Here is a 55,210-nt window from a genome sequence, read left to right on the forward strand (position 1 = left end):
CCGACCGCTACGAAGCGGCCCCCATCGGGTCCCAGGAGATCGAGGAACTCGAGCGCTCGGTCGAGGTGTTCCGCGCCTGGGACGCCTCGCGCGGCGGCGGGTTGCAGCGCAAGGCGGTCGTGGGCCAGCTCAACGAAGTCGGCGGAATGCTCTCCTACCGCCACCCCGACCATCTGCAGCGGCGCCTGTGGGGCGTCGCCGCCAATCTCGCCGTCCTCGCGGGCTGGATGTCCCACGACGTCGGCCTGGAACCCACCGCCCAGAAGTACTTCGTCATCGCCGCGCACGCCGCGCGCGAGGGCGGGGACCGGCCGCGGGCCGGCGAGGCCCTGTCGCGGGCCGCCCGCCAGAAGATCCACCTCGGTGCGCCCGGCGAGGCGCTCGACCTGATGAAGCTCGCCAAGTCCGGTTCCGGTGACCAGGTGTTGCCGCGCACTAAGGCGATGCTCTACACCATCGAGGCCTGGGCACAGGCGTCCATGGGCAAGGGCCAGGCGATGCGTCGTACGCTCGGTCAGGCGGAGGAGCTCTTCGTCTCCGACAAGGGCGATGTGCCGCCGCCGAGTTGGATGCAGATGTTCGACGAGGCGGACCTGCACGGTATGCAGGCCCTCGCGTACCGCACCCTCGCCGAGCACGATCCGTCCGCCGCCGTCATCGCGCAGCAGCATGCCCACGAGGCCCTGGCGCTGCGTGGCGGAGGCCGGGACCGCTCGAACATCTTCGACCACCTGTCGATGGCCTCGGCCTGCTTCATCGCCGACGACCCCGAACAGGCGGACAGGTACGCGCGGTTGGCGCTCAACTCGATGGGCTCCAACTCCTCGCACCGCACGTGGGACCGGCTGCGCGAGATGTACCGGCTCACCGGAACCTACGCGGACTACCCGAAGATCGACGACCTTCGTCAGGAGATCAAGCTGGCCCTGCCGAGGTCGACGGGCAAGCGGATCCAGGCGTAACCCCGCCGGGCACCGCCGGAGACACCGGCTCGAAGAGCAATGCGTACGCCGTCAGGAACCGATCCTGGCGACGAGAACACAGGCGTCGTCCTCGCGCTCGCCCTGACCGAACTCCTCCCGGAGCACGTGCACGCAGTCCTGCGCGTCACGGGCCGCGGTCAGCGGCTCCGCCAGCGCGAGCAGTCGGCCCACGGACGCGGTCGAGCCACGCTGTGGCACGAGTCCGTCCGTGTGCAGGAGCAGCAGGTCTCCGGCGCGCAGCGGCTCTTCGGCCTGCCCGTAGCCGGCGCCGGACGTGGTGCCGAGGAGGACGCCTTCGGGTGGTGTGAGCGCACGCCCCGTCCCGTCGCGGAACAGCAGGGGGGCAGGGTGTCCCGCCTGTGCCCACGTCAGTGCCCGGGTCGTGGGGTCGTAGCGGCAGCACAGGGCGCTGCCGAGCGCGGGCTGCACGGACGAGTCGAGGAGGTGGTTGAGGGAGCCGAGCAGCTCGCCGGGCGGGGTGTCGCACATCGCCATGCCGCGGACCGCGCCGAGCAGCATCGCCATGCCTGAGGTGGCGGCGACGCCGTGCCCGGTGAGATCGCCGACGGTCAGCAGGGTGCGGCCGCCCGGCAGTTCGAGCGCGTCGTACCAGTCGCCGCCGACGTGGTTGCCGACGGAGGAGGGGAAGTAGTGGGCGGCCAGATCGAGGCCGCCGGGGCCGCTGCGCGGGAGCCGCAGGGAGCCACGCCACGGCGGTAGCACGGCTTCCTGCAGCTCGACCGCGAGCCGGTGCTCGGTCTGCGCGATGTGCCGCTGGCGCTGGAGCGAGTCACGGGTCTCGCTCACCGCTCGTTGGCTGCGGCGCAGTTCACTGACGTCGCGTACGACCGCCCACATCGAGGCGGTCGCGCCGTCGGCGTCGAGCACGGGCTCGCCCATCATGTGCACCGTGCGCACGGATCCGTCCGGGCGTACGACGCGGAACTCCCCGTCCATCGGCTTGCCGTCGATCAGGCAGTCGGTGACCATCGCGGTCAGCCTCGGCTGGTCGTCGGCGTGCACGAGGGCGGGCAGTTCGTCGAGCGTGAGCGCGGGGGCGGCGGGGTCCCTGCCGAGGATCTGGTAGAGCTCGCCCGACCAGGTCGCCTCGTCGGTCAGCAGGTTCCACTCGGCGCTGCCCACCCGGCTCAGCAGGGAGCCGGGCGGCGGCGTCGCGGTGACCCGCTGGGCCGGCAGGCCCGCCTGGGGGGCGGGGCCCTCCCGCAGCTGTGCCAAGTGCCGGTCGAGGTCGCTGAGTTGGTGTACCGCCAGCTCGTACAGGGCGCGCTGCCAGCGGGACTCGGGGTCGGCCTCGTCCGTCATCACCGATTCGCGGCGCACCGCGTCGACGTCGCCGAGCAGGCGGCGCGTCTGCGAGATCAGCGCGTCGACGGCGCCACGCTCCGGCGGTTGGCCGGCGGGGCGGTCCGCGAAGGTATGGGGCGGCATGAGGAAACTCCGATGCGGGGCACGAGTGGCCGGGGCTGACGGAAGGACCGCTAAAGACTCTGGCACAGGCCGCGTTGCCCCGTAAGGGATTTGGCCATACACGATGCGGTGGTGCTTATGGCATATGCCCTTGTCCTTCTGGTGGACTCTTTCGTGGGTCGCCTTCGAACGCGCGGCCGGGGATGGCGTATGCCGCGTTCATACGTGCGGTGATGCGTGCCCCACCGATCGGCGTAGCCAAACCTACGTACGCAGCCAGGCCGCCGTATCGCCCGGCAGTCGCCCGTCGCCGTCCAGCGCGTCGCTGGTCAGCAACACCTCTTGGTGGGCCGGAAGCAGGGAGGGCTCCGTGCCGAGGTTCACGACGCACACGAGGCCGAGTCCGCGCGCGAACGCGAGCACCCCTTCGGGCGCGCCGAGCCACGTCAACTCGTCGCCACGAAAACCCGGTTGGCATGCCCGCAGGCGCAGTGCGTTCCGGTACAGCGAGAGCATCGAGCGCGGGTCGTCCTCCTGGCGCTCGGCGGCGTACGTCCCCCAGTCGGGCGGCTGCGGCAGCCATGCCTCGCGGGAGTCCGGGTCCCCGAAGCCGTACGTCGCTCCGTGCTCGGTCCACGGCAGCGGCACGCGGCAGCCGTCACGGCCGGGGTCGACGCCGCCCGACCGGGCGTGCATCGGATCCTGGATGTGCGCCCGGTCCACCTCCACCTCCGGCAGGCCCAACTCCTCGCCCTGGTACAGGTATACGGAGCCGGGCAGGGCGAGCGAGAGGAGTGCCGCCGCGCGCGCCCGGCGCAGGCCGAGACCGAGGTCGGCCGGGGTGCCGAACCGTTTGGTGGCGAAGTCGAAGCGGGTGTCGGCGCGGCCGTATCGGGTGACCGTGCGGGTCACGTCGTGGTTGCACAGCACCCAGGTCGCGGGCGCGCCCACCGGGGCGTGGAAGGCGAGCGTGGCGTCGATGGACGCGCGGAGTTCGGCGGCGTCCCAGGGGCGGGCGAGGAAGTCGAAGTTGAAGGCGGTGTGCAGCTCGTCGGGGCGCAGATAGCGGGCGAAGCGCTCGGGGTCCGGGACCCACAACTCACCGATGAGGACGCCGTCGTAGGAGTCGGCGACGGCGCGCCAGGAGCGGTAGACGGCGTGGAGTTCGTCGCGGTCGACGTAGCCGCTGGTGTCGTCGCCGCTCGCGTCGGCGAGCGCCGGGTCCTTGGCGAGGAGGGCCGCGGAGTCCACGCGCACGCCCGCCGCGCCCCGCTCGAACCAGAACCGGAGCACGTCCTCGTGCTCCTGACGTACCGCCGGATGCGCCCAGTTGAGGTCCGGCTGCTCCGGCGTGAACAGGTGCAGGTACCACTCGCCGTCCGGCACCCGGGTCCAGGTGGCACCCGAGAACTGGGAGGGCCAGTTGTTCGGCGGCAGCTCGCCGTGTGCGCCGCGCCCCGGCCTGAAGTGGAACAGCTCGCGCTCCGGACTGCCGGGTCCTGCGGCCAACGCTGCCTGAAACCAGGGGTGTTGGTCGGAGACATGGTTCGGCACGATGTCCACGATCACGCGGATCCCGAGATCCCGCGCCTCCGCGATCAGCTTCTCGGCCTCCGCGAGGGTGCCGAACGCCGGGTCGATCGCCCGGTAGTCCGCCACGTCGTAGCCGCCGTCCGCGAGCGGGGAGCGGTACCAGGGCGTGAACCAGATGGCGTCCACGCCGAGCCCGGCCAGATACGGCAGGCGGGAGCGGACGCCGGCGAGGTCGCCGGTGCCGTCCCCGTCGCCGTCGGCGAAGCTGCGGACGTACACCTGGTAAATGGCAGCACTGCGCCACCAGTCGTCGACCACCACGAAGGGTCCTTTCGGGCAAGGGTGTTGGATGTGCGGAGCGGAGCGGGTCAGCCCTTGAGGCCGCCGGCGGTCAGACCGCTCATGATGTTCCGCTGGAAGAGCAGGAAGAGGATCAGCGTCGGCACGGACGCGATGGTGAGCGCGGCGATCAGCTGGTTCTGCGGGACGCCGTTGGACAGCGAGTAGATGCCGACGTTCAGCGTCTGCTTCGCCGGGTCGGGGAGCGTCAGCATCGGCCAGAGGAAGTCCTTCCACACGCCGACCACCGCGAAGATGGAGACGACGCCGAGGATCGGCCGGGAGATCGGCAGCACCACCGAGCGCAGGGTGCGCAGCGCCGAGGCGCCGTCGATGGACGCCGCGTCGAGCAGCTCCCGCGGGATCGAGTCGAAGAACCGCTTGAGCAGGAAGATGTTGAAGGCGTTGGTGACGGACGGCAGCCAGATCGCCCACGGGCTGTTCAGCAGATTGCGCTCGAAGATCGGCACGTCGAGGACCGTCAGATACTGCGGGACGACGAGCACGGTCGCCGGGATCATCAGCGTCGCCAGCATCATGCCGAGGATGACGTTGCCGAACAGCGGGCGGAGCTTGGAGAGCGAGTACGCGGCGGCCACATCGAGGACGAGCTGGAAGGCGAGCGCGCCGAACGCGTAGTAGAGCGTGTTGAACAGCAGCTTGGCCAGGTCCATCACGTTCCAGGCGTCCTGGTAGTTCTTCGGGTGCACGCTGTCGGGCACCAGGGTCGGCGGGGACTGGACGATCTCCGCCGTGGTCTTGAGGCCGCCGGTCACCATCCAGTACAGCGGGCCGAGGAAGACCAGCGTGAACAGGGCCATGGTGACGCCGAAGACCGTCCAGTAGAGGATCTTCCCGCGCCGCCGGCCGAGCTGGGCGGGGGAGATCAGGGTGCGGGTGCGCATCGTGTCGGTGGCCATGGGTGCCGTCTCCTCAGTCGTCCGATGCGCGGCTCAGCCGTACGTACACAGCGGAGAACGCCGCGAGCAGGACGAGCAGGACGAGGCCCAGGGCCGCCGCGCCGCCGTAGTTGTTGAAGTTGAAGGCGTACTGGTAGATCAGATAGACGACCGTGGTCGTGGAGCCCTCCGGGCCCGCGCCGTTCGTCAGCAGGAACGGCTCGGTGAAGACCTGCATCGTCGCGATGATCTGCATCAGGAACATCAGCGAGAGGATCAGCCGTGTCTGCGGGATCGTCACGTGCCAGATCTTGCGCCACAGGCCCGCGCCGTCCAGCTCCGCGGCCTCGTACAGCTCGCCCGGGATGCCCTGGAGCGACGCCAGATAAATGAGCGTCGCGCCGCCCATGTTCATCCACGTCGCCGCGATGACGACGGACAGCATCGCGGTGTCGGTGGACTGCAGCCACTGCTGTTCCGGTATCCCGAAGACTCCGAGGATCCGGTTGAACAGGCCGTAGCCGGGGTCGTAGAAGTACTTGAAGAGGAGCACGGAGGCGACCGGCGGCAGCATCACCGGGAGGTAGACCAGCATCCTCAAGTAGCCCTGGCCGTGCCGGAATTCATTGAGCAGGACCGCGATGAGGAACGGCACTGCGAAGCCCAGGAGCAGGGCCAGGGCGGTGAACAGGAGCGTGTTGCGCCAGGCCTGCCAGAAGGCCGGGTCGTTGAAGACGTACGTGAGATTGGACCAGCCGGCCCAGGTGGTGCGGCCGTCCTTCGTCTTCTGGAAGGCCAGCAGGAACTCCCTGACCATCGGATACCAGGAGAAGAAGGAGAAGCAGAGCACCGCGCCGATCAGGAAGCCGTGGGCGGAGAGATGACGCTTCACCGTGCGCGTCAACGAGCCGTCGCGCGGGGTGAGTTGGTGCTTTCGTGCGGGCGGTGCGGACTGCCGTGGCTTCGCTGGCAGCGTCGGGGCCGACATGGGCACTCCTCGGATCAAGGACCAGGTACCGGTGGGACGTCCTGCGTGCGGTGGGCGTCCTACTGGTTGGCCAGCACCTGGTTGACCTGCTGCTCGGCACTGGACAGGAGCTTGTCGACATCGGCGTTCTTGTTGGTGAGGACGCCCGACATGACGTTGTCGAGGACCTTGTAGACCTCCTGCGCCTTCGGCGGCTCCGCCTTGCCGCGCACCGGGTTCGCCATGAACGGCTCGAAGTTGCGTACCGGCATGGTGGCGTTGTCCGTCCGTGACTGGAGGTCGTCGGTCTTCACGGCGCCGGTGAAGAAGTTGGGCTGCGGTAGACCGACCGGGAGCTTGTCCTCCTTGGTCCTGGGCCAGTCGAACTGGCCCTTGGCGGGGGTGAGCGTCTTGAAGTTCAGCCAGGCGATCGCGGCCTTGATCTTGTCGGGCGAGGAGCCCTTCTTGATCATGTAGTCGTTGCCGCCGAAGAGCGTGGCCTTGCCGCCGGGGATCGGTCCCATCCCGAAGTTGGCGTAGTCGGCGCCCAGTTGCTGCACCATGTACGTCACGTCGTCGGGCGCGGCGAGGAACATGCCGAGCTTGTCCGACGCGATCTGCTTCTGCAGGTCACCCCACTTCAACAGCTGCGTCTTGCCCATGCTGTTGTCCTTCCAGCGCATGTCGTGCAGCTGCTTGGCGACCTGCTTGCCGGTGGCGTCGTTGAACGCGGCCTTCTTGCCGTCGGGGGTGACGACATCGCCGCCGAGCCCGTACATCGTCGCCGTGAAGTGCCAGCCGCCGGTGTTCTCCGCGCTGTACTCGCCGTACCCGGAGATGCCGTTGCCGAGCCCGGCGATCTTCTTCGCGGCCGTGCGCACCTCGGCCCAGGTCGTCGGCGGCTTGTCCGGGTCGAGGCCCGCCTGCTTGAACAGCTTGCGGTTGATGAGCAGGCCCATCGTGTAGTTGCTGGTGGGCAGGCCGTAGAGCTTGCTGTCCTTCTTCAGCGCGGCGAGCACGTTCGGGTCGATCGAGTCGAGCGCGGGGACGGTCTTCTTGGTGACGTACGGGGTGATGTCCTCGGCGCCGTTGTTGTCGAGCACCTGCTGGAGATCGGTGAAGTACGTGTAGAAGACGTCCGGTTGGGACTTCGCCTTGAGCGCGGCGGTGAACCGGGCCGGCTCCTCGCACTGGCCCGCGGTCGACTTCCCGTCGATCGTGACATTCGGGTACTTCTTGTTGAACGCCTTGACGTCCTCGTTCCACTGCCGCCGCTCGGCCGCCTTCGCCTTCGGTGGCATGCAGTCGATGGTCAGCGAGACCTTGGTCTTCGGGTCGAGCGGGGCGCTGATGTCGGCCTTCGAGCCGGCGCCCGTCCCGCCGCCGTCGTCGGAGCTGCTGGTGCCGCAGGCCGCGAGCGAGGCCAGTGCGAACGCGGTGACGACGACCTTCACGGAAGTGCTTCTCATCGGTGGGTCCCCTCAGGGCCTGAGCCTGTGCAGGCAGGAACGTGGAGGCCCGCGGCGCCGAGGTGGGTGAGACCGGGGCGCCGGAGCGAGCCACACTCAAGCACCGCCGACCGATGGGCGCAAGATGTCGCGCGTATTCCGCAAAAAATGAACAGGCGGGTTTGTGGGGGGAATTGGGGCGCCTCTTACGACACCGGAGCCGGCGGCGCCGTCGAACCGCGCACCACCAGTTCGGGCTCGAACAGCAGCTCACCGGGCGGCACAGAGCCGCCCTGGATCTGTGCGACGAGCATCTCGACGGCGGCCCGGCCCATCGACTCGATCGGCTGGCGCACGGTGGTGAGCGGAGGCTCGGTGCAGTTCATGAACGCCGAGTCGTCGTAGCCGACCACCGAGACGTCACGTGGCACGGAGAGCCCCGCGCGGCGGGCGGCCCGCACCGCGCCGAGCGCCAGGGGGTCGCTGGCGCAGATGATGCCCGTGATGCCGCGGGAGATGAGCCGGGTCGCCGCGGCGTGCCCGCCCTCCAGGGAGAACATGGCCCGCTCGACCGCCGCACCCGGGAGCTTGCCCTCCATGGCGCGGGCCGCGGCGAGTTTGCGCTGCGAAGGCATGTGGTCGTCGGGGCCCAGCACCAGGCCGATGCGCTCGTGGCCGAGCGAGGACAGATGCCGCCACGCCTGCTCCACGGCGACCGCGTCGTCGCACGCCACGCACGGGAAACCGAGCCGCTCGATGGCGGCGTTGACGAGCACCACCGGCACCTGGCGCTCGGCCAGCCGCTGGTAGTGGCCGTGCTCGGCATCTCCTTGCGCGAACAGGCCACCCGCGAACACCACGCCGGAGACCTGTTGTTGGAGCAGCAGCTCCACGTAGTCCGCCTCCGAGACGCCCCCCTTGGTCTGCGTGCACAGCACCGGAGTGAGGCCCTGCTGGGCGAGCGCGCCACCGATCACTTCCGCGAACGCGGGGAAGATCGGGTTCTGCAGCTCGGGGAGGACCAGGCCGACCAGGCGTGCCCGTTCACCGCGCAGTTGGGTCGGCCGCTCGTAGCCGAGGACGTCGAGTGCGGTGAGCACCGACTGGCGTGTCGCCTCCGACACTCCGGGCTTGTTGTTGAGCACCCGGCTGACCGTGGCCTCGCTGACCCCGACCTTCTTCGCCACTTGAGCAAGTCTGCGCGTCATGGAGCGCAAGATTAGCGCAAGAACTTGCGTCTCGTTTGCGTGATGGGGACATTCGCCGAGGCCACGGTTGCCCAGGAGGTGCGGACGCCCAGGGGTCACGGTTGCCCAGGGAGCGCGGACGCCCCCTGGCCGCGAACAGGCCTCAGCCGAGCACCTTCTCCTTCACCAGCTGGAGGATCCGCCGGTCCTCGTCCGGACCGAGCCAGGCCTCAGGCGAGCCCGGGTAGGTGTCGAACAGGATGTGCGTCGCCCCGAACTCCTCGAGCGTCGCCACGTCCTGCTTGATCTGCTCGATGCTGCCGTGGCCGAGCGGGCGGTCCTCCGTGTCCGGCACGTCGCCGATCATCAGCTGGATGCGCGGCGCGAACTCCGGGACGGGCCGGCCCGCCTTCTCCGCCTCCTCGGCCAGACGCGGCAGCTGTGCGCGCAGCTTGGCGACCGTCGGCATGAACGGGTGCCAGGCCTCACCGAGCCTGCCGGCCCTGCGCAGCGCCGCCGGTGAGTCGCCGCCGACCCACACCGGAAGCCCCGGGGTGGACGAGGGCGCGGGCCCGGTCCTCACACCCTCGAACTCCACGTACTTGCCCTTGAAAGTGAACGGATCCTGCGTCCAAGAGCCGCGGATCGCCGCGAGGTACTCGTCGGTGATGGCGCCGCGCTCCTCGAACGGGACGCCGAGCACGCGGTACTCCTCCGCGGACCAGCCGACGCCCGCGCCGAGGATGAAGCCGGCGTCGTTCAACTGGTCGACGTTGGCGGCGAGACGCGCCGTGTGCAGCGGGTGCCGGTAGGGGATGACGGTGATCGTCGTGCCGAGCGTGAGACCGGGCACGCGGCCGGCGAGGTGCGCGGCCAGGGTGAACTGGTCGTAGAACGGGGCCGGATACACCGAGTGCACATCCGGGGTGACCACGATGTGGTCGGAGATCATCGCGAAGGTGAAGCCGAGGTCCCGGGCATCCGTGGCCTGGCGTACCAGGTGCTCGGGGGTCATGCCGTCGCCGAAGTTGAGAAGATTTACGCCATATCGCATACGGCGAGTCTCGACGATCTTGAGGCCTCGCGTCGAATCGCCTTCGGGAATCCCGCGATTTCGGCCCCGGCACGGCGGTGTGCGGGCGGGGCCCGCGCGTTCAGCCGTGCGGAACGATCGCGACCGGGCTGGTCACATGGTGCACCACCGAGTGCGCGGTGCAGCCCAGACGGGACGCGTCGGTCTGCCGCCCCACGACCGTGAGGCTCGCCCCCGTGGCGGCCTTGAGGAGATGGTGGCCAGCCTGCCCGTACAGGAGCCGCTCCTCGACCGGCACCTCCGGATATTTCGTGCGCCAGGTCCGCACCGCCTCCATGAGGGACCGGCGCAGCCGCTCCTCCTGGCGCGCGGCGTCGCCCGGCCTCGCCCCGCCCGGCCGGTCGCCGCGCATCGGCGGCAGCGTCCAGGCGTGCAGCGCCTGCAGCGGGGCGCGGCGCAGGGCCGCGGCCTCGAAGGCGTACGAGAGGAGTTCGTCGGCGGGCGCCGTCACATCGAGCCCCACGACCACGGGACGGAAGTCGGGGCCCTCCCACTCGTCCTCCGGCAGCCCGCCGGCCCGCACCAGGACCACCGGACGCGTGGCGCGCGCCGTGACCGCGAGGGCGACCGAGCCGACGAGGAACCCCGAGTAGCCCGTGAAACCCCGCGAGCCGAGCACCAGGGTCTCCGACTCCGCGGCCGCCTCCAGCAGAGCGGCCACCGGCTGCTCGGGCCGGCGCCGGGCGATGATCTCGAGGGCGGGGTGGGCGTACGAGAGCCGGAGCGCGACCACGTCGAGCACGCCGCGGTCGGGCAGATCGACGTCCGGGAGCCGGGGAGCGGGCCGCTCCGTGCCCGCCGCCTGCACGAGCCGCAGCGGAAGGCGGCGGCGCAGTGCCTCGCGGGCCGCCCAGTCCGCGGCGTGCACGCTCTCGCGTGAAGCGTCCGTCCCGACGCTCAGTACGCGGCTACTGGTCATGACGGGAACCTCTCCGTGGCGGTGACGCGGACGGTGTGCCTCCGGTGCGGGTTCCACACCTGGCGTTGATCACTCGTGTGGAGCACGGACGGATCGGCTCCTCACGGGCTGTGGTGTCCGGGACCTTGTCACCGGTCCGACCTGCGCAGGGAGAGGCGAACCGGCCCTCGACGAGGGGCCGTTCGGCCCCTGTGCCGGGCGGCCCGGGAGCGCGAGCGTGGCTTTACGCTGGCAGGGAGGTGACGATGACGACCTGCAAGAAGTTCAGGCAAGCCAAGGGGAACCCCCTGCGGCGCAGGTCGGACGCGGTCGAGGGGTGGGCGGCGCTGTTGCTCGGACTGCTCGCTCTCCTGATGGCGCCCGCCGCCGGTGCCGTGGCCGGCTGGGCGACCCATGCCGACGCCGCCGGGGAGGCCCGCGTCCAGGTGACTCAGCGGCACATGGTGCGGGCCAAACTGGTCGAGGACGCCCCGGACGACGTGCCGTCCCAGAGCGGCGTACAGAACACGGTCACGTACCCGGTCAAGGTCCGCTGGACCGATGACGTACGAGGCAGCGTCGTGGCGAAGGCGCCCGTCCCCGCCGGGCTCGAACGGGGCGACCGCACCGCCGTCTGGCTCGACAGGGGCGGCCGGGTCACCACCGAGCCCTGGGGCACCGAGGCCATCTGGGCCCGCACACTCACCGCCGCCTTCCTGGTCACCATCATCACCGCCACCCTCGCCCTCCTCGCCCGCTTCTTCCTGCGCCGCGCCCTCGATCACCGCAGGATCGCGGCATGGGAGCGGGACTGGAGCCGCGTGGGGCCCGAGTGGAGCCGGCGGCACGCGTAGGGCCGGGCCGCTACTGCGCCGGACGGGAGGTCGACGGCGACACGGAGCGCCTGCTCAGGGGCCCGAAAGGGCCCACTGGCAGAGCCGACAGGGCCCGGCGACGGAGCCGTTCGGCCCCTGCCCCCGCGGGCGGGGAGCGGGCATCGTCGTGGTATCGCAAGGACGCCGTCCGGAAGACGCGATGACGCCGCCGAAGCCCTGCTCCGCCGACAGCCGGGCCCCGGCGGCGTCCCCGAAGGAAGCGCTCCGGTCGTCGCCCGAGCCCCGGAAGGAGTCCGCCCATGACCACCACGGCACCACGGATGAGTCAGACCCTGCCCGAGGAGTACCGCGGCCGGCTGATGCGTTTCGCCCGTGACATGAGCTTCCCGGAAGGCGCCCGGCTCTTCGCCGAGGGCTCCCGCGCCGACCGCTTCTGGATCCTGCGCACCGGCACCGTCGCCCTCGACATGCGGGTGCCGGGCCGGCACGCCCCCGTCGTCGAATACCTCGGCCACGGCGAACTCATCGGCTGGTCATGGCTGTTCCCGCCGTATGTGTGGCAGCTCGGCGCGCGGGCCGAAACCCGGGTCAGGGCCCACGAGTTCGACGCCGTCACGGTCCGCCTCCTGTGCGCCTCCGACCCCGGCCTCGGCTCCTTCGTGGCCCAGTGGGTGGGCGGAGTGCTCGCCCACCGGCTCAGCGTCACCCGCACCCGACTCCTCGACCTGTACGCCCCTTACGGATCGGGGGCCGCATAGCACGACGACGGGCCGCCAGGGCCAGGTGAACGGTACCGTTCGGCCCTGGCGGATCAGTCCGTCCGGCCCCAGGATCTAGACGGGTTCGCATCCAGACGTGCGGGAACACCACATCCGAGGGGGCCGTATGCCACAATCACGTACTTTCTCAGCGGATCGGCCCATTCGCATCCTGCTGCTCGACGATCACGAAGTGGTGCGGCGCGGCCTGCGTGACCTCCTCGGAGCGGAACCCGACATGACCGTCGTCGGCGAGGCCGCCACCGCCGCTCAGGCGCTCGCGCGTGGACCCGCGCTCCGTCCCGACGTGGCCGTGCTCGACGTGCGCCTCCCGGACGGCGACGGCATCACGATCTGCCGCGAACTGCGTGTGCTCATCCCGGATGTGAGCTGTCTGATGCTCACCTCGTTCGACGACGACGACGCGTTGCTCGACGCCATCATGGCCGGCGCGGGCGGCTACGTACTGAAGCAGATCAAGGGCTCCGACCTGGTCTCCGCGGTACGCACCGTCGCCGCGGGCGAGTCCATGCTCGACCCGGCGACGACGGCCCGCCTGATGCGCAGCCTGCGCGGCCCGGAGCAGGGCAGGTCGGGCGCGACGGACGCCGCGGGAGCGCCGGTGGCCGAGGGCGTCGAGCTGACCGACCGTGAGCGGGACATTCTCGCGCTGGTGGGGGAGGGGCTCACCAACCGGCAGATCGGGCGGCGGCTCTTCCTGTCGGAGAAGACGGTGAAGAACAACATCTCCCGGCTGCTCGCCAAGTTGGGCGTGGAGCGCAGGATCCAGGCCGCCGTGATCGCTACGAGGCTGCCGCAGGACAGGCACCGACCGTGACAGTCAACGGTTCACGGACAGCCAACGGCTCACGCGTCCTGCGGCGGTGAGGCCAGCGGCACCGTCCACTCCAGGAGGGTGCCGCCGCTGTCCCGTGCCGTGGCCGTCAGCGCTCCGCCGCGCCGCCCCGCGCGGGCCGCGAGATTGGCGAGCCCGCTGCGATGGCCGTCGGGCTCCGTGGCGATCCCCACGCCGTTGTCCTCCACGGTCAGCGTCAGCGCACCGCCGCGTACGACGAGCGCGACATCGGCGGAGGAGGCGCGCGCGTGCCGGGCCACGTTCGTGAGCGCCTCGCCGAGCACGGCGAGCGCGTCGTCGGCGAGGGGCCCCGGCACATCCGCGTCGATCAGGCCCTCCATGCGCAACGACGGGGTGAAGCCCAGGACTTGGGCCGCGTCCTCCACCGCCCGTACGACCCGCACCCGCAGGCCGGATCCGGTCGGCGGGGCGTCGCGCTCGCGCAGGCCGAAGATCGTGGAGCGGATGATCTTGATGGTGGTGTCGAGGTCGTCCACGGCCCGCAGCAGACGCTCCGACGCCTCCGGGTGCTGCACGAACCGCTGCGCGCTCTGCAGCGTCATACCGGTCGCGAACAGCCGCTGGATCGCCAGGTCGTGGAGGTCGCGGGCAATCCGGTCGCGGTCCTCCAGAAGGCTCATCTGCTCCGCGTCCCGCCGCCGGTCCGCGAGCTCCAGGGCGAGGGCCGCCTGCCCCGCGAAGCCGCCCAGCGGTATCAACTCGGCCGCGGAGAACGGCGGGTGATCGGCGCGGCGGGCCAGCATGAGCACGCCGCGCACGCCCTCCGACGTGCCGATCGGCACCGCCACGGCGGGCCCGAGGCCGTCCCAGCGGTCCGGCTGGTAGGTGATCCGCGGGTCCTTGCGGATGTCGTCCGACGTGACCAACTTGCCCGCGGCGAGCGCCGCTCCGGCGAAGGTGCCCTCGCGCGGCAGGGTCACGTCGCTGTGCGCACGGGAGCGTTCGCCGAGCGCCAGTGTCTCGTGCAGCAGATGATCGCCGGGGACGAGGAGGGCCACCACCCCGAGGTCAGCGGCGGTGATCTCCCGCGCCCGGTCCACCATGAGACGCAGCACCTCGGCCTCGTCGGCGCCCGACAGCAGACTCCCGGTGAAGTCGGCGCTCAACTGAAGCCAGCGCTCCCGGAGCCGAACCTCCTCGAACAGGCGGGCGTTCTCGATCGCCACGCCCGCGGCGGCACTCAGCGTCTGCAGCACCGCCACGTCCTCGTCGTCGAAGTCGCCGCCGCCACGCTTCTGCGTCAGATACAGGTTCCCGAACACGTCGTCGCGGACCCGGATCGGCGTGCCCACGAACGTGTGCATCGGCGGATGGCGCGGCGGGAAGCCCGCGGAGGCGGGGTGCCCGGCGAGCTCGGACAGGCGCAGCGGCTCCGGATGCCGGATCAGCTCGCCCAACAGACCGTGCCCCGACGGCAGGTCACCGATCTCCGCGCGCAGGTCGTCGCTGATCCCGACCGGCAGGAACTGCGACAGCTTGCGCCGGTCCTCGCCGATCACCCCGAGCGCCCCGTACTCGGCGTCCACCAGCACCACGGCCGCCTCCACGATGCGCCGCAGCACCTGGGAGAGATCCAGCTCCTGGCCCACCGACAGGACCGCCTCGAGCAGTCCCTGCAGGCGGTCGCGGGTACGCCGGACCGTGCCGATGCGTACCTGGAGTTCTTCGAGCAGTTCGTCGAGCCGCAACCTCGGCAGCGGGCCCGGCCCCCGTGCACCGTCCTCGGCCATCCGGCCTCCGTGGACCTCGGTGAGGTGTCGTTCCGTACTCAAGGTAGCGGCTGTTCGCGCCCTGACGACCTGCTTCGTCACACCTCGGACGGTGGAACGGCGGAGTCCGCGGACGATGCGGCGTGCAGAGCGGCGATCTGGGAACGGGAGGTGAAGCCGAGCTTGGTGAGGATGTGCTCCACATGGGAGTCGATCGTCCGCTTCGACACCACGAGCTTCGCCGCGATCTCCCTGTTGGTGCAGCCGTCGCCGACCAGGGCGGCCACCTGACGCTCGCGGGGCGTGAGCCCGTCGGTGGGGCCCGAGCGCTGCGGAGGGACGTCGGGGGACGGCGCCGAAGCGTCGTCGAGCGCCAGGTCCACCACGGCGTCGAGCGGGAGCGCCGCGCCCTCCTCGAACGAGTGGTGGTAGCCGTCGGCACCGAGCACCTTGCGGGCCGGGTCCGCGGCCCGCGTGTGCAGTTCGTGCAGCACGGGGAGCCCGAACCTGGCCTCCTTCGCGGCCCGGCGCCACAGCGCGTCGGCCGCGCCCTGCAGTGCCGCGACCCGCTCGAAGCGCCGCAGCTGCGCCGCGTGCCAGGCCAGGCCCTCCAGGAAGTGGGCGAGCCCCATCAGGTCGTCCAGCGCCGCCTTGCTGCGGATGCCCTCACGGGTGCACTCCACGGACGCCTCGTGCTCGCCCTTCAGCCACAGGCCCACGCTCTTGACCCACAGGGCCCAGCTGCGCGCCCACTGCTCGCCCGGATGCGCGGCGCCGCGCGCGAGCGAGTCGTCGCACCAGGCGATGCCCTTGTCGTGGTCGCCGGTGAGGATCAGCATGAACCCGGCGTAGAAGCCCAGCATGAGCAGGCCGGTGTCGTCGCCGAGCGCCGTCATCCGGGCCCGGACCTCGTCGAAGTCGTCGGCGCAGCCCTCCATCCGGCCGAGGAAGTACCGACGGTGCGCCTGGAAGGAGAACGCCCACGTGGCGCCGACCTGGTCGCCGATCCGCGCGGCGATCTGCTCGGCCTCCTTCAACAGCGCCTCGTTCTTGCCCCGTTCCCCCTGGATGTCCATGTACCAGCTGATCAGCCACAGCGCCTTGACGCGCTGCGGTGACTCGTCGCGGCAGCCGTCCAGGGTGCGGCGCAGCCAGTAACGGCCCTCGGTGAGCAGTCCGGTCGCGTGCCAGTAGCCCCACAGCGCCGTCGCCATCTCCAGTCCGTCGCAGTGCAGTCGGGGCGTCGCGACGCAGTACTCAAGGGCGATCCGGACGTTGGCCTGGTCCCGCACGAGCGCCCGCAGCAGGGGGATCTGCGCGTCCCCCGTCCACTCCTGGTCGAAGGCGCGCGCCGCGTCGAGGAAGTACTCCAGGTGGCGGCGCCGGGACCGATCCTCGCCGCCGAGCGCGGCGAGCTGCTCCAGGCCGTACTCGCGGATGGTGTCGAGCATCCGGTACCGCGTGCCCTCGGGGGTCTCGACCCGCACCACGACCGACTTCTCGACGAGGCCGATGAGCGAGGTCAGCACGTCCTCGACCGGCAGGACCTCGTCGTCGGCGCACACCACCTCGGCCGCCTGGAGGCTCAACTCGCCCGCGAACACGGACAGTCGGGCCCACAGCAGCCGCTCCGCCGCGGTCGACAGGTCGTGGCTCCAGCCGATCGCCGTACGCAGCGTCTGATGGCGCGGCACCGACGTGCGGCGACCGCCGGTGAGCAGCCGGAACCGGTCGTCGAGCCGGGCCAGCATCTCGTCGAGCGACAGCACACGCAGCCGGGAGACCGCGAGTTCGATGGCGAGCGGGATCCCGTCGAGCCGGCGGCACAGCGCCAATACGTCCGCCCGGTTGTCCTCGCTCACGGTGAACCCCTGCACCGCCGCGGACGCCCGGTCGGCGAACAGCGCCAGCGCGTCGCACTCCCGCCCCGCGCCGTCCGCGGGCTCCGGCATGCTCAGCGGGCCGATCGCGAGGACGTGCTCCCCGGGCACGTCGAGAGGCTGCCTGCTGGTGGCGACGATCCTCAACCGGGGTGCGGAGCGGAGCAGTTCGTCGCAGAGCACCGCGCACGCGTCGACCAGGTGCTCGCAGGTGTCGAGCAGCAACAGCAGCTCGCGCCCCTCCAGATGGTCGGCGATCACCTCGATGGCAGGCCGCGCCGCCTGCTCCGGCAGGTCGAGCGCCGCCGCGACCGCGTTCGCGAGCAGCGCCGGGTCGTGCAGCGCGGAGAGCTCCACGAGCCGCACCCCGTCGGCATACGTCTCCCGCGACTCGCGTGCCGCGCGCACCGCGGTCCGGGTCTTGCCGACACCGCCCGGCCCGGTCAGCGTGACGAGCCTGGCCCGCGTCAGCACGTCCGCGACCTGGCCCAGCTCCCGGCGCCGCCCGACGAAACTGGTGGTCTCGGCGGGCAGGTCTCCCGGCGTACGCCGGGTGGGACTGGGGTTCATGAGGGGCTCACCTCGTGCGGTGCGGAGGGCGGCGACTGCCGCCGCCAGGCTAGGCGGAACGGGGCGCGAACGAACCCCCTTCACCGCACGACCACTCGAACGGGAAAGGGAACATGGGTAGTTGGCGCGTCCCCCGCGATTTCCGCACGCACTTCGGGGAAACCGTCACACGGAGCGCCCGGCTGACTACACTTCCCGGAACGCCACGGCTGTCCCGCCGATCGAGCCGCGCCCCACCGGCACCACCGGAGCCGAGACGTCCGGCCCCCTCTCGAAAGGCCCTCATGACCACCCGTCCGTCATCGACCACCTCCCTGCCCGAGACGTTCGGCACGCTCGGCGTCAGCGCCCGGCGGCTGGCGGCCGGCGCGGGGCCGGACGGCGGCGAGGGCGGTGATCTGCACGGCGTCGTGGACACGCCGTACGGGACCCGGCTGCTCATTGGGGACGTGATGGGCAAGGGGACCGAGCTGTCCCGCACCGCCGACGCGGTCCTGCGGACCTGGCGCCGGCTCGCGTGCGTGCAGCGGACGTTGGAGGTGCTCGCGGTGCGGCTGCACTCGCTGGTCGCGCACTCCGAGGACCCCGACAGATTCGTCACCGCCACGCTGGTGACGGTCGCCCCCGACGGCTCCGCCGAAGTGGTCTGCTGCGGGCATCCGCCGCCCCTGCTGATCCGTGACGGGTCCGCGGTACCGGCCGCCGTGCCCACCCCGGCGCCGCCGCTCGGGCTGCTCGACCTCGCGCACGGCTGGTGCGGCGCCGAGCAGATATCCGCGGCCGCCTGGGACCGCATGCTGCTGCACACCGACGGCGCCACCGAGGCCCGCGACGCGGACAGCGAGTTCTACCCCCTCGCCGAGCGCGCCACCGAGCTGAGCGCACTGCCGCTCGCCCCGTTCACCGCCGCGCTCTCGGCCGACCTGCTGCACCACGCCGGAGGCCGCCTCCAGGACGACGCCACGCTGCTGGCACTGGAGCCGTTGAACTCCGCGCCGCCTGCCGCGCGCTGATGCACACAGGGGCGTACCGAAATCCCGTCTCCGGGATATGTTTTCGTCTCCTGTGACAGGGGAGTCGGAGGGCGGACCGTGTGACAGCAGACGACGACGGAAGGGAGTGGCGGAACATGCTCCTCGCCCATCCCGCCCTGTTGACCGACCTCATCCGCGAGTACGAGATGCTCAGCGCGCTCGACGCCGACGACGGGGGACCTGCCGCGCAGCGCCGGCTCGACGACATCGGATACAGCCTGTGCATGGCCACCGGCACGAGCGACGTGGACGCGGCACTCGTCGCCGCCCGACACCGGCTGCCCGGGGCGCGCGTGCACGACGACTCGGCACTCACCGCGCGTCGACGCAGGACACCACGGGTGCCGCGCCACCGGTGAGAGTGGGGCGTCAGTTCGCCTCGGCGCGGTCGGCGGTGCCGATCGTCACGCCCGAGGTCGGCTGCCCCGCCTTGCTGTCCGCCTTCGTGGTGTCGGCGCCGCCACACGCCGTGATCACACCGATGGCAACGGCGACCGCGGCGACACTGCCGCCGAGCGTGAGTCGGGAGCGCGTCGAACGCCGCCTGTGCCGCGAAGTGCGGGGACCACTCGGGTAGGGGAGATGCGCCATCGTGGTGCCTCGGTCTCTTGCGGACTCGTGCGGACTCGATACGGGGGAGTAACCCAAGGCTAGGCGCGGCGCACGGGGCAGCGGGCGAGGACGAAGGTCCCCGGTGCGGGGGCATTGGTCCCGACCCGACCGGGGGTTCGACGGGGCGTCAGACCGCCAGCGTGCCGCGGCCCGTGGTCTCCTCCTCCAGTACCTGCTGGGCCCCTGAGGCGGAGGACTGCCACAGCGTCGTCACGGGCTCCCACACCCGTACGCCGGTCGGTGAACCGAGGGTCAGCGCCTGGAAGCTGCGGCCCTGAAGGTCGGGGATCGCGGCGACCGTCACGTACATGACGGCGGGCGCCTCGTCCTTGGCGTCCTCCGGGTCGGAGACCGACAGGACCGCCGCGTACGCCGTGTCGTGCGCGGCCAGCGCCCGCCCGGCGTGCGGCACCGTCGGCAGCGGCAGCGCCGCCCCGTCCAGCTCTCCGTACGTGACCGTCGGTACGCGGTCGACGAGGCAGGCCTTCGAGGAGTCGTTGCGCACGCTCAGCTTCAGGATGTCGGCGTTGTCGTCCGAGGGCTCGGCCCGCACGGTCACATCGTTCTCGCCGCAGCGCGCGAGCGCGGCGGGCGCGGCGGAGCCGGCCGCTCCCGCGGTGGGCACGGTGAGTGCCGTCAGGGCGAGGGCGGCGGTGACGGCCGCCGTGGCATGACGTGTGACGTGACGAGCGCGCATCGGAAGTCCCCAGTCCGTGGTCGGTCCGTCGTGGTCGTTTCGTGCCGCCAAAGGAATGAAAAGCGGCGAATACAGGCATACGACCCTAACGCGAATGTGTGACGCGGGGCACGTCACGAGGCTGGGGTGCAGTGCGCGCAAGGTTTGCACGGTGTGCAAGAATCACGCCCGTGACCGTCTCCGACCAGCAACCGAGCGCCCCCGCCGAGGGGCTGCGCGCTCGCAGGCGTCGCCAGACGCGCAGCGAGCTGCACGCGGCCACGGTCCGGCTGGCCCGGGAGCACGGCTTCGCGCAGGTCACGGTCGAGATGATCAGCAAGGAGGCCGGCGTCTCACCGCGGACCTTCTTCAACTACTTCCCCAGCAAGGAAGCCGCCCTCTTCGCTCTGCCCGGCACCGTGCCGCCCGCTCTCGCGGACCGGTTCGCCGCGGGGGAGGGGAGCGGGACCGACGCCGTGCTGCGCGACCTCGGAGACATTCTCGCCGACCACCTCCAGGAAGCGGCTCCCGAGCCGCAGGAACTGGAGGACTCGCTGCGCATCGCGGAGGGCGTGCCCTCGGTCCTGGCCACGTTCCTCGCCCAGTGCGAGGCGGTCGAACGGGACCTCGCCGGACTCATCGCCCGGCGCACCGGCACATCCGCGGAGGGGGAGACGGCCGAACTGCTCGCGGGCGTCGCCATGGCGACCGTACGCAGCGGGATCAAGCGGTGGCACCAGTCGGGCACGCACGCCGACGAAGGCTCAGGGCCCGCCGAGCGCGTACGCGAATCCTTCGATGCGCTGCGCTCGCTGATGGGGCCGGCCGCCGTGAAGTAGGCGCGCCACCCGTGTGACCACCTCCCCCTCGCGGTCACCCACGGACCTCCCCTCTCCCCTCTCCCCGCTTCCCCCGAACCGCTTCTCCCCGAATCGGCACCACCGAAGTACCCCGTACGCGGCAACCGCTCTCTCGCCGCCGGGTCAGCCCTGTACCACTCCACTCGCACACCACATCGGAGAACACCGTAATGACGCACGCCCCCGCTTCCGAGGGCATCGACTCCGGCCCCGACCCGGCGGCCGACGGGATCGAAGAGAGCACGGTCAAGCCGCACAACTTCGGCCTGATCTTCGCCGCGCTGATGCTGACCATGCTGCTCGGCGCGCTCGACCAGACCATCGTCTCGACCGCCCTGCCGACCATCGTCGGCGAGCTCAACGGCATCGAGCACATGGCCTGGATCACCACCGCGTACATCCTCGCCGCCACCATCGGCATGCCGGTCTACGGCAAGCTCGGCGACCTCATGGGCCGCAAGAACATCTTTCTCGCGGGCATAGCCCTGTTCCTGGTGGGCTCGGTGGTCTGCGGACTCGCCCAGAACATGGGCACGTTGATCGCCGGTCGCGCCCTCCAGGGCCTCGGCGGCGGTGGCCTCATGATCACCTCGCAGGCGATCATCGCCGACCTGGTGCCGCCGCGTGAGCGCGCCAAGTACATGGCCCCGATGGGCGCCGTGTTCGGTCTCTCCTCCGTCGTCGGGCCGCTGCTCGGCGGCTGGTTCACCGACGAGCACTCCTGGCGCTGGGCGTTCTGGATCAACCTGCCGCTCGGCGTTCTCGCGTTCTTCGTCGCCGCCGTCGCGATCAAGCTGCCGCGCAAGGCCGTCAAGGTCACGCTCGACTACCTCGGCACCGCGCTGATGGCCGCGGCCGTCACCTGCACGGTGCTCTTCGCGAGCTGGGGCGGCACGCAGTACGAGTGGTCCGACCCGCTGGTCATCGGCCTCGGCGTCGGCGCGGTCGTCGCCTGGGTGCTGTTCTTCTTCGCGGAGAAGCGTGCCGAGGAGCCGGTCATCCCGCTGCACCTGTTCCGCAGCCCGATCTTCAACGTCGCCACTCTGCTCGGCATGATCGTCATCGGTCTCGGCATGTTCGCGATCGTCGGCTACATGCCCACCTACCTGCAGATGGTGTACGGCAAGTCGGCCACCGAGTCCGGACTGCTGCTGATCCCCATGGTCGTCGGCATCATGGGCACCGCCCTGCCGTCCGGCGCGATCATGTCCAAGACCGGCAAGTACAAGGTCTACCCGATCGCCGGTACCGCGATCATCATGCTCACCGCGTACCTGATGTCGACGCTCGACGTGTCCGACCCGGTCTGGCTGGTGTGCGTGTACGTCGGTCTCGCGGGCGCGGGCGTCGGCCTGATGATGCAGACCCTCGTACTGGCCGTGCAGAACGACTTCCCGGGCTCGGAGGTCGGCACCGCCACCTCCGCGAACAACTTCTTCCGGGAGATCGGCGCGACCCTCGGCACCGCCGTCGTCGGCGCCGTGTTCGCCAGCCGCCTCACCGACCAGCTGGCCTCGCGCATCCCTGCCGAGGCCGCGGCCAAGGTCGGCGACAGCGACTCGCTGACCCCGGCGCTGGTCCGCGCCCTGCCGGCCAACCTGCGCGACACGGTCGTCAACTCGTACCAGGAAGCGCTCGTCCCGATCTTCCTGTACCTGCTGCCCGTCTTCGCGGTCGGCCTGGTCCTCGCCTTCGTCCTGAAGGAGAAGCCGCTCGCCGACAACGCCGACTGGCACGCGGAGAACGCGGGACCGGCCGGCGAGGCGGGACCCACGCTGGAGAAGGAGCCCGAGCCGGTCGCCTGACCCCTGCTCAGTAGGCAAAGAGCTGTTCAACAGGCAAAGGCTGTGCCCCCGTCGCGCTTGCGGAAGCGCGACGGGGGCACAGTCGCGTCAGTCCTCGTCCAGCCACACCCCGTCCCGCATCAGGTCACGACCCGCCAGCTCGTTCGCCTCGCGCCAGGCCTGGATGCGCACGGGCCGGATGCGGAAGTACACGTACGGGCCGTCGGCCGCACGCGGATCGAACCCGGCGCTCGCGGCGAACGTGTCCGCGAATTCGTCGGTGACCTCGTCGGCGGAGAGTGCCTCGCAGCGCCCCGTGATGTGCACGACGTCCCGCGTCGGCCCGATGCCGAGGTGCACCCGCCCGCTCGCCACGAGGTTGCGCGCCACCGGATTGGTGGCCCGCGTCGACACGTACAGGCACTCGTCCCGCCACAGGAACGACAGCGGCATCATGTACGGCGCGCCGCCCTCGGGCCCGGCCGTCGCGACCCACGCGTCGACCTCCCGTTCCAGGCGGTCGAGGGTGTCCTGCTTGCGCTGCTTCGCCGAACGGGCGGGCGCGGCCTGCGACATGCGATTCTCCTTTACGGCCAATATGGGGTGGCGCACTGCCATGACACGACATCACGAAGGAATGTGACAGATGGCCGATGCCGAAGTCCTGGCCGCCCGCTTCGAGGAGCACCGCCCGCGGCTGCGCGCCGTCGCCCACCGGATGCTCGGTTCGTCCGCGGAGGCCGACGACGTGGTGCAGGAGGCGTGGTTCCGGCTCAGTCGCACGGACGATGCCGACACGATCGACAACCTCGCCGCCTGGCTGACCACGGTCGTCTCCCGTATCTGCCTCAACGCGCTGCGCGCCCGCGCCACCCGCCGCGAGGACCCGCTGGAGGTCCAGGAGCACGAGAGGGGCGAAGGCCCCGTGGACCCGGCGGACGAGGCGGTCACCGCCGACTCCCTGGGCCTCGCGCTCATGGTCGTCCTCGACCGACTGGCCCCCGCGGAGCGCCTGGCCTTCGTGCTGCACGACCTGTTCACGGTGCCGTTCGACGAGATCGCGCCCATCGTCGAGCGCACCCCCGCCGCCACCCGCCAGCTCGCCAGCCGCGCGCGGCGCCGGGTGCGCGAGGCCGACCCGCGCGCCACGGAGGCGGCGGACCGCGAGCGTCGCCGCGAGGTCGTCGAGGCCTTCCTGGCGGCGACGCAGGGCGGTGACTTCGAGGCGCTGCTCACCGTGCTCGACCCGGAGGTCGTGGTCCGCTCGGACGCCGCGGCGATCGCCATGGGCTCGGAGCCGGAGGTGATCGGCGCGCGTGCCGTGGCCTCCCTGTACGCGGGCCGTGCCAAGGCTGCCCGGCTCGCCCTGGTCGACGGCACGGCCGGCGTCGTGTGGACGCATGCGGGCACCCTCAAGGTGGCCTTCGCCGTCGAGGTCGACCTCACGACGGACCCGCCCCGCATCACCGGCATCGAACTCGTGGCGGACGAGAAGCGGTTGGCGTCGATGGACGTGGTGCCCCTGCGCCGCCGCAGGCGCCTGGCCTCCGGCGGTCAGTCCCCGGACGGCGCCGAATAGCACCTGACGTCCACCAACTCGCCCGGCCCCCACTCCTGTTGGCCCTGCGCGAGGAACCGCCACCCGAGTCGTTCGTACAGCGCGATCGCGGCGGAGTCGGTGGTGACGACGTCGAGCACGGCCAGGGAGCCGTGCCGACGGGCCTCGCGCGCGGCCCGGCCCAGGAGCGCCGCGCCCAGCCGGTGACCGCGCGCGGACGGCGCCACGAACAGCCGCCCCACCACGGCGACCGAAGTGCCCGCCGAGACGAGGGTGGGTGCCACGTCGCCCGAGGCGGGCCGGGCCAGCAGGACGTGCCCGACGACGCGCTCGTCGTGGCATCCGACCCACGCGCCCACGACATCGCCGTCACTCAGCCAACCCGCGGGATCCCTCGGCCAGTTGGTCGGATAGCCGTCCGCGTGATGCACGGCGCGCATCGCTTCTACGCAGGCGTCCAGATCACTGCTCCGCCGCGCCCTGACGCACGTATCCCCACTCACACCCGTCTCGCCGCTCACACCCACACGCCCGTCTCGCCGCTCACACCCACACGCCCGTCTCGCCACCGGTCCCGTCGAGGGCATCGAACCACACATGCCGAATGCGCTTGTCCCGCGTCCCCGGCCCGAATAGCGTGCCGCCGTGGATCACTTCTCGCGTTCGGCGGACCTCTCCTCGCGTTCGACGGAACTCTTCTCGCGCTCATGGGCCGCGCTGCGCGCGGCGGTTGCCGACCTCCCCGAGCCGGCCTTCGAGCAACCCTCCGGCTGCACCGGCTGGCTGGTGCGGGACCTGGTGTGCCACCTGGTCATCGACGCGCAGGACGTGCTGATCACCCTCGCCACCCCCGCGTCGACGGAGCCGACCGTCGACGCCGTGACGTACTGGCACGTGGGCGACGAGCCGCCGACCGGTGAGGACCCGCTCGACGCGCTGACCGTCCGCCTCGCCGCCGCCTATCAGGACCCGGCGCTGCTCACGTTCCACCTCGACGACGTCGGAGCGGCGGCGGGGCGTGCCGCCGGGCCCGCCGACCCGGCCGCCCGCGTGAGCACGCAGGAGCAGGTCCTCACGGTGGGCGACTACCTCACCGCGTACGTCCTGGAGTGGACGCTGCACCACCTCGACCTGATCGCCCATCTCCCGGACGTGCCGGGGCCGCCGGCGGAGGGTCTGGCACGGGCGCGGGCGCTCCTGGAGGGGGTCGCCGGCACCGCGTTCCCCGCTTCGTGGCGCGACACGGACGTGCTGCTCGTCGGAACGGGGCGCCGACCTGCGACGGAGCGGGAGAAGGGGGAACTCGGCGCGTTGGCGGGGAAGTTGCCCCTTGTGATCGGCTGACCGGTCGGCGAGGTACGCCACCGGGTCCGAGTCTTGAACCCGCTGGGACCGTTCCTGCCCGGACCTTGTCGAAGTCCTTGACGCCTCAGCCCCTCGGCGCTTAACTCACGTCCTAAATTAAGTCCTGACAGCGTTCAGTTCCTGAACGCGTCGGACCACCCTCCGGACAAGGGACGCCTGGAGCCATGAGCAGAATCCACGCCGCCTGTGCCTGTGCCGTCACTCTCTCGCTCGCCCTCGCGGCCACCGCCTGCGGCGGCGGTTCGCCGACCAGCGGTGGATCCGACGACTCCCCGAAGACCCTCACGTACTGGGCCTCGAACCAGGGGGCCAGCATCGAGGTCGACAAGAAGGTCCTCCAGCCGGAACTCGACAAGTTCGAGAAGCAGTCCGGCATCAAGGTGAAGCTGGAGGTCGTTCCCTGGTCCAGCCTCCTCGACCGGATCCTCACCGCGACCACCTCGGGCCAGGGCCCGGACGTCCTCAACATCGGCAACACCTGGAGCGCCTCGCTGCAGGCGAGCGGCGCGCTGCTGCCCTGGGACGCCAAGAACTTCGACAAGATCGGCGGGAAGGACCGGTTCGTCGCCTCCGCGCTGGGATCGGCGGGCGTGCAGGGCAAGGACCCGGCAGCCGTGCCGCTTTACTCCATGGCGTACGCGCTGTACTACAACAAGCAGATGTTCAAGGACGCGGGGATAGCGAAGCCCCCGGCGACCTGGGACGAGGTCGTGGCCGCCGGCAAGAAGATCTCCAAGGGCGGCAAGTGGGGCATCGGAGCCGAGGGTTCGAACCTGTCCAACAACATCCACCAGGTCTTCGTCCTCGCCAAGCAGCACGGCGCCGACTGGTTCACCGCGGACGGCAAGCCCGACTTCACCTCGGCCGGCGCGGTCGCGGGCGTGAAGCAGTACGTCGACCTGATGGCCAAGGACAAGATCGTCGCGCCGGGCAACGCCGAGTACGCGCAGAACCAGTCCCTGAGCGACTTCTCCAAGGACAAGACGGCGATGGTGCTGTGGCAGACCGCCTCCGCGACCTTCAAGACGCAGGGCATGAAGGAGGACGAGTGGGGCGTGGTGCCCGCGCCCGTGCAGTCCGGCGCGCCGGGCCAGGGCCGCAGCACCAACTCCATGGTCGCCGGCATCAACATGGCCGTCTTCAAGGACACCAACAACCTTGACGGCTCCCGGAAGTTCGTGAAGTTCATGACCAGCGACCCCGAGCAGAAGATCCTCAACAATGCCTACGGGTCCATCCCGCCGGTCAAGTCCGCGCAGAACGACGCCGCGTTCAACGTCCCGGCCGTCGCGACGCTCAAGGAGACCATCTCCACGAGCGCGGCGCCGCTGCCCCAGGTCGCCGACGAGTCGCAGTTCGAGACCGCCGTCGGTACGGCCGTGAAGGAACTCTTCGCGGACGCCGCCGCGGGCCGGCCCGTCACCACCGCCACCGTCAAGGCCAAGCTCGCCAAGGCGCAGCAGCAGATGCCGACCAAGTGAGCGGAACCCCGATGACGACCACACCCACCACGACGGTCGAACGGTCGGCCGAGCCGGCCGTCGGCCCCAAGTCCCCCAAGGCGGCGGGCGGTCGGGCCCGCCGCCCCGGACGGATCCGCCGGTTCGGCCTGCCCTACCTCCTGCTTCTGCCCGCCCTGGTGCTTGAACTCCTCGTCCACCTGGTGCCCATGGCCATGGGCATCCTGATGAGCTTCAAGCAGCTCACCCGGCTCTTCCTGCGCGACTGGACCACGGCTCCCTGGAGCGGCCTCGACAACTTCAAGGTCGCCGTCGACTTCGACGGCGCCATCGGCGAGGCGCTCCTCAAGTCCTTCGTCACCACCTGCCTGTTCACCGTGTCCTCGGTCGCCCTGTGCTGGGTGATCGGCACGGCGGCGGCGGTCTTCATGCAGGAGTCGTTCAAGGGGCGCGGCCTCCTGCGCGCCCTGTTCCTCGTCCCGTACGCGCTGCCCGTGTACGCCGCCGTCATCACCTGGGTGTTCCTGTTCCAGCACGACAACGGCCTGGTGAACCACGTGCTGCACGACCAGCTCGGCATCACCGACAAGCCGTCGTTCTGGCTGATCGGCGACAACAGCTTCATCGCGCTGCTCACCGTCTCCGTGTGGAAGGGCTGGCCGTTCGCCTTCCTCATCGTGATGGCCGGGCTGCAGAACATCTCGAAGGACCTGTACGAGGCCGCGGCCCTCGACGGCGCGGGCATGTGGCAGCAACTGCGCCGCATCACGCTGCCGTCGCTGCGCCCCGTCAACCAGGTCCTCGTCCTCGTCCTGTTCCTCTGGACGTTCAACGACTTCAACACGCCGTACGTGATGTTCGGCAAGGCGGCGCCCGAGGCCGCGGACCTGATCTCGGTCCACATCTATCAAGCGTCCTTCGTGACATGGGACTTCGGCACAGGGTCCGCGATGTCCGTCCTGTTGCTGCTGTTCCTGCTCGTCGTGACGGGCGTGTACCTGGTGCTCACGTCCAGGGGGAGGAAGACCGCCGATGTCTGACACACAGCTGGCGCGGGCGCGGTTCAGGTCGCCGTCGGCGCCGCCGCGCTCCTTCCTCTGGTCCCGCCGGATCTTCCTCACCCTGCTCGCCGGCTTCGTCCTGCTGCCCGTCTACGTGATGGTGTCCAGCTCGCTCAAGCCGCTCCAGGACGTCCAGGGCGCGTTCCGCTGGATCCCCAGCAGCCTGACGATCCGCCCCTACATCGACATCTGGTCGACGGTCCCGCTGGCCCGCTACTTCATGAACTCGCTGGTCGTGGCGGGTGTGGCGACCGTGTGCTCGGTGGTCGTCGCGGTCTTCGCCGCGTACGCCGTCAGCCGCTACCGCTTCCGTGGCAAGCGCGTCTTCACGGTGACGGTGCTGTCGACGCAGATGTTGCCCGGCATCCTCTTCCTGCTGCCGTTGTTCCTGATCTACGTCAATATCGGCAACGCCACCGGCATCGCCCTGTTCGGCTCGCGCGGCGGGCTGATCCTCACGTACATGACGTTCACGCTGCCGTTCTCGATCTGGATGCTCATCGGGTACTTCGAGTCGGTGCCGCGCGATCTCGACGAGGCGGCCCTCGTCGACGGATGCGGGCCGATCGGGGCCCTCTTCCGGATCATCGTTCCGGCGGCGATCCCCGGCATCGTGGCCGTCGCCGTCTACGCGTTCATGACCGCGTGGGGCGAGGTGCTCTTCGCCTCCGTCATGACCAACGACACCACCCGCACGCTCTCCGTCGGCCTCGGCGCCTACGCCAACCTCAACGACGTGTACTGGAACCAGATCATGGCCGCCTCGCTCGTCGTGAGCGTGCCCGTCGTGGCCGGCTTCCTGCTGCTCCAGCGCTACCTCGTGACCGGCCTGACCGCCGGAGCCGTCAAGTGACCGCTCCCGGTCAAGTGACCATGACTGAAGGGAACTTCGTGTCCAACCCCCACTCCGCTCTCGATGTCTCCGCCTTCCCGCACGACTTTCTGTGGGGCACGGCCACATCGGCGTACCAGATCGAAGGAGCCGTCGCCGAGGACGGCCGCGCGCCTTCCATCTGGGACACCTTCGCGCACACCCCGGGGAAGATCGACGGCGGCGACGACGGTGACATCGCCTGCGACCACTACCACCGGTGGCGCGAGGACATCGGTCTGATGCGGCAACTGGGCACCAACGCCTACCGGTTGTCCGTCGCCTGGCCGCGCGTCGTCCCCGGCGGCGACGGGCCGGTGAACCCCAAGGGCCTCGCCTTCTACGACGAGTTGATCGACGCGCTGCTCGCCGAGGGCATCACCCCGTCGGTCACGCTCTACCACTGGGACCTGCCGCAGGAGCTCCAGGACCGCGGCGGCTGGCCGGTTCGGGAGACCGCCGAGCACTTCGCCGCGTACGCCGCCGTGGTCGCGGAGCGCCTCGGGGACCGGGTGAAGCACTGGACGCCGCTGAACGAACCGCTGTGCTCGGCGTGGATCGGCCACCTGGAAGGCCGGATGGCGCCAGGGCTCACCGACCTGACCGCCGCCGTCCGCGCCTCCTACCACCTGCTTCTCGGCCACGGCCTCGCCACACAGGCGATCCGCGCCGCAGTGCCGGACGCCGAGGTCGGCATCGTCAACAACCTCGCCCACGTCGAACCCGCCACCGACCGCCCCGAGGACCTCGCCGCCGCCCACCGCATGGACGGCCACGCCAACCGCTGGTGGCTCGACCCGGTGCACGGCCGCGGCTTCCCGGCGGACATGCTGGAGGTGTACGGAGTCCAACTCCCGGAGAAGGCGGGGGACATGGCCGCCATCGCCTCGCCCCTCGACTGGCTCGGCCTGAACTACTACTTCTCCTCGGCCATCGCCGACGACCCGTCGGGACCCGCGCCGCACGCCGACGCCGTGGCCCGCCCCGGCCTCCCGCGCACCGGCATGGACTGGGAGATCGACGCCCACGGCATCGAGGCCCTGCTGCTCCGCCTCACCCACGACTACGGCGCCCGCAAGCTGTACGTCACCGAGAACGGCTCCGCGTACCCCGACGTCGTACGTCCCGACGGCACCGTCGACGACCCCGAGCGCGAGGCGTACCTGGTGCGGCACCTCGCGGCCTGCGCCCGCGCGATCGACCAAGGCGTCCCGCTGGCCGGATACTTCGCCTGGTCACTGCTCGACAACTTCGAGTGGGCGTACGGCTACGACAAGAGGTTCGGCCTCGTCCACGTCGACTACGCGACGCAGAAACGCACCATCAAGGGCAGCGGTCACCGGTACGCGGACCTCGTGCGCCGCCACGGCGCGCTGGCGCGGCGGGCCGCCTGAGGCGACCGGTTCAGCGGGGCCGACCGGAAGCGGCCTCGCTGAGCCGGTCCAGCACATACGCGACATCGGGGTGCCCGGCCGTGCCCGCCCGGTACACGGCCCGCACGGTGCGCCGCACGGGGGAGTGCAGCGGGTGCAGGGACACCCCGTCCAGGTCGGCGGGCAGGGCGAGTTGGGGCACGAGGGCCACGCCCGCGTCCCGAGCCACCAGGGCCGTCAGTACTCCGAAGTCGCTCGCCCGCGCCACCGCGCGCGGCACGAAACCGGCGGCCCCGCAGGCCCGTTGGGTCATCTCGTGGCAGGCGGTGTCGGCGCCGGGCACCAGCCACGCCTCCTGCGCGAACGCGGCGAGGTCCGCCTTGTCGCCCGGCGCGAGACCGTGCCGGGCCGCCGTATCGGGATGCAGCGCCAACTCCACCGGTTCGTCGAAGAGATGACGCTGCTCGCAGCCCGGCGGCAGCGGCCGGGGCAGCAGGCTGTACGCGTGCGTGACCGCGACGTCGACCGTCCGCTGCCGCAGCGCCTCGTCGGCGGAGTCCGGCTCGTGCTCGACGAGGTGCAGCCGCGGCGCGTCCGCACCGGGCTCCGGCCACACCAGAGGGAGCAGCACTCGCGCCGCCGACGGGAACGCGGCGACGCGCACCGCGCCCGGCCGCCCCTGCCGCAGCGCCGCCACATCGGCCTGGGCCGCGGCCAGATCGGCGAGCACCACCTGGGCGTGCTCCACGAGGAGCCGCCCCGCGCCGGTGAGCCGCAGCGCCCGGCCGTGCTTCTCCAGGAGCGTCAGCCCCGTCTCCTTCTCCAGCGCCGCCAGCTGCTGCGAGACTGCGGGCCCCGTCAGATGCAGGGCCTCCGCGGTCGCCGCCACCGTGCCGTGCGTGGCGAACTCCGCCAGCAGCCGCAGCCGCCGCACCTCCAACACCAAAGCTCACCTTCTCGATAGAGGAAGAAAGAGTAACTGGACCTTTCTTATTCTACGGAGCAGGGTCGGGAGGGTGAAGTCCGTGACGTTCGACAAGACCTCCCTCGCCCTCGCGGCCACCGTGCTGCTGTGGGCCTCCGCGTTCCCGGCCATCCGCGTCGCCCTCGACGGGTACGGGCCCGCCGCGCTCTCCTTCGTGCGGCTCGCCTCCGCGTCGCTCGCGCTGCTCGCCGTGGCGCCGTTCCTGGGCGTGCGCAGGCCGCGCCGGGCCGATCTGCCGCGCATCCTCGTGGTCGGGGCCTGCGGCATGAGCGCGTACCAACTCCTGCTGAACTGGGGCGAGACGAGGGTGCCGGCCGGAACCGCGAGCCTGATCGTCGCGTCGGTGCCCGCCATCAGCGCGCTGCTCGCCGTCGCGTTCCTCGGGGAGCGGCCGTCCTGGCGCACGATCGCGGGATCCGGCACGGCACTCGCCGGCTGCGCGCTGATCGCCCTTGCGGGCGGGGAGGCCGGCTATACGACCGCCGCCTGGGCCGTCATGGGCGCGGCCGTCGTACAGGCTGTCTACCACTTCGCCATCAAGCCGCTGCTGCGGCACTGCACCGGTCTCGAGGTCGCCTGCTATGCCATGTGGGCGGGTACGGCGCTGCTGCTCCCGTTGGCGCCGGGTGCGCTCGGTGAGTTGGTGCGGGCCCCGGCCGATGCCACTCTTGCCGCGCTGTATCTGGGGCTGCTGCCGTCCGCCGCCGGGTTCGTGGTGTGGGGCTACGCGGTGGCCCGGCTGACCGTGACGGCTGCGACCGCCGCGCTGTACCTGGTGCCGTGCGTGGCCCTCGTGGTCGCGTACCTGTGGCTGGGGGAGGCGCCGACGTCGGTGGAGGCGGTCGGCGGGGTCGTGACGCTCGCGGGCGTCGTGCTGCTGGGGCGCGCCGGACCCAAGGGGCGCGCCGCACGGAAGAGGCGCGGCGCGCCGGGGGAGCCGCAGCAGTGTGTCGAGCCCGAGGGGCCCGTCACGCCAGCGACAGGAACAGCTTCTCCAGCTCCTCCTCGCTGAGCGGCGGCTGCTCGCCGTCCGCCGCGTTCATGCAGTCCCGCATGCCGGAGGCGATGATTTTGAAGCCGGCGCGGTCCAACGCGCGGGAAACAGCGGCCAGTTGGGTGACCACGTCCTTGCAGTCGCGGCCCGCCTCGATCATCGCGATGACGCCGGCCAGCTGCCCCTGGGCGCGGCGCAGTCGCTTCAGGACGGCGTCCATCGCCTCCGGATTGCCTGTGCCGCTCACGAGCGCAGGGCCGCGCGGGCGGTGTCGAGAGCGCCCGGCGCGGGCTGGTTGAACGGAAGCTTGCCGAGCACCGCCGCCATGCCGCACGTGTTGCTCACGCCGGAGTAGACGAGGCCGGAGGCGACGCCCGCGGCGAGCAGCCGGCCCTTCGGGGCGCGGCGGCCGAGCGCGAGGCCGAGCAGCACCAGGGAACCGGCGGCGAACCGGACCTGGCGGTCCATCGCCCAGACGGCGCGCTCGGGGCGGGCCGCGGTGTCGACCGGCAGCCCCTCGGCGGACCAGGCCTGCGTGCCGCCGTCGAGCCCGACGGCGTCGACGCCCGCCTCGGCGAGCTTCGCGCAGGCCGCGGCGGAGCGGTGCCCGGCCGCGCACACGACGACGAGCCGGCGGCGCTTGGCCGCGTCCCGCAGGTCGGGCAGCAGCTCGTCGATGAGCTCAGCGGGCACGTTGAGGGCGCCGGGTACGTGCCCCGTCGCGTACTCGGCGGGCGGGCGCACATCGAGGACGAGGGTGTCGTCTGCGGCGCTGCCGTGCAGCTCAGCGGGGGCGAGGGTGGTGCTCATGTCTCTCTCCTGTCTCACTGGTATACCCCCGAGGGTATCAACGTGTGCCCTCGTGGATACGCCGCGGGTACGCGGCCCGATCGGCCGGGCAAAGTCCCACCGAAAGCAGGACAAGGGTTGTCGGGATTCCGGGACATGCTCGTAAGAGCGAGCCACACGGCAACAACGCGAGCCGCACGGCAACAACGCGAGCCGCACGGCAGCAATGCGTGCCACACGGCACCAACGCGAGACACCTGGCAACAACGGGAGACGACCTCATGCCTGACAACGCCCACCCGGCGACGGACGAACAACCCCTGCGCGGCAAGGTCGCCCTGGTCGCGGGAGCCACACGCGGCGCGGGCCGCGGCATCGCCGTCGAGCTCGGCGCGGCCGGCGCCACGGTCTACGTCACCGGCCGCACCACCCGCGCCCACCGCTCCGAGTACGACCGCGCCGAGACCATCGAGGACACCGCGGACCTCGTCACGGAGGCAGGCGGCCACGGCATCGCCGTCCCCACCGACCACCTCGAGAAGGACCAGGTGCGCGCCCTCGTCGAGCGCATCGACCGCGAACAGAGCCGCCTCGACATCCTCGTCAACGACATCTGGGGCGGCGAGAACCTCTTCGAATGGGACACCCCCGTCTGGGAGCACGACCTCGACAACGGGCTCAGGCTGCACCGCCTCGCCGTCGAGACACACGCCGTCACCAGCCACTACGCGCTGCCGCTCCTGCTGCGCAACCCCGGTGGCCTGGTCGTCGAGGTCACCGACGGCACGGCCGAGTACAACAGCACGAACTACCGCGTGTCGTTCTTCTACGACCTGGCCAAGAACTCCGTCCTGCGCATGGCGTTCGCCCTCGGCCACGAACTCGGCTCGCGCGGCGCCACCGCCGTCGCCCTCACGCCCGGCTGGATGCGCTCGGAGATCATGCTCGGGCACTACGACGTCACGGAGGAGAACTGGCAGGACGCGGTTCGGGTACAGCCGCACTTCGCCATCTCCGAGACACCCCGCTACACCGGCCGCGCCGTCGCCGCGCTCGCCGCGGACCCGGACGTCGCCCGGTTCAACGGCACATCCCAGTCCAGCGGCGGCCTCGCCAAGGTCTACGGCTTCGCCGACCTGGACGGCAGCAGGCCCGACTCCTGGCGCTACCTCGTCGAGGTCCAGGACGCGGGCAAGCCGGCCGACGTCACGGGGTACCGCTGACGACCCAAGGCTTCTGATCTGCTCGTACGGTCTGCGAGAATCAGCGTCATGACATCCGGCATCGTTCCAGGTCTCGTCCTCGGCGACCCGCTCCCGCGCACCGCGACGCGGGAGCCGAGCCGCCCCTGACCCATGTGCTCGCCCGGTGACCGTCACCGGGCCGCCTCCCGCTCCTCGCCGAAGTGCGCTTCGTGCCCCGCACGTTCCACTACGAGGAGTTCCCACGGTGACCGTCCTGTCCTGGACCGAACCCGATACCGACACCACCCGCACCGCACCCTGGCGCGCGCTCGGCGGCGGACGGCCGCCCCGGCGCGTCGTCGTCGCCGACGACCGGACCAGCGCGCGGGAGGCCTACCGCCACGCCTGCGAAGGCACCGCGCTGCTGTGGCGCGGCGACCACCACGGCGCCCGGCAGCTGCTGAGCGCCCTCGGCCGCCGCGTCGACCGGGCGCTGCCGCCCGCCGACGGCTTCCACGAGCACCGCAGGAACCGCGCCCACCGCGCCCGCATCCTCGGCATGCTCCTGGTCGTCCTCGACGCCGACTACGGGCTCGACCTGCGCCGCGCCCCCGACGTGCGCCGCGCGTGCACCGAGGCGTACGGACCCGCCCCCGGAACCCCCGGCGTCGTACCGCTGCGCGAGCTGCTGGGCGTGCTCGGCGCGCACGAGTGGCGCCGCACCGGTGTGCCCGTCGCCGCGCTCGACGGCGCCCGCATCCACCCGCACTACGGAGTGTTCGCCCCGGTCAGGGGCGAGTACGTCGACCTCGTCCGGGATACGGAGCTGCCCCGCGGCGCGGTCGGCGGCGTCGCCTTCGACCTCGGCACCGGCACGGGCGTGCTCGCCGCCGTACTCGCCCGGCGCGGCGTCGGCCGGGTCGTCGCCACGGACGCGGGCCCGCGCGCCCTCGCCTGCGCCCGCGACAACGTCGACCGGCTCGGGCTCGCGGACCGCATCGAGGTGAGCGACGCGGGGCTCTGGCCGGCGGGCGGGCGCGCATCGCTCGTCGTCTGCAACCCGCCGTGGCTGCCCGCACGCCCCACCTCACCCCTCGAAGAAGGCGTGTACGACCCCGACTCGCGCATGCTGCACGGCTTCCTCGGCGGGCTCGTGGGCCGCCTCGAACCCGGCGGCGAAGGCTGGCTGATCCTCTCCGACCTGGCCGAACTCCTCGGGCTCCGCGACCGCGACCTGCTCACGGACGCGTTCGCCGCCGCGGGCCTGCGCGTCGCCGACCGGCTCGACATCCGGCCGCGCCACCCGCGCTCCCGCGACCGCACCGATCCGCTGCATGCCGCACGCGCGGCGGAGACTACGTCGTTGTGGCGATTGGTTCCGATGGGGGAGGCTCCCATGCGTACATGACGGTGAATCAGGCGCGGCAGGGTGGGACGAGAGGGGCAATGTGGGGTAAAGGGGTCAGGTCGCATCCGCCCCGACATCCGCTCGACGGAGGTACTCCATGGCCCCTCAGCACCGTCTTCGCCGCCGCCACGCGGTGGCCGCGGCCGCCCTGCTGATCACTACGCTCGCGGGCGCGGCGCCCGCGGGGGCCGGAGCGGCGGAGGGCAGATCCGCCCCCGCCGCCGGCCACGGGTCCGGTCAGGGCGTGGGGAAGGGGAGGGGCACCAACCTGCTCGTCGCGGGGCTCGACCGCCGCAGCGGGATGTCCCGCGAGGAGATCCAGCGGCTGCACGTCGGCGGCCAGGAGTGCGGCTGCACCGACGTGCTGATGGTCGTGCACATCGCCGCCGACGGCCGCCGGCTCAGCGTCGTCTCCCTGCCCCGGGACTCCTTCGTCCGCTTCGCCCGGCACGACCACCCCGCGCACAGCGGAAAGATCAACGGGGCGTACGCCCACGGGGGCCGGGACCTGACCGTGCGCACGGTCGAGCGCGCCACCGGCCTGCGCATCGACCACTACATGGAGGCCGACTTCCGCGGGTTCGTGGCGGCGGTCGACGGCCTGGGCGGCGCCGAGGTGTGCAGCGACAGGCCGCTGCGGGACGAGAACTCGGGGCTCGACCTCGCCGCGGGAACCCACGACATCGACGGCACGCACGCCCTGCGCTACGTCCGCGCCCGGCACCTCAACCCGCCCGGCGACCTCGGGCGGGTCCGCCGCCAACAGAAGCTGCTGCTCGGCATGTTGGCGCGGCTCTCCGACGCGAAGGTCTTCAAGGACCCGATGACGACCGCCCGTACGGCCCGCGCGCTGATGTCACACGTACGCACCGACGGCCACACGGACATCCGTACGCTGACGTCCCTGGCATGGAAGCTGCGTGACCTCACGCCACGGCAGACGGAGTTCGCCACCGTGCCCATCTCGAACTTCGACTACCGGGACCCCACGTGGGGCTCGTCGCTGCTGTGGGACGACAAGCGGGCGAAGCGGATGTTCGGGGCGCTGCGCGCGGACCGGCCGTTGGCGACCACGCGGAAGTCCGGAGGTCCTGTCCCGGTCGGCATGCCGCCCCAGGAGACCAAGGTGACGGTCGACGACCCGCGCATCGCCGACGGACTGCGCGAGAGCGGCTTCGACGTGACCGAGGTGCCCGCGCCGAGCAGCCGTCCGAGCGGGCCCACCGTCGTCACGTACGACCCCGAACGCGCCCGCTTCGCGCCCTCCCTGGCGGCCGCGCTCCCCGGTGCGAAGCTGCGGTCCGTGGCCGGATTCGGCCCCGCCTTCCGCGTCGTCGTCGGCGGTGGCGATCGTGGTGTGACGCAAGTGACGTACGACCGCAGCATGGTGGAAGGGGCGCCGGTTACCGGAGACCGGCTGCGCTGCGGGCACCCTTCGGGCAAAAAGGGCTGAAAACCGACCACTGCGGGGCCCCTTGGGGTTCCGTGACGGGAGCGCGACGCTCTGTGTTGCGGTTACGGTTCTGCTGTGGTGATCAACGCGCAAGGCAACAACGAGGCACATTCCACCGAGCCGGGCACGGCGCTGCTCCTCGCGGCCGCGCCCGTCGGCAAGGCGGGCCTCCTCGACGCGGTCTCCGTGCTGCCCACGCTCGCGGCGGTGCCGCCGAGCGTGCTCACCGGCACGGCGGCGGCGTCCGTCGTCGAACTCGCGGACCCGCTCGACCCGCAGGCCGTCCTCACCCGCCTGCGGACGGTGGCCGCGCAGCCCGGACCGCTCCACTTGTTCATCGCGGGTCAGCTCCACCTCGACCACCGCCAGCGCCTGTTGCACTTGGCCCTCGCCCGCACCACCCCGTCGACGCTGCGTTACACGGCCCTGCCCTGGCACTGGCTCACCGGTGAACTCACCCTGCGCCGCCCGCACACCACGACCGTCGTGCTCGACCTCGTCGCCGACGCGGAGGCGTGGAAGCACGTCGGGGTGGGCGGCCTCGGCCTCGGCCACGGCACCAGCGTCTTCGGCCGGGTGCTGCCGCCCCCGCCCCGCCGCACCACCCTCACCCCCACGTACCTCCGCGCCTACGCGGACATCTGGCGCACAGGAGCCCGCCCCACCCCACCCGACCTCCACGAAACGGCGGCGTCCCACGCGGGCCCGAAGGACGCGCTCTTCGTGGCGCTGGGGTCGGGTTACGTGCCGAAGGGGACGCCCGGCGGCGGGCACGCGCGGGGGACCGGGGTCGTGGGGGAGCCCGCGGCGGGGAACGGCCACGCGCCCGGCGCCGGAGACCCGAGCGAGCCCGCGCCCTCGGTACGGCCCACCGGGCCGGAGGCCGCAGGAGCACCTGCCGCCACGGCACCGCCTTCGGCAACGGTTCCGACTCCGTCCACTGGTCAGCCCGCGCCTTCTGCTCCGCTTCCGCCTGCCGGTCCCGCTGCGGGTCCGGCCACTGGCTCCGTACCCGGACAGGGCTCGTCGGCGGCGCCGGCAGGGGACTCGGTGACGGCCCCGGATTCGGCTCCGATTCCGGATTCGGTCCAGGACCGGCCCTCGAACCCGGGCGCGGGTGCGCCACCAGCTGTCGCTCCGGGCGCCGGTCCCGCGACGGCACCGCCCTCGCCTCCGATATCGGTCGCGCAAGCGGCCCCCGGACCGGAGCCGGTCCAGGTCCCAGGGCCGGATTCAGGTTCGGCCCCTGCGGCAGTGCCGGCCCCGAGCCCGGTCCCGGCACCCGCTTCGGTTGCGGCACCTGCCCCGGAGCGGGCACGGGCTTCAGGCCCGGCCCCGGTCTCGGCTCCGGCGGTTGCCGTAGCAGCTGCCTCGGGTTCGCGGCCGAACTCGACCACCGCCCGAACTTCGGCACCCGCCGATGCCTCGGCTCCGGGCTCCGTTCCCGGGGCGGACACGGTTTCGGCTCCGGCCGCGAGTCACGCCCAGGCCCCCGCCCACACTTCGGCACCCGCTCCCGCACCGGCCGTGCGGCTCGCCAAGGCGCCGGCGCCTAGCCAGGTCACCCCGCCCCCGGTTACCGCTCCCGTCAGCGCACGGCCCTTGCCCGAGGCCGTCGCCGCAGCGCCCGTGACCGTACCGCCGAGCCCCGCGGCTGCGCCGGCGCCGGCAGCGTCCGCGCCCGTACCGCCCAGCCCGGCGGCCACGTCCGCCCCCGCACCGGCAGCGCCCGCCATCCCGCCAATGCCCGCCACCGCGCCCGCGGCCCCCGCCGACCCCGACCCGCACGCCCTGTTGCTCGCCGCCGTGCAGGCGGGGCGGCATGGGGAGGCCGCGTCCATTGCTGCCGCGTGGGAGGGGGAGGCGTTGCGGGTGCATGGGATGCGGTCCTCGCAGGTCGTGCACTGGATGGAGGTGCGCGCCGACCTCGCGCGGCTGGCCGACGAACCGGGGCGCAGCTGCGAGCTGTGGATCGCCGTGGCGCACGCCCGGATCGCGCGTGGCGAGGCGTCCTCCGACGAGGACGTGGAGGCGGCCGTCGACCGCGCCCACCACCAGTGGGAACAGGTCCGCGACCCGGACCGGGCCCGCGGACACGCCGTCGGCCTGACCGCCCTGCGGGAACAGGTGCCGGGCCGGCGCCCCGGTGCCCTCGACGCGATCAAGCGCCGCCTCGACGCGCTGAGCGACCCGACCAGGAAGGCCTGACCCCGCCGCCGCTCAACAGGCCCGCCGCACATACCCCTTCGTGCCCGCGGGTCGCACGTCCATGTCGCGCAGCACGATCGAGAGCCGGTCGCCCCACGCGCGGCACGCCCGCTTGAAGTCGGCCTTGCGGTACTCCACGGCGAAGACCCGGTCGTCGTACGCCGACGCGTACCCCCGGCACTCGTCGTAGGCCTGGCACTCCTCCGTCACCGCGAAGTCGAACCCGATGTCGCGGCGCTTCGGCAGGAGTTCCGCGGTGTTCTTCTGCCCGACCGCGAGCCCGGACCCGTGCGCCCGGTCCGCGATGAGCTGCGCGAACGCGACCGCGTCGGAGGCGTCGAGCAGTCCGTCGGAGCGTTCGTAGGAGTCGAGGTTGTCCGGTTCGACGGCCTGGAACCCGTCGTCGGCGCAGCCCCGGATCCAGCCGCCCACGATGTTCGCAAGACGCGCCCGCTTCGTCTTCGTGGAGATGTCGAACAGCGGCTCGTGCCAGTCCTCGTCGATCACCAACTTCCCGTCGCCGTCCCGCAGCAGCAGGTCGTCGTGGTGGGCCCGCCACCACTTCACGGCGTCGGGCTGGGCCTGGAAGGCGTTGACGTAGCAGACGTTGTAGAGCCCGCGGGCGGGGGCGTCCCCGCGGTCCCGCGACACGGCCCGCACCCCCGCGGGCGGCTTGTACGCGCCGCCGATCTGGTAGTCGAACTGTGCGTCCGGCGTCGGTTGTTGGACGCGCGGGGAGCGGTCCCCGGACTCCGGTGACGAGCAGGCCGACAACGCGAACGAGGCGGTCAGGGCGAGGCACAAAGCCGACAGACGTCGGGAAGTCGGGCGGAAGATCATTCCCGCAGCCTAGAACGAGAAACCTGGCCACCCTTCACAACGGGCGCCGGAAGCACACCCGATGCTGCCCGGGACCGTCGTAGTCCTCGCGCACCGCGACCCCGCCCACCTCCCGGTCACCCGGCTCCACCACGAACCCCAGCTTCCGGTGGAAGGCGATGGACCCGGTGTTCCCAGGCGAGGTGATCGCTCGCACGTCCTTGCGGCCGGCCCGCTCCGCCCGCTGGAAGAACTCCTCGTACAGCCCCCGCCCGACACCCGAGCCGCGCAGCGCCGGGTCGACCCCCACGAAGTGGATGTACGCGGAGGTGTCGTCATCGGCGGCGTACAGGCCCACCAGGAACGCCCGCACACCCGAAGCGTCCTGCGCCACCAGGCTGGTGCCCGCGAAGAACTGGAGGAACAGGCGGGGGAGCAGCAGCGACAACTCGCGCGCCTCCTGCGGCGTGCGCGAGTCGCCCCACCACTCCTGGACACGTTGGACGAGCGCGGGATGGTCGTCCTCGTGGGCCGCGCGCAGGTCGGGCATCGACGTTTCCTTCGTCAGGGTTCGCGGTGGGCGGGTCGAACGGTCACCGAGCGGTACCGGTCGTGACTCACTTCACGCCGCCTCCCGGCACCGCCGGGAACAACCCTGCCGCCCGGTCCGTTGACTCAGATGTGGACACGGATGGAACAGTGTCCCCGGGCCCAACCTATCGCCCGCAGGGAAGATCGTTCGGCTGAAGCCCTGCGGAGCCCTCCGCCGAGAGGCGACCGCCATCCGTGTCCCGCCTCAAGCCGCCCCGGCCGTGGTCCCCCGTCACGGCCGGGGCTTCCTCATGCGCCGCCGGGCCCCGGTCTAGTGTTTGCCCATGACGCGCTTCCATGAGACCAAGCACCGGCTCGTCACCACCTTCCAGCGCCACATCGCCAACCCCGTGACCCGGCGCCTGCCGACCCAGGTCCTCCTGGAGACGACCGGCCGCACGTCGGGGCTCGCGCGCCGCACCCCGGTCGGAGGGCGGCGCGTCGGCGGGGCCTTCTGGCTGGTCTCGGAGTTCGGGTTCAAGTCCCAGTACGTGCGCAACATCCAGGCCGACCCCCGCGTCCGCGTCCGCCTGCGGTCCCACTGGCACAGTGGGACCGCGCACCTGCTGCCCGACGACGACGCCCGCGCCCGCCTGGGGGCCCTGCCGCGCCTCAACAGCGCCGCCGTCCGCGGCCTCGGCGTCGACCTCTTGACCGTACGTGTCGATCTCCATGACTGACCTGGCATGATCGGGGGCATGGCAGAACGTGTGATCGCCGCGTGTGACGGCGCGTCCAAAGGAAATCCCGGACCCGCGGCTTGGGCCTGGGTCGTCGCCGACGGTGACGAGAAGCCCGTGCAGTGGGAGGCCGGAGCGCTCGGCACCGCGACGAACAACGTCGCCGAACTCACCGCCCTGGAGCGGCTGTTGAGTACGGTCGCCGCGGATGTGCCGCTCGAGGTGCGGATGGATTCGCAGTACGCGATGAAGGCGGTCACCACGTGGCTGCCCGGCTGGAAGCGCAAGGGCTGGAAGACGGCCGCGGGCAAGCCCGTCGCCAACCAGGAGCTGGTGCAGCGGATCGACGCGCTGCTCGACGGCCGCGAGGTCGAGTTCAAGTACGTGCCCGCGCACCAGGTCGACGGCGACCCGCTGAACGATTTCGCGGACCGCGCCGCCAGCCAGGCAGCCGTCGCCCAGGAGGACGCGGGCAGCGCGCTCGGCTCGCCCGAGCCGCCGCCGTCCAGCCCGTCCTCCGCGAAGCCTCCGCGCGCGAAGGCGGCGTCCGCCAAGCGCACCTCCTCCGGCTCCTCCTCGCGCACCCTCAAGGCGAAGTTCCCCGGCCGCTGCCGCTGCGGCCGCTCGTACGCCGCGGGGGAGGACATCGCCAAGAACCCTGACGGCTGGGGTCACCCGGAGTGCCGCACGTCTGCCTGACCGAAGACGACTGAAGACGACATGGAGGGGCCCGGCGCGCAACACGGCGCCGGGCCCCTCTCAGTTCCCTACGTACTCACTTACTCACGTGCTCACCCGCACGTAATCCACCACCAACTGCTGCGGGAACTGCGTACTGGAGTCCGGGTCGCCCGGCCAGTACCCGCCCACGGCGAGGTTGAGGATCAGGAAGAACGGCTTCTCGAAGACCCACTGGTTGCCGCCGACGTCGGCGGGCGTCCGGGTCTGGTAGACCGTTCCGTCCACCGACCAGGTGATCTTGTTGGGCGTCCAGTCCACCGCGAACGTGTGGAAGGCGTCCGCGAAGGCCTGGCCGTTCGGCAGCGAGTACCCCGCGCCGATTCCGCCCGAGCCGGAGTAGCCGGGGCCGTGGATCGTGCCGTGCACCGTCGACGGCTCGAAGCCGACGTTCTCCATGATGTCGAGCTCGCCGGAGTTGGGCCAGCCGACCGAACCGATGTCGCTGCCCAGCATCCAGAACGCGGGCCAAATGCCCTGCCCGCGCGGGATCTTCATCCGGGCCTCGACGTGGCCGTGCGTCGTCTCGAACTTCCCCGACGTGTTGAGGCGCGACGAGGTGTACTCACATGTCCCGTACCAGCACTGGTAGTTGGAGGGGTTCTCCTTGCGGGCGGTGATGACCAGGTTGCCCTGACCGTCGAGCTTGGCGTTGTTGTTGCCCGCCGTGTAGTACTGCCGCTCGTGGTTGTTGACGTTGTCGCCGGTCTCGGTCTGCCACTTCGAACCGTCGACCGCCGAGCCCGCGGGCCCGTCGAAGTCGTCGGAGAAGGTGACCGCCGCGGTGTGCGCGTCGCCGTCGGTCTCGGCGGCGTTCGCCGAGGGCACGAACGCCGCGGCGACACACAGCAGGGCCGCGGCGCCCAGCGGGAGTCTGCGGCTCAGCGGGCGGAGGGAACTGCGCATGGGGCATCACATCACTTCGGGTAGGGGGTCGTGCCGTCCCGCGGCACGCCAGAAAGTGAAGGCAAGAAAGCTGCGCTTGACGTGTTCTGTTCAAGGCTTGATTTAAGGGGCGGGGCGAAGGGGCGTCAAGGGACTGCGCGAAAGTCCGTACCAGTGTTCCCGGTTAAGGTTTGCCGACGATCTTCGAGACGAGCTTCGAGGCGACCTTCGAACCAGGAGTGATGTGAGCATGCTGCGGTGCGCTGTACTCGACGACTACCAGGGCGTCGCCCGTGAACTTGCCGACTGGGACCGCCTGTCGGGGCGCCTCGACGTCACGTACCTGAATCGCTATATCGATACGCACGATGAACTCGTCGCGTTGCTCGGCGACTGCGAGATCGTCGTCGTGATGCGTGAACGCACCCCGTTTCCCGCTGAGTTGATCGCGCGTCTGCCGAAGCTGCGGCTCCTCGTCACGTCGGGCATGCGCAACGCGTCCATCGATCTCGACGCCGCCGCCGCGCACGGCGTCACGGTCTGCGGCACCGCGAGCAACCCCGAACCGCCCGTCGAGCTGACCTGGGCCCTGATCCTGGGCCTCGCCCGCGGTGTCCTCACCGAGGGCGCCAGCCTGCGCGACGGCGGCCCCTGGCAGTCCACCCTGGGCGCCGACCTGCACGGCCACCGGCTCGGCCTGCTCGGCCTCGGCAAGATCGGCGCACGGGTCGCGCGCGTCGGCGCCGCCTTCGGCATGGACGTCGCGGCGTGGAGCCAGAACCTCACCGCCGAGCGGGCCGCCGAAGCCGGTGTCACCCTCGCCGCCTCGAAGGAAGAGCTCCTCGACACCAGCGACTTCGTCTCGGTCCACCTCGTCCTGGGCGACCGCACCCGCGGCCTGCTGGGCGCCGACGAACTGCGCCGCATGCGCCGCACCGCCTACCTCGTCAACACCTCGCGCGCCGCGATCGTCGACCAGGAAGCGCTGGTGCGGGCGCTGCGCGAGGGCTGGATCGCCGGCGCGGGCAGCGATGTCTTCGACACCGAGCCCCTCCCGGCCGGCCACCCCCTGCGCACCGCCCCGAACTTCCTCGGCCTGCCCCACCTCGGTTACGTGACGCGCCGCAACTACGAGGGCTTCTTCCAGGGCGCCGTCGAGGACATCGAGGCGTATCTGGCGGGGAGCCCCGTGCGCACCCTCGGCTGACCTGGGATCAGTCGCGTACGAACTCCCGCAGCTCCTCCGCGAGGTCCGGATATTCGTCGAGTACGGCGCGTGTCGCGAACTCGTGGTCCGTGTAGTCGAAGCCCGGGGTGACGACCTCCGCCACCAGGCCGTGGCGGGCGTCGCCGAGCAGGTGCGAGGCCTTCCAGTGGCCGCCGGGCACCAGCAGGAAGCGCTCGTCGTCCGGGCCGAGGACGGTGCGCCGGAGGGTGCCGTCGGCGGTGACGGTCACGTACTCCAGCGGGCCGCCGTCGATCAGGAAGTGCAGGATGTCGCTGCGGTTGCGGTGCAGCAGGCCGCTGGGCTGCCGCTCGTCGAGCAGATAGTAGATCGATGTCGCCGAGGGGCGGGGGCCGTGCGGCGTCGAAAGGTCGTGCGGGCTCGTGTACACCCGGCGGAAGTAGCCGCCCTCGCCGTGCGGCTCCAGGTTCAACTCGCATCGCCAGTCGCGCACCGTGGCTCCTCAGGGTGGATCATGGGTGGGTGGTCAAGCGTAGAGGGCGCGGGGCAGGGCTGCGGGAGGCTCGCGAGTACCGTGCGCTGTCGCCCGCGCACCCGCCGTGACCTGCAACTCCGTGATGAATGACGGGAGTTGGCATGAAAGACTGCGGGCAGGTCACACGTACCGCCCCGCCCGCTCAGCGACGTTGGAGAGTCCTCATGACGGCACCCGCTCCCCGGCCCCGTATCGACACCAGCCAGGCGCACCCCGCGCGGGTCTACGACTGGCTGCTCGGCGGGAAGGACAACTACCCCGTCGACGAGGCCGTCGGTGAGCAGCTGCCGCCCGAGGCGCGGGACGCGGCGCGGCAGAACCGGGAGTTCATGCAGCGGGCCGCCGCCTGGCTCGCCGGGCAGGGCGTCGACCAGTACCTGGACATCGGCACCGGCATCCCGACCGCGCCGAACCTGCACCAGATCGTGCAGCGGATCGTTCCTTCGGCCAAGGTCGTCTACACCGACAACGACCCCATCGTGCTGCGGCACGCGCAGGCGCTGCTCGTCAGCAGCCCCGAGGGGGCCACCGACTACATCGAGGGCGATGTCCGCGAACCGGATGCCATCCTCGAACACGCCCGTACCGTCCTGGACTTCGACCGGCCGATCGCCCTGTCGCTGATCGCGCTGATGCACTTCGTCCCGGACGACGAGGAGGCGTACGGCATCGTCTCCAGGCTGGTGTCCGAGCTCCCGCCCGGCAGTCACCTGGTGCTGTCCAACGCCTCCAGCGACATCTTCCCCGAGCTGGTCGAGAAGGTCGTGGCCCAGTACACGAAGGCCGGGATCCAGCTGGGCTTCCGCACCCGCGACGGGGTGGCGCGGTTCTTCAAGGGGCTCGACCTCGTGGAGCCGGGTCTGGTGACCGCCACGGAGTGGTTCCGCGACGAGCCCGCTCCCGCGCCCGAGCCGAGCGGCATCTACTCGGGCGTCGCCCGGATCTCCTGAACACGGATCTCCTGAACACGGTTCTGTTGAATGCGGATTTCCGGCATACGGATTTCCTGAGTCACGCGGACGGCGGCGCGCCATTGAGCCGGGCCGACAGCTGGTGCGCCGCCGCGATCACCGCCTCCGCGACCCCAGGCAGCGCCTCCGGCGGCAGCCGGAACACGGGCGCCGACACATTGACGGCCGCCACCACATCGCCCCGGTGGTCGTGCACCGGCACGGCGACCGCGGTCAGGCCCGGCTCCATCTCCTCCGCGGCCACCGAGAAGCCGCGCGCCCGCTCCGCCCGCAGCCGCTCCAGGACGGCCGGTACGTCGCGGGGTGCCGCGTCCGTGCCGGGCAGCGGCGCCCCGTTCTCGGTCGTCAGAAGCGCGGCCACCTGGTCGTCGGGCAGCCCGAACAGCAGGGCGCGGCCCGTGGACGTGCAGTTCAGGGGCGAGGTGCGGCCGATCCACTCGTGCGCCTGAAGGCCGCGCGACGTGCGCTCGGTGAGCACCGTCACCACCCCGTGCCCGGACAGCACCGTCAGATACGCCGGCTCCCCGACGCGATGCACCAGATCCCGCAGAACCGGCGGCGCCTCCCCGTACAGCCGCTCCTCGCCCGCCGAGGAGGCCAGCGCCAGCAGCTGCCAGCCGACCCGATAACGCAACGTGCGCGGGTCCCGCTCCAGGAACCCCTCCTGCGCCAGGACCTTCAGGGTCCGTGACACCTGCGTCTTCTCCCGGCCCACCGCCTGGGCCACTTCCTGTACGCCCATCGGGCCCTGCGCGAGAGCGCGCAGCACGTCCAGCGCGCGGTGCACGCTGCTCAGATTTTCCGCTGCCATGACGCAAGACTGCCACAGCGGCGTGCGTATAGAGCAACTCGCATTGTTCCATTCGCACGGACCGCCCTATGGTCGATCCACATGTGCGGAATCGCAAGCCTTCACAGTCATCACGGAAGTCTCGACACCGAGTGCGCCGACGCGGCGGCACAGGGAATGCTCGACCGGCTCGCCCACCGCGGGCCCGACGACAGCGGGAGCCGGACGGTCGGCGGCCACAGCTGGCTCGGCCACCGCCGCCTCTCCATCGTCGACCTCGACGGCGGACACCAGCCCCTCGGCGGCACGAACGGCGACGACGACTGGTCGCTCGTGTGCAACGGCGAGATCTACAACCACCAGGAACTGCGCGAGGAGCTGCCCACCGAGGCCTTCGGCTCCTCCTCCGACTCGGCGGCGGCGCTCGCCGTGCTGCGCACGGAAGGGCCCGAGGGCCTGCTCCGGCTGCGCGGCATGTGGGCGCTGTGCGCGGCCACGCCCGGCGGCCGGTTCGTCGCCGCCCGCGACGCCATCGGCATCAAGCCCCTGTACTGGGCGCGCACCGACACCGCCGTGCACTTCGCCTCCGAACTGCGCGCGTTCCACCCCGACGTCCAGCCGAACGCGGAGATCTTCCCGCCCGGCTGCTGGTGGACGCCCGAGGACGGCCTGCGCCGGTTCGCTGAGCCGGTTCCCGACGTGGCCGCTGCCTGGGGCGGGGTGTCCGAGCAGGTCGTCGAGAAGGCCACCTTCGAGGCCGTCGCCGACTCCATCCGCCGGCATCTGATGGCGGACGTCGAGGTCGGCGTGTTCCTCTCCGGCGGGCTCGACTCCAGCCTCGTCGCCGCGGTCGCCGCCGACGAGTACGCCCGTCAGGGCCGCCGCCTCAAGACCTTCGCCGTCGGCACGGAGGACTCCCCGGACCTGCTCGCCGCGCGGGACGCCGCCGCGTTCCTCGGTACCGAGCACCACGAGGCGGTGCTCGACGCCGAGGCCGCGGCGCGGGTGCTCGACGAGGTGGTCGGGTGCGTGGAGTCCTTCGACGCCAGCCTCATCCGCAGCGCCGTCCCGAACTGGTTCCTGTCCGAACTCGCCTCGCGGCACGTCAAGGCCGTGCTCACCGGCGAGGGCGCCGACGAACTCTTCGCCGGATACGGCTACTACCACGAGCGGCACGCAGCCCCCGACGAGCTGGACGCCGAACTGCGCCGCACCATAGGCACGTTGCACGGCCTCAACCTCCAGCGCTGCGACCGCGTCACCATGGCGCACGGCCTGGAGGCGCGGGTCCCGTTCCTCGACCGGGACGTCATCGCACACGCCATGTCACTGCCCGCGCCCGTCAAGGGACTTGAGGACGACGGCATGGAGAAGGGACACCTGCGTCGCGCCTTCGCGGGCTGGCTCCCGGAGCACCTGCTGTGGCGGCGCAAGGAGCAGTTCGGCACGGGCAGCGGCGCGGAGAGCGTCCTGAGCCCGCTGTGGGACAGCCGCATCACGGACGCGGAGTTCGCGGCGGCGACCGCCGAGGACGGGGCGCCCGAGCTGCGCAGCAAGGAGGAGCTCGGCTACTACCGGACGTTCCGGGCCGCGCTGCCCGGCGTACGCCCGGAGGCGGTGCTCACGCGGTTCGCGACGGCGTAGCCGCTACGCGGGTACGGGACGGGCGCTACGAGAGTTGGGAGCGGGCCGCGGCCACCGCCTGCTCGGCATAGCCGCGGCCGAACAGCACCGTGTGCACCAGGAGCGGGAAGAGCTGGTGCAGCGGGACGCGGTCGCGCCAGCCGTCGGCGAGCGGCGCCGCCTGCTGGTAGCCGTCGATGATCCGGTCCAGATGCGGCGCTCCGAACAGGTGCAGCATCGCCAGATCGGTCTCGCGGTGCCCGCCGTGCGCGGCCGGGTCGATGAGCCTGGCCGCGCCGTCGGCGCCCCACAACAGGTTGCCGTTCCACAGGTCGCCGTGCAGCCGGGCGGGCGGCTCGGCGGGGCCCGCGAGTTCGGGCAGCCGCTCGCAGACCCGCTCGATCGGCTCCGCCTCGGCGAGGGAGACCGTTCCGGCGTCCACGGCTTCGCGCAGGTAGGGGAGCACCCGGTGGGCGGCGTACCAGCGCGGCCAGTCGTCGCCCGGCACATTGCGCATGGGGGCGAGCCCGATGTACGCCTCCGTCGGCCCTTCGGGCGGCGCCGCGCCGAACGCCGGGGCTCCGGCGCCGTGCAGCCGCGCCAGGTCCGCACCGAACCGCACTGCCGCGTCCGCGCTCGGCCGCCCCTGCGTGACCCGGTCGACGACGAGGCACCGCTCGTCGTAGCCGTGCACCGTGGGCACCGCCACCGCGCCGGCCGCCGCGAGCCATCGGAGCCCGGCCGCCTCCGCGCGCGTTGCCGCCGGGTCGTCGGCCTGCTTCACCATCACCACGCGCCCGTCGTCGAGGGTGACCTCGGCGAGGTGGGACGAGAGGCGGCGCTGGGCGGTGGCCGGACGGCCGGTGAAGCGGGTCGCGGCGGCTTCGAGTGCAGACATGACCCTCAGCGTAGGACGACCGCGGGGCCGTTGACGTGGTGCGCCGCGCGCTGGTCTGCTGCGGTGATCAACGCGGGGCTCGACCCCCGTCAACGTATGGAACGAGGCGAACACGGATGAGTACCACGGCAGTTGCTCCCGTCCTGGTCGTGCAGAACACCAAGAGCGGCGGCCCCGGGCGGGTCGGCGACTGGCTGTGCGAGGCGGGCCTCGTGCTCGAGGTGCTGCGCCCGTACGAGGGTGCGGAGATGCCCGGGACGCTGGACGGCAGGCCCCTGCTGGTGCTGGGCGGCGGATTCCTGCCGGACGACGACGAACGCGCGCCCTGGCTGCCCGCCACCCGCCGCCTCGTCGCGGAGGGCCTCGACCGGGGCACGCCCGTCCTCGGGATCTGCCTCGGCGGCCAGTTGCTCGCACACGTCGCGGGCGGCAGTGTGCGGGGGAATCACGGGCGACCGGAGTACGGAAGCACCCGGATACGGATGCGACCCGAGGCCGCGGATGACCCGCTGCTGCACGGGCTCGGCGCGACGGTTCCGGCGATCGAGCGGCACGTCGACCAGATCACTGAACTGCCGCCGGGCGCCGCCTGGCTGGCGTCCACCGAGGACTGCCCGCACCAGGCGTTCCGGGTGGGGGAGCGGGCCTGGGGCGTCCAGTTCCACCCGGAGGCGGAGGCCGCGCGGATCGCGACGTGGGACCCGGCTCCGCCGGCCCGGCAGGGCTTCGACCGGGACCGGCTGCACGCCGCGGCGGTGGCCGACGAGGGCGCGGCCGTCGCGGCGTGGTCGGAGGTCACACGGAGGTTCGCTCGGGTGTGCGCGACGATGCCGTGACCGGCCGGTCGACGGGTGCCGACGGGGTGGGGCGGCGCCGTGCCACCGACGCGACGACCGTGGTGAGCACGCCCGCGAGCAGGCCCCAGAACGCGGACCCGATGCCCAGCAGCGTCACGCCGGAGGCCGTCGCGAGGAAGGTGACGACGGCCGCTTCCCTGGACCGGGGATCCGACAGCGCACCGGCCAGGGCGGACTCGATCGTGGCGAGCATGCCCACCCCGGCGACCGCCAGGACCAGCGCGTGCGGCATCGCGCCGAGCAGCGAGGCCACGGTCGCGCCGAGCAGGCCGACGCACAGGTAGAAGACACCCGCCCACACGGCCGCGAGGTAACGCCGCTTCCGGTCGGGGTGCGCCTCATCCCCGGTGCAGATAGCGGCGGTCAGCGCCGCGAGGTTGAGGCCGAAGGCGCCGAACGGGGCGAGCACCGCCTGCGCGACACCGGTCCAGGTCAGGACGGGCGAGATCGGCACCTCGTACCCGGACGTGCGCAGTACGGCGACACCCGGCAGATTCTGCGAGGCCATCGTGACCACGAACAGCGGCACACCGACGCTGACGAGCACCTTCCAGTCGAACTCGGGAGCCGTGAACACCGGCTGCGCGAGCGACAGTTGAACCCGTTCCAGGTGCCAGCCACCGGCGATCACGGAGGCCACGACGCCACCGGCGAGCGCGACCACCACGGCGTAGCGCGGCAGCAGCCGACGGGCGAGCAGATACAGCGCGAACACCGGGAACGCGATCCCGAAGTGCCCGCCCATCTGCGAGAAGAGCCCCGTCCCGAAGTTCAGGAGCACCCCCGCGAGCAGCGCGGAGGCGAGCGGCACCGGTATCCGGTCCATGAGCCGCGCGAACCACCCCGTCAGACCGCTCACCACGGTCAGTACGGCACTGAACACGAACGCGCCCACGGCCTTCTCCATGGACACCCCGCTCAGGCTCGTGGCGAGGAGCGCGGCCCCCGGCGTCGACCAGGAGGTGAGCACGGGCGCCTTGTTGCGCAGCGACAGGCCCACGGTGGTCACGGCGATGCCCACGCCGAGCGCCAGCATCCACGAGGACACCTCCCGCGCGTCCGCCCCCGCGGTCCGCGCCGCGGTGAACACGATGGCGGCCGCGCTGGTGACACCGACGGTGGTCGCGATGAGCCCCGCCACCACGGCCGAGGGTGGTGCGAGGGCGCGGATGCGGGTGAGCGAGGACATGCGGGTGTCACTTCCGTGGGCAGGGGAGGGCAGGATGGTGGGAGCGCGCTTGGCGTTCCATGAAGCGTTCCATGAACGGAACGTTCTGTTTGTGGAACACTAAGGACGCGGATGGCGACACGTCAACACGCGCCGACTGGCGCGGGAGGGGGCCGGGCGATGGGGCTTGGTGACGAAGTGGGGCGCAGGCTGAAGCAACTGCGCGTGGACAGCGGCCTGTCGCTGTCCGAACTCGCGCGCCGCTCGGGCGTCGGCAAGGGCACGCTCTCCGAGCTCGAGGCGGGTCGCCGCAACCCCACCCTCGAAACGCTCTACGCCCTGACCACCGTGCTCGGCCGCCCGCTCAGCGCCGTCCTCGACGACCCGCCGCGAAGCGTGGGCGCGGGCGCCGCCGGTGTCTCCGGGAGCGCGGTCACCGCGGTGCTGATCGAACGGTACGAGGACGAGGACGCGGCCACCGATGTCTTCCGTGTCACCATCGCCGAGGGTGCGACCCAGGAGTCCGCGGCGCATGTCCCGCGCACCACGGAGAGCCTGATGGTGCTCTCGGGGACGGCCGTCGTCGGCCCGCCGGACGCACCCACGACGGCAGGGCCCGGCGGCCACGCCCAGTGGGCGGCGGACGCCCCGCACATCTACGGCGCGCCGGACGGCGACGTCCAGGGGATCCTCTTCGTCCGCTACCCGAAGGGGACTTGACGGCTACGGGGGTTCAGGCGGCGTGCGGCGCCTGTGACGGCTCGGTGTTGCGCAGGTCCGAGACATCGATCGAGTCGTCCGCGGACGGTGTCTTCTTCGGGACCGCCTTGCCGTAGTCGGTCAGTGTCATCGACAAGGACTCGTCGGAACCCTTCTCGGTGGCGCGCACCAGCCGGTGCGGCTCGTCGGCGGTGACGTAGAGGGTGATGTGCTCCTTGCTGTCACCGCTGTCACGGCTGTTACTGGAGGTCAGCGGCACGACCTCGGTGCCCGCGACCTTCTTCTGGTCGCCCTTCGTGAGCTCGTCCTTGGTGGCACGGTCCGAGCCGTCCTTGAGGCGCTCGCGGAACGAGTCGAGGTCACAGGTGCCGGACAGCCCGTCGAGCATCGGGTCGTCGGTGGTGCCGTGCACATAGCGGTCGCCGATCAGGTCGACGGCCAACTCGCCGCTCCTGCCTGGGAGTTGGGTCTTCCAGAACGTGGCGTCCGGCTTGATCCACACCTCGTCGCCGCGCTTCACGAGGTCGACGCTGCCGCCCTTGGCTCCGCCGGTGCCCATGCGCAGCTCGCCCGTGCAGTTTCCGTCCTCGTCGAGACGCAGATCGATGAGTGCCGGGGTGCGTGCGTCGCGATCGTCCGCGCTGTTCCGCATCGTCAGATGCAGGGACTTCGCGTCCAGGAGTTCCTTCTTCGCCGCGTCCGCGAGCTCCTGCGCGCTCTTGTCCTTGGCGTCGCCGTCATCGGCGAGGGCGGGTCCCGCGGAGAACAGGCTCGCGCACACGAACGCCGCGGCGACGGGCGCCCGCGCGGCCCGGTGCAGCCGGGTCGGGGTCGGTCCGGCCATCACGTCACCTCGCATCCCCGGACGCACGGCACGTCCGAAATACGCATAAATTGTACGTTCTGCGGGGTGTCGGTGTCGTCCGCGAGGCGTCGCCCGTGAGGCGTCCTTCGCGAGGTGTCGTACGCGAGGTGTCGTACGGGTCAGTCGTCCTTGCCGCACACCCGCAGCCCCACCGGCGTCCCGCACGGAAGGTGACCGTGCGTCGCGACGACTCCCTTGCCCGTGCCGTTGTCGACGGCGTACGAGAGGAAACTGGAGGCCAGCGAGTCGGCCGGCGGGCGACCGTAGGTGTACGCGTACTCGATCTCGCGGTACGGATAGCCGCCCGCGTCGAGCCGGTCCGGGTCCGGGGTGCGGCCGTCGAGGGTGAGTCGGTGCAGGCCCTTCGGCGCGTCCGGCGGCGACGCGGCGCGCAGCTCGCTGTAGCCGAGGGCGCCGGGCGTATGGGCCACGGTGTCGAGGACCTGCTCCGTGGAGTCCAGCTCGCAGCGCAGCACGCGGGCGCCGGTACGGGCCGTGCGGTTGACGCAGTCGTCCGAGGAGGCGGGCGGCTCGTCCGCGCCCGCGAGCACCCGCGCCGTGAGCGCGGACCGGGTGCCCGAGCCGGAGGTGCGGCTGACCAGGACGACCGGCAGATCGGGGCCGCCCAGCCGGGACCAGTTGCGGATCTCGCCCCGGTAGACGCGCCGCACATCGGCCACGGACAGGTTCGTCAGGCGGACGCCGTCGTGCGCGACGAGCGTGAACAGGGACACCGCGATACGGCTCTCGCTGAGCCGGGTGTAACTGGCAGGGCGGGGCCCGTCGGAGAACGCTATGCGGCCCGCCGTGCTGCCCGACTCCTCGCCGGACAGGGCGAGTTCGCGCACTCCGGTGCGGCTGCCGCGCGCGGCGACCGTGATCCGCGGCTCGCCCCCGCAATGGTCGCGGTACTTCTGTGCCAGCTCCCGCATCACCGGGGCGAACGCCGTGGACCCGGTCAGCCGGAGCCTGCCCGACTCGCAGTCGTCCGGCAGTGGTGACGGTGTGAGCAGCGGCAGGGTCGCCGCCGCGATCAGGGCGACGCCGAGCGTGACCGTGGTCCAGCGGGCCCGGCTGCTGAACACCGGTGGCTTCTCGTCCGGCGTGAGGCTGTGGTTCTCGTGCAGCTTGCCGTCCTTGATGTCACCGGTGACGGTGACCTTGTCCCCTTCGCTGCCGCCCGTGAGCAACACCAGGATCTTGTAGTACGCGCCCGGCTTCAGCGGGACCTTGGGGATGCGCAGCGTGCCGGGCGCCGCGACGACCAGGCCCGGCTCGTCCTCGAAGTGGCTCCACAGGCTGGCGTGTTCATCGGTCAGCGTGACATCGAGCGCCTGGATGCTGCGGCCGGGGAACTCGGCGGTGAGCCCGTGGTTCGCGTCGATGTAGTCGGACGCCTCGACGTGCCGCGAGCCGTCGTTCTCGATGCGCAGCAGCACCAGTGTCGCGTCGCGCATCCCGGGCAGATCGTTGAAGAGCCCGAAGCGCGGATCGCCCTCGCCGGCCGGTCCGTTGTGCCCTATCGCGATGTCCATCTGCTTGCGGAACCCGACCCGCTTGCTGCGCCGCGCCCTGCGGTCGGCCGCGAACGGCGTGGCCACGGAGACCACGCCGATCAGCAGCCCAGCGGTGGTGAGGGCGATCTCGAGCCATCCCATGCGGGGACGGTACGGTCCCGCCGACCCGGGCGGCGGGCTCCGGCGCCGAGCTTCGCCCACTGTTCGTCGTCCGTTCAACGTCCCCGTCAGGAGCTGGTCGTGGAACCCGGCCGGACGATCATCAGCACGGTCACCGTGGCCCACAGTAGATTGAACACGCCTGTCAGCATGGCCAGTTGGCCGGCCGTCCGGGGGAGCGCGGGAGGCTCCGGCTCCCGCACCGCGTCGAGCGCCGCCTCCTGTGCGGGCAGGATGAACACGGCCAGGACCGCGGCGGCCGCCGTCGTCAGCACGATCGAGACGATGAGCCATGGGCTGCCGAGCACCCCGAGGCTGCTCGCGGTCGCGAACCCGAAGAGCGGCACGGCGATGCCGATGCCCGCGTAGACACGGCAGATGCGATGCAGGGTGCGCAGTGTCGCGAGCGCCTCGGCGTCCCCTGGTGAACCGAGCGCGCCGCGCAGCGAGTTGGGGAACATGCTCGCGGCGACAGTGACCGGTCCTACGGTCAGCACGGCGGCGAGGACGTGCAGGATGAGCAGGAATTTCGTCATGGTCAGCGGCCCGCGCCCGCCCGCTCGGGGCGCCGGCTGCCGGTCACTTTCGACGTGAGCCGGTCGTCGCCGGACAACTCCAGCTCACGCAGCGGGACGTCCTCGCCCGCGCCGTGCGCGGTGCCGGTGAGCGCCCCGTCCGCCCTGCGGAGTTCGACGACGGCGGCGATCGTGCCGATGGGGGTCGAGATGGACAGGTCCCAGGTGCCTTCGACGGTCATGCGGTGCTGCTTCCTCTCTTCATGTTTCCAAGGGTCTTCCCGTTTCCAAGGGGGCGGTTCAGAAGACCGCGGGCGCAGGGCCCTGCGCCCGCCAGACCGTGCCCCGACGCTCGTACGCGAACAACTCCTCGACGGCGTGCGCGATTTGCGGCCCCACCTCCCGCTCCAGCAGATGCAGGCCGAGATCGAGCCCGGAGGTGACCCCGGCGCCCGTGACGAGATCGCCGTCGTCCACGACGCGGGCCCGCACCGGGCGTGCGCCGGTGGCTTCGAGGAGGTCGAGTCCCAGGTGGTGGCTGGTGGCGGGGCGTCCCTCGATGCGGCCGAGCAGCACCGGAATCGTTGCCTCCGCCGCGCCCTCGTCCGGCGTC

General features: G+C 71.5%; 55 protein-coding genes (2 of these 55 running past the window's edge). 26 read left to right on the forward strand and 29 right to left on the reverse strand.

Annotation, left to right across the window (positions count from 1 at the left end; translation table 11 throughout):
• Window positions 1-962, forward strand: partial view of a DNA-binding protein NsdB gene (locus OG746_RS43925; protein ID WP_266724991.1) — the 3' portion only. It extends 538 nt beyond the left edge of the window; 962 of the gene's 1,500 nt are visible here — the last part of the coding sequence; its start codon lies off the left edge, out of view; it ends in the stop codon at window positions 960-962.
• Window positions 963-1,013: 51 nt separating this feature from the next.
• On the opposite strand, the gene OG746_RS43930 is transcribed toward OG746_RS43925, so the two are convergent.
• From OG746_RS43930 to OG746_RS43965, 8 genes are all read right to left on the reverse strand, one after another.
• Window positions 1,014-2,432, reverse strand: a complete 1,419-nt coding sequence (locus OG746_RS43930) for a PP2C family protein-serine/threonine phosphatase (protein WP_266724992.1) — start codon at window positions 2,430-2,432, stop codon at window positions 1,014-1,016.
• A 243-nt stretch (window positions 2,433-2,675) separates the two neighbouring features.
• Window positions 2,676-4,265: a glycoside hydrolase family 13 protein gene (locus OG746_RS43935; protein WP_266724994.1), complete on the reverse strand. Its 1,590-nt coding sequence runs from the start codon at window positions 4,263-4,265 to the stop codon at window positions 2,676-2,678.
• A gap of 47 nt (window positions 4,266-4,312) precedes the next feature.
• Window positions 4,313-5,188: a carbohydrate ABC transporter permease gene (locus tag OG746_RS43940; protein ID WP_266725785.1), complete on the reverse strand. Its 876-nt coding sequence runs from the start codon at window positions 5,186-5,188 to the stop codon at window positions 4,313-4,315.
• A 28-nt stretch (window positions 5,189-5,216) separates the two neighbouring features.
• On the reverse strand, window positions 5,217-6,170 hold the full coding sequence (locus tag OG746_RS43945) for a carbohydrate ABC transporter permease (RefSeq protein WP_266724996.1): 954 nt from the start codon (window positions 6,168-6,170) through the stop codon (window positions 5,217-5,219).
• A gap of 59 nt (window positions 6,171-6,229) precedes the next feature.
• Window positions 6,230-7,618, reverse strand: coding sequence for an ABC transporter substrate-binding protein (locus OG746_RS43950; RefSeq protein ID WP_266724998.1), 1,389 nt, complete (start codon window positions 7,616-7,618; stop codon window positions 6,230-6,232).
• A 185-nt stretch (window positions 7,619-7,803) separates the two neighbouring features.
• Complete coding sequence (locus OG746_RS43955; protein WP_266725000.1) at window positions 7,804-8,805, reverse strand: LacI family DNA-binding transcriptional regulator; 1,002 nt, start codon at window positions 8,803-8,805, stop codon at window positions 7,804-7,806.
• A 142-nt stretch (window positions 8,806-8,947) separates the two neighbouring features.
• Complete coding sequence (locus OG746_RS43960) at window positions 8,948-9,838, reverse strand: TIGR03619 family F420-dependent LLM class oxidoreductase (protein WP_266725002.1); 891 nt, start codon at window positions 9,836-9,838, stop codon at window positions 8,948-8,950.
• A 100-nt stretch (window positions 9,839-9,938) separates the two neighbouring features.
• Window positions 9,939-10,796, reverse strand: coding sequence for a universal stress protein (locus tag OG746_RS43965; RefSeq protein ID WP_266725004.1), 858 nt, complete (start codon window positions 10,794-10,796; stop codon window positions 9,939-9,941).
• A 245-nt stretch (window positions 10,797-11,041) separates the two neighbouring features.
• Here OG746_RS43965 and OG746_RS43970 point away from each other — a divergent pair, with 245 nt between their 5' ends.
• From OG746_RS43970 to OG746_RS43980, 3 genes are all read left to right on the forward strand, one after another.
• A complete protein-coding gene (locus OG746_RS43970; RefSeq protein WP_266725006.1) occupies window positions 11,042-11,629 on the forward strand; it encodes an Rv1733c family protein in 588 nt (195 codons plus the stop codon).
• A gap of 281 nt (window positions 11,630-11,910) precedes the next feature.
• Window positions 11,911-12,369 carry a cyclic nucleotide-binding domain-containing protein gene (locus tag OG746_RS43975; RefSeq protein WP_266725008.1) on the forward strand — a complete coding sequence of 153 codons (459 nt, stop codon included), beginning with the start codon at window positions 11,911-11,913 and terminating at the stop codon, window positions 12,367-12,369.
• 127 nt (window positions 12,370-12,496) lie between these two features.
• A complete protein-coding gene (locus OG746_RS43980; protein ID WP_266725010.1) occupies window positions 12,497-13,207 on the forward strand; it encodes a response regulator in 711 nt (236 codons plus the stop codon).
• A 29-nt stretch (window positions 13,208-13,236) separates the two neighbouring features.
• On the opposite strand, the gene OG746_RS43985 is transcribed toward OG746_RS43980, so the two are convergent.
• Both OG746_RS43985 and OG746_RS43990 read right to left on the reverse strand, forming a co-directional pair.
• The gene (locus OG746_RS43985) at window positions 13,237-14,976 is read right to left on the reverse strand and encodes a sensor histidine kinase (RefSeq protein ID WP_266725012.1); all 1,740 of its coding nucleotides are present in this window, start codon (window positions 14,974-14,976) and stop codon (window positions 13,237-13,239) included.
• 77 nt (window positions 14,977-15,053) lie between these two features.
• Window positions 15,054-17,405, reverse strand: a complete 2,352-nt coding sequence (locus OG746_RS43990) for a helix-turn-helix transcriptional regulator (RefSeq protein WP_266725014.1) — start codon at window positions 17,403-17,405, stop codon at window positions 15,054-15,056.
• A 284-nt stretch (window positions 17,406-17,689) separates the two neighbouring features.
• Here OG746_RS43990 and OG746_RS43995 point away from each other — a divergent pair, with 284 nt between their 5' ends.
• On the forward strand, window positions 17,690-18,418 hold the full coding sequence (locus OG746_RS43995) for a PP2C family protein-serine/threonine phosphatase (protein ID WP_266725016.1): 729 nt from the start codon (window positions 17,690-17,692) through the stop codon (window positions 18,416-18,418).
• Between the two features lie 116 nt (window positions 18,419-18,534).
• Entirely contained in the window at window positions 18,535-18,798 is a 264-nt protein-coding gene (locus OG746_RS44000; RefSeq protein ID WP_266725787.1) for a DUF5133 domain-containing protein, read from the forward strand.
• A 10-nt stretch (window positions 18,799-18,808) separates the two neighbouring features.
• On the opposite strand, the gene OG746_RS44005 is transcribed toward OG746_RS44000, so the two are convergent.
• Together OG746_RS44005 and OG746_RS44010 are read right to left on the reverse strand one after the other, a co-directional pair.
• A complete protein-coding gene (locus tag OG746_RS44005; RefSeq protein WP_266725018.1) occupies window positions 18,809-19,030 on the reverse strand; it encodes a hypothetical protein in 222 nt (73 codons plus the stop codon).
• 148 nt (window positions 19,031-19,178) lie between these two features.
• Window positions 19,179-19,748 carry a DUF4232 domain-containing protein gene (locus OG746_RS44010; protein WP_266725020.1) on the reverse strand — a complete coding sequence of 190 codons (570 nt, stop codon included), beginning with the start codon at window positions 19,746-19,748 and terminating at the stop codon, window positions 19,179-19,181.
• Window positions 19,749-19,918: 170 nt separating this feature from the next.
• On the opposite strand from OG746_RS44010, the gene OG746_RS44015 reads away from it, so the two are divergent.
• Together OG746_RS44015 and OG746_RS44020 are read left to right on the forward strand one after the other, a co-directional pair.
• Complete coding sequence (locus OG746_RS44015; protein ID WP_266725022.1) at window positions 19,919-20,566, forward strand: TetR/AcrR family transcriptional regulator; 648 nt, start codon at window positions 19,919-19,921, stop codon at window positions 20,564-20,566.
• A 191-nt stretch (window positions 20,567-20,757) separates the two neighbouring features.
• Window positions 20,758-22,392, forward strand: a complete 1,635-nt coding sequence (locus OG746_RS44020) for an MDR family MFS transporter (protein WP_266725024.1) — start codon at window positions 20,758-20,760, stop codon at window positions 22,390-22,392.
• 87 nt (window positions 22,393-22,479) lie between these two features.
• Here the strand turns inward: OG746_RS44020 and OG746_RS44025 are convergent, their stop codons facing one another.
• Window positions 22,480-22,947: a pyridoxamine 5'-phosphate oxidase family protein gene (locus OG746_RS44025; protein ID WP_266725026.1), complete on the reverse strand. Its 468-nt coding sequence runs from the start codon at window positions 22,945-22,947 to the stop codon at window positions 22,480-22,482.
• A gap of 70 nt (window positions 22,948-23,017) precedes the next feature.
• Between OG746_RS44025 and OG746_RS44030 the strand changes: the two genes are divergently transcribed.
• Window positions 23,018-23,950 (forward strand): sigma-70 family RNA polymerase sigma factor, encoded by a 933-nt coding sequence (locus OG746_RS44030; protein ID WP_266725028.1) that lies wholly within the window; start codon window positions 23,018-23,020, stop codon window positions 23,948-23,950.
• Here OG746_RS44030 and OG746_RS44035 read toward each other — a convergent pair.
• Window positions 23,926-24,369 (reverse strand): GNAT family N-acetyltransferase, encoded by a 444-nt coding sequence (locus OG746_RS44035; RefSeq protein WP_266725030.1) that lies wholly within the window; start codon window positions 24,367-24,369, stop codon window positions 23,926-23,928. The genes OG746_RS44030 and OG746_RS44035 overlap by 25 nt on opposite strands.
• 205 nt (window positions 24,370-24,574) lie before the next feature.
• Here OG746_RS44035 and OG746_RS44040 point away from each other — a divergent pair, with 205 nt between their 5' ends.
• The 5 genes from OG746_RS44040 to OG746_RS44060 all read left to right on the forward strand — a co-directional run bounded on the left by OG746_RS44040 (window position 24,575) and on the right by OG746_RS44060 (window position 30,080).
• On the forward strand, window positions 24,575-25,273 hold the full coding sequence (locus OG746_RS44040) for a maleylpyruvate isomerase N-terminal domain-containing protein (protein WP_266725032.1): 699 nt from the start codon (window positions 24,575-24,577) through the stop codon (window positions 25,271-25,273).
• 185 nt (window positions 25,274-25,458) lie between these two features.
• On the forward strand, window positions 25,459-26,775 hold the full coding sequence (locus OG746_RS44045) for an ABC transporter substrate-binding protein (protein ID WP_266725034.1): 1,317 nt from the start codon (window positions 25,459-25,461) through the stop codon (window positions 26,773-26,775).
• Window positions 26,776-26,786: 11 nt separating this feature from the next.
• Complete coding sequence (locus OG746_RS44050; protein WP_266725036.1) at window positions 26,787-27,794, forward strand: carbohydrate ABC transporter permease; 1,008 nt, start codon at window positions 26,787-26,789, stop codon at window positions 27,792-27,794.
• Window positions 27,787-28,668, forward strand: a complete 882-nt coding sequence (locus tag OG746_RS44055) for a carbohydrate ABC transporter permease (protein ID WP_266725038.1) — start codon at window positions 27,787-27,789, stop codon at window positions 28,666-28,668. Before OG746_RS44050 ends, OG746_RS44055 begins: the two co-directional genes overlap by 8 nt.
• Before the next feature lie 20 nt (window positions 28,669-28,688).
• On the forward strand, window positions 28,689-30,080 hold the full coding sequence (locus tag OG746_RS44060; RefSeq protein ID WP_524540540.1) for a GH1 family beta-glucosidase: 1,392 nt from the start codon (window positions 28,689-28,691) through the stop codon (window positions 30,078-30,080).
• A 10-nt stretch (window positions 30,081-30,090) separates the two neighbouring features.
• Here OG746_RS44060 and OG746_RS44065 read toward each other — a convergent pair whose 3' ends face one another.
• A complete protein-coding gene (locus tag OG746_RS44065) occupies window positions 30,091-31,002 on the reverse strand; it encodes a LysR family transcriptional regulator (RefSeq protein ID WP_266725042.1) in 912 nt (303 codons plus the stop codon).
• Window positions 31,003-31,084: 82 nt separating this feature from the next.
• On the opposite strand from OG746_RS44065, the gene OG746_RS44070 reads away from it, so the two are divergent.
• Window positions 31,085-32,056 (forward strand): DMT family transporter, encoded by a 972-nt coding sequence (locus tag OG746_RS44070; RefSeq protein ID WP_266725044.1) that lies wholly within the window; start codon window positions 31,085-31,087, stop codon window positions 32,054-32,056.
• Here the strand turns inward: OG746_RS44070 and OG746_RS44075 are convergent.
• Window positions 32,013-32,258, reverse strand: coding sequence for a metal-sensitive transcriptional regulator (locus tag OG746_RS44075; RefSeq protein WP_266725789.1), 246 nt, complete (start codon window positions 32,256-32,258; stop codon window positions 32,013-32,015). The genes OG746_RS44070 and OG746_RS44075 overlap by 44 nt on opposite strands.
• 23 nt (window positions 32,259-32,281) lie before the next feature.
• A complete protein-coding gene (locus tag OG746_RS44080) occupies window positions 32,282-32,848 on the reverse strand; it encodes a rhodanese-like domain-containing protein (RefSeq protein ID WP_266725046.1) in 567 nt (188 codons plus the stop codon).
• A 260-nt stretch (window positions 32,849-33,108) separates the two neighbouring features.
• On the opposite strand from OG746_RS44080, the gene OG746_RS44085 reads away from it, so the two are divergent.
• The 4 genes from OG746_RS44085 to OG746_RS45520 all read left to right on the forward strand — a co-directional run bounded on the left by OG746_RS44085 (window position 33,109) and on the right by OG746_RS45520 (window position 39,080).
• Window positions 33,109-34,050 (forward strand): SDR family oxidoreductase, encoded by a 942-nt coding sequence (locus tag OG746_RS44085; RefSeq protein ID WP_266725048.1) that lies wholly within the window; start codon window positions 33,109-33,111, stop codon window positions 34,048-34,050.
• A gap of 226 nt (window positions 34,051-34,276) precedes the next feature.
• The gene (locus tag OG746_RS44090) at window positions 34,277-35,419 is read left to right on the forward strand and encodes a methyltransferase (protein ID WP_266725050.1); all 1,143 of its coding nucleotides are present in this window, start codon (window positions 34,277-34,279) and stop codon (window positions 35,417-35,419) included.
• A 97-nt stretch (window positions 35,420-35,516) separates the two neighbouring features.
• Window positions 35,517-36,872, forward strand: coding sequence for an LCP family protein (locus OG746_RS44095; RefSeq protein WP_266725052.1), 1,356 nt, complete (start codon window positions 35,517-35,519; stop codon window positions 36,870-36,872).
• Between the two features lie 75 nt (window positions 36,873-36,947).
• A complete protein-coding gene (locus tag OG746_RS45520) occupies window positions 36,948-39,080 on the forward strand; it encodes a hypothetical protein (protein WP_323179751.1) in 2,133 nt (710 codons plus the stop codon).
• Between the two features lie 12 nt (window positions 39,081-39,092).
• Here OG746_RS45520 and OG746_RS44105 read toward each other — a convergent pair whose 3' ends face one another.
• A complete protein-coding gene (locus OG746_RS44105) occupies window positions 39,093-39,920 on the reverse strand; it encodes an endo alpha-1,4 polygalactosaminidase (protein WP_266725054.1) in 828 nt (275 codons plus the stop codon).
• 34 nt (window positions 39,921-39,954) lie between these two features.
• On the reverse strand, window positions 39,955-40,449 hold the full coding sequence (locus OG746_RS44110; RefSeq protein ID WP_266725056.1) for a GNAT family N-acetyltransferase: 495 nt from the start codon (window positions 40,447-40,449) through the stop codon (window positions 39,955-39,957).
• A gap of 325 nt (window positions 40,450-40,774) precedes the next feature.
• On the opposite strand from OG746_RS44110, the gene OG746_RS44115 reads away from it, so the two are divergent.
• Window positions 40,775-41,170: a nitroreductase/quinone reductase family protein gene (locus OG746_RS44115; RefSeq protein WP_266725058.1), complete on the forward strand. Its 396-nt coding sequence runs from the start codon at window positions 40,775-40,777 to the stop codon at window positions 41,168-41,170.
• 6 nt (window positions 41,171-41,176) lie between these two features.
• Complete coding sequence (locus tag OG746_RS44120; protein ID WP_266725060.1) at window positions 41,177-41,869, forward strand: ribonuclease H family protein; 693 nt, start codon at window positions 41,177-41,179, stop codon at window positions 41,867-41,869.
• Between the two features lie 84 nt (window positions 41,870-41,953).
• On the opposite strand, the gene OG746_RS44125 is transcribed toward OG746_RS44120, so the two are convergent.
• Entirely contained in the window at window positions 41,954-42,814 is an 861-nt protein-coding gene (locus OG746_RS44125; RefSeq protein ID WP_266725062.1) for a glycoside hydrolase family 16 protein, read from the reverse strand.
• A gap of 229 nt (window positions 42,815-43,043) precedes the next feature.
• Between OG746_RS44125 and OG746_RS44130 the strand changes: the two genes are divergently transcribed.
• Window positions 43,044-44,000, forward strand: coding sequence for a D-2-hydroxyacid dehydrogenase family protein (locus tag OG746_RS44130; RefSeq protein WP_266725064.1), 957 nt, complete (start codon window positions 43,044-43,046; stop codon window positions 43,998-44,000).
• Between the two features lie 7 nt (window positions 44,001-44,007).
• On the opposite strand, the gene OG746_RS44135 is transcribed toward OG746_RS44130, so the two are convergent.
• On the reverse strand, window positions 44,008-44,472 hold the full coding sequence (locus tag OG746_RS44135; protein WP_266725066.1) for a cupin domain-containing protein: 465 nt from the start codon (window positions 44,470-44,472) through the stop codon (window positions 44,008-44,010).
• Window positions 44,473-44,678: 206 nt separating this feature from the next.
• Between OG746_RS44135 and OG746_RS44140 the strand changes: the two genes are divergently transcribed.
• Entirely contained in the window at window positions 44,679-45,464 is a 786-nt protein-coding gene (locus OG746_RS44140; protein WP_266725068.1) for an SAM-dependent methyltransferase, read from the forward strand.
• Between the two features lie 61 nt (window positions 45,465-45,525).
• Here OG746_RS44140 and OG746_RS44145 read toward each other — a convergent pair whose 3' ends face one another.
• Window positions 45,526-46,296, reverse strand: a complete 771-nt coding sequence (locus OG746_RS44145) for an IclR family transcriptional regulator (protein WP_266725070.1) — start codon at window positions 46,294-46,296, stop codon at window positions 45,526-45,528.
• An 81-nt stretch (window positions 46,297-46,377) separates the two neighbouring features.
• Here OG746_RS44145 and asnB point away from each other — a divergent pair, with 81 nt between their 5' ends.
• A complete protein-coding gene (asnB, locus tag OG746_RS44150; protein WP_266725072.1) occupies window positions 46,378-47,919 on the forward strand; it encodes an asparagine synthase (glutamine-hydrolyzing) in 1,542 nt (513 codons plus the stop codon).
• Window positions 47,920-47,944: 25 nt separating this feature from the next.
• Here asnB and OG746_RS44155 read toward each other — a convergent pair whose 3' ends face one another.
• Window positions 47,945-48,796: a fructosamine kinase family protein gene (locus OG746_RS44155; protein WP_266725074.1), complete on the reverse strand. Its 852-nt coding sequence runs from the start codon at window positions 48,794-48,796 to the stop codon at window positions 47,945-47,947.
• Window positions 48,797-48,912: 116 nt separating this feature from the next.
• Between OG746_RS44155 and OG746_RS44160 the strand changes: the two genes are divergently transcribed.
• Window positions 48,913-49,632, forward strand: a complete 720-nt coding sequence (locus OG746_RS44160) for a type 1 glutamine amidotransferase (RefSeq protein ID WP_266725076.1) — start codon at window positions 48,913-48,915, stop codon at window positions 49,630-49,632.
• Here the strand turns inward: OG746_RS44160 and OG746_RS44165 are convergent.
• Window positions 49,592-50,842 (reverse strand): benzoate/H(+) symporter BenE family transporter, encoded by a 1,251-nt coding sequence (locus tag OG746_RS44165; protein ID WP_266725078.1) that lies wholly within the window; start codon window positions 50,840-50,842, stop codon window positions 49,592-49,594. The two genes, OG746_RS44160 and OG746_RS44165, sit on opposite strands and share 41 nt — an antisense overlap.
• A 159-nt stretch (window positions 50,843-51,001) precedes the next feature.
• On the opposite strand from OG746_RS44165, the gene OG746_RS44170 reads away from it, so the two are divergent.
• Window positions 51,002-51,541, forward strand: coding sequence for a helix-turn-helix domain-containing protein (locus OG746_RS44170; RefSeq protein WP_266725080.1), 540 nt, complete (start codon window positions 51,002-51,004; stop codon window positions 51,539-51,541).
• A 13-nt stretch (window positions 51,542-51,554) separates the two neighbouring features.
• Here the strand turns inward: OG746_RS44170 and OG746_RS44175 are convergent, their stop codons facing one another.
• The 5 genes from OG746_RS44175 to OG746_RS44195 all read right to left on the reverse strand — a co-directional run.
• A complete protein-coding gene (locus OG746_RS44175; protein WP_266725082.1) occupies window positions 51,555-52,385 on the reverse strand; it encodes a hypothetical protein in 831 nt (276 codons plus the stop codon).
• A gap of 140 nt (window positions 52,386-52,525) precedes the next feature.
• Window positions 52,526-54,064 (reverse strand): PstS family phosphate ABC transporter substrate-binding protein, encoded by a 1,539-nt coding sequence (locus tag OG746_RS44180; RefSeq protein ID WP_266725084.1) that lies wholly within the window; start codon window positions 54,062-54,064, stop codon window positions 52,526-52,528.
• A gap of 86 nt (window positions 54,065-54,150) precedes the next feature.
• On the reverse strand, window positions 54,151-54,618 hold the full coding sequence (locus OG746_RS44185) for a DUF2269 family protein (protein ID WP_266725086.1): 468 nt from the start codon (window positions 54,616-54,618) through the stop codon (window positions 54,151-54,153).
• 2 nt (window positions 54,619-54,620) lie between these two features.
• Window positions 54,621-54,839, reverse strand: a complete 219-nt coding sequence (locus OG746_RS44190; RefSeq protein WP_266725809.1) for a hypothetical protein — start codon at window positions 54,837-54,839, stop codon at window positions 54,621-54,623.
• Between the two features lie 58 nt (window positions 54,840-54,897).
• Window positions 54,898-55,210, reverse strand: partial view of a type 1 glutamine amidotransferase family protein gene (locus OG746_RS44195; RefSeq protein ID WP_266725088.1) — the 3' portion only. The gene runs 251 nt beyond the window's last position; 313 of the gene's 564 nt are visible here — the last part of the coding sequence; the start codon falls outside the window, past its right edge; the stop codon is at window positions 54,898-54,900.

Origin of the sequence: Streptomyces sp. NBC_01016 (assembly GCF_026341035.1) — a bacterium.
Classification (GTDB): domain Bacteria; phylum Actinomycetota; class Actinomycetes; order Streptomycetales; family Streptomycetaceae; genus Streptomyces.

Excerpts from the sequence above, each read along its gene's own strand:
- OG746_RS43930 (WP_266724992.1), bottom strand. The coding sequence starts at position 2,432 with ATGCCGCCCCATACCTTCGCGGACCGCCCCGCCGGCCAACCGCCGGAG.
- OG746_RS43940 (WP_266725785.1), bottom strand. The coding sequence starts at position 5,188 with ATGCGCACCCGCACCCTGATCTCCCCCGCCCAGCTCGGCCGGCGGCGC.
- OG746_RS43945 (WP_266724996.1), bottom strand. The coding sequence starts at position 6,170 with ATGTCGGCCCCGACGCTGCCAGCGAAGCCACGGCAGTCCGCACCGCCC.
- OG746_RS43950 (WP_266724998.1), bottom strand. The coding sequence starts at position 7,618 with ATGAGAAGCACTTCCGTGAAGGTCGTCGTCACCGCGTTCGCACTGGCC.
- OG746_RS43955 (WP_266725000.1), bottom strand. The coding sequence starts at position 8,805 with ATGACGCGCAGACTTGCTCAAGTGGCGAAGAAGGTCGGGGTCAGCGAG.
- OG746_RS43960 (WP_266725002.1), bottom strand. The coding sequence starts at position 9,838 with ATGCGATATGGCGTAAATCTTCTCAACTTCGGCGACGGCATGACCCCC.
- OG746_RS43965 (WP_266725004.1), bottom strand. The coding sequence starts at position 10,796 with ATGACCAGTAGCCGCGTACTGAGCGTCGGGACGGACGCTTCACGCGAG.
- OG746_RS43970 (WP_266725006.1), top strand. The coding sequence starts at position 11,042 with ATGACGACCTGCAAGAAGTTCAGGCAAGCCAAGGGGAACCCCCTGCGG.
- OG746_RS43975 (WP_266725008.1), top strand. The coding sequence starts at position 11,911 with ATGACCACCACGGCACCACGGATGAGTCAGACCCTGCCCGAGGAGTAC.
- OG746_RS43980 (WP_266725010.1), top strand. The coding sequence starts at position 12,497 with ATGCCACAATCACGTACTTTCTCAGCGGATCGGCCCATTCGCATCCTG.
- OG746_RS43985 (WP_266725012.1), bottom strand. The coding sequence starts at position 14,976 with ATGGCCGAGGACGGTGCACGGGGGCCGGGCCCGCTGCCGAGGTTGCGG.
- OG746_RS43990 (WP_266725014.1), bottom strand. The coding sequence starts at position 17,405 with ATGAACCCCAGTCCCACCCGGCGTACGCCGGGAGACCTGCCCGCCGAG.
- OG746_RS43995 (WP_266725016.1), top strand. The coding sequence starts at position 17,690 with ATGACCACCCGTCCGTCATCGACCACCTCCCTGCCCGAGACGTTCGGC.
- OG746_RS44000 (WP_266725787.1), top strand. The coding sequence starts at position 18,535 with ATGCTCCTCGCCCATCCCGCCCTGTTGACCGACCTCATCCGCGAGTAC.
- OG746_RS44005 (WP_266725018.1), bottom strand. The coding sequence starts at position 19,030 with ATGGCGCATCTCCCCTACCCGAGTGGTCCCCGCACTTCGCGGCACAGG.
- OG746_RS44010 (WP_266725020.1), bottom strand. The coding sequence starts at position 19,748 with ATGCGCGCTCGTCACGTCACACGTCATGCCACGGCGGCCGTCACCGCC.
- OG746_RS44020 (WP_266725024.1), top strand. The coding sequence starts at position 20,758 with ATGACGCACGCCCCCGCTTCCGAGGGCATCGACTCCGGCCCCGACCCG.
- OG746_RS44025 (WP_266725026.1), bottom strand. The coding sequence starts at position 22,947 with ATGTCGCAGGCCGCGCCCGCCCGTTCGGCGAAGCAGCGCAAGCAGGAC.
- OG746_RS44030 (WP_266725028.1), top strand. The coding sequence starts at position 23,018 with ATGGCCGATGCCGAAGTCCTGGCCGCCCGCTTCGAGGAGCACCGCCCG.
- OG746_RS44035 (WP_266725030.1), bottom strand. The coding sequence starts at position 24,369 with ATGCGCGCCGTGCATCACGCGGACGGCTATCCGACCAACTGGCCGAGG.
- OG746_RS44045 (WP_266725034.1), top strand. The coding sequence starts at position 25,459 with ATGAGCAGAATCCACGCCGCCTGTGCCTGTGCCGTCACTCTCTCGCTC.
- OG746_RS44050 (WP_266725036.1), top strand. The coding sequence starts at position 26,787 with ATGACGACCACACCCACCACGACGGTCGAACGGTCGGCCGAGCCGGCC.
- OG746_RS44055 (WP_266725038.1), top strand. The coding sequence starts at position 27,787 with ATGTCTGACACACAGCTGGCGCGGGCGCGGTTCAGGTCGCCGTCGGCG.
- OG746_RS44060 (WP_524540540.1), top strand. The coding sequence starts at position 28,689 with ATGACTGAAGGGAACTTCGTGTCCAACCCCCACTCCGCTCTCGATGTC.
- OG746_RS44075 (WP_266725789.1), bottom strand. The coding sequence starts at position 32,258 with ATGGACGCCGTCCTGAAGCGACTGCGCCGCGCCCAGGGGCAGCTGGCC.
- OG746_RS44080 (WP_266725046.1), bottom strand. The coding sequence starts at position 32,848 with ATGAGCACCACCCTCGCCCCCGCTGAGCTGCACGGCAGCGCCGCAGAC.
- OG746_RS44085 (WP_266725048.1), top strand. The coding sequence starts at position 33,109 with ATGCCTGACAACGCCCACCCGGCGACGGACGAACAACCCCTGCGCGGC.
- OG746_RS44095 (WP_266725052.1), top strand. The coding sequence starts at position 35,517 with ATGGCCCCTCAGCACCGTCTTCGCCGCCGCCACGCGGTGGCCGCGGCC.
- OG746_RS44105 (WP_266725054.1), bottom strand. The coding sequence starts at position 39,920 with ATGATCTTCCGCCCGACTTCCCGACGTCTGTCGGCTTTGTGCCTCGCC.
- OG746_RS44110 (WP_266725056.1), bottom strand. The coding sequence starts at position 40,449 with ATGCCCGACCTGCGCGCGGCCCACGAGGACGACCATCCCGCGCTCGTC.
- OG746_RS44115 (WP_266725058.1), top strand. The coding sequence starts at position 40,775 with ATGACGCGCTTCCATGAGACCAAGCACCGGCTCGTCACCACCTTCCAG.
- OG746_RS44120 (WP_266725060.1), top strand. The coding sequence starts at position 41,177 with ATGATCGGGGGCATGGCAGAACGTGTGATCGCCGCGTGTGACGGCGCG.
- OG746_RS44125 (WP_266725062.1), bottom strand. The coding sequence starts at position 42,814 with ATGCGCAGTTCCCTCCGCCCGCTGAGCCGCAGACTCCCGCTGGGCGCC.
- OG746_RS44130 (WP_266725064.1), top strand. The coding sequence starts at position 43,044 with ATGCTGCGGTGCGCTGTACTCGACGACTACCAGGGCGTCGCCCGTGAA.
- OG746_RS44140 (WP_266725068.1), top strand. The coding sequence starts at position 44,679 with ATGACGGCACCCGCTCCCCGGCCCCGTATCGACACCAGCCAGGCGCAC.
- OG746_RS44145 (WP_266725070.1), bottom strand. The coding sequence starts at position 46,296 with ATGGCAGCGGAAAATCTGAGCAGCGTGCACCGCGCGCTGGACGTGCTG.
- asnB (WP_266725072.1), top strand. The coding sequence starts at position 46,378 with ATGTGCGGAATCGCAAGCCTTCACAGTCATCACGGAAGTCTCGACACC.
- OG746_RS44155 (WP_266725074.1), bottom strand. The coding sequence starts at position 48,796 with ATGTCTGCACTCGAAGCCGCCGCGACCCGCTTCACCGGCCGTCCGGCC.
- OG746_RS44160 (WP_266725076.1), top strand. The coding sequence starts at position 48,913 with ATGAGTACCACGGCAGTTGCTCCCGTCCTGGTCGTGCAGAACACCAAG.
- OG746_RS44165 (WP_266725078.1), bottom strand. The coding sequence starts at position 50,842 with ATGTCCTCGCTCACCCGCATCCGCGCCCTCGCACCACCCTCGGCCGTG.
- OG746_RS44170 (WP_266725080.1), top strand. The coding sequence starts at position 51,002 with ATGGGGCTTGGTGACGAAGTGGGGCGCAGGCTGAAGCAACTGCGCGTG.
- OG746_RS44175 (WP_266725082.1), bottom strand. The coding sequence starts at position 52,385 with ATGGCCGGACCGACCCCGACCCGGCTGCACCGGGCCGCGCGGGCGCCC.
- OG746_RS44180 (WP_266725084.1), bottom strand. The coding sequence starts at position 54,064 with ATGGGATGGCTCGAGATCGCCCTCACCACCGCTGGGCTGCTGATCGGC.
- OG746_RS44185 (WP_266725086.1), bottom strand. The coding sequence starts at position 54,618 with ATGACGAAATTCCTGCTCATCCTGCACGTCCTCGCCGCCGTGCTGACC.
- OG746_RS44190 (WP_266725809.1), bottom strand. The coding sequence starts at position 54,839 with ATGACCGTCGAAGGCACCTGGGACCTGTCCATCTCGACCCCCATCGGC.